At 48.8% G+C, this 46,083-nt stretch carries 45 protein-coding genes and 1 tRNA gene; 17 read left to right on the forward strand and 29 right to left on the reverse strand.

All coding sequences use genetic code 11. The features are described from left to right. The first annotated feature begins 219 nt into the window (after positions 1-219). Entirely contained in the window at positions 220-1,911 is a 1,692-nt protein-coding gene (gene nadB / locus AC4PME_RS09360; RefSeq protein ID WP_491046159.1) for an L-aspartate oxidase, read from the forward strand. Between the two features lie 11 nt (positions 1,912-1,922). On the opposite strand, the gene AC4PME_RS09365 is transcribed toward nadB, so the two are convergent. Genes AC4PME_RS09365 through AC4PME_RS09375 form a run of 3 tightly spaced genes read right to left on the reverse strand, consistent with a single transcriptional unit; the run spans position 1,923 to position 3,537 of the window. After that, positions 1,923-2,852, reverse strand: coding sequence for a MaoC family dehydratase (locus tag AC4PME_RS09365; RefSeq protein ID WP_491046158.1), 930 nt, complete (start codon positions 2,850-2,852; stop codon positions 1,923-1,925). Between the two features lie 6 nt (positions 2,853-2,858). Further along, a complete protein-coding gene (locus AC4PME_RS09370; protein WP_491046157.1) occupies positions 2,859-3,299 on the reverse strand; it encodes a hypothetical protein in 441 nt (146 codons plus the stop codon). Continuing rightward, positions 3,286-3,537 (reverse strand): FAD assembly factor SdhE, encoded by a 252-nt coding sequence (locus AC4PME_RS09375; RefSeq protein ID WP_119501950.1) that lies wholly within the window; start codon positions 3,535-3,537, stop codon positions 3,286-3,288. The genes AC4PME_RS09370 and AC4PME_RS09375 overlap by 14 nt, the downstream gene beginning before the upstream one ends. Before the next feature lie 142 nt (positions 3,538-3,679). On the opposite strand from AC4PME_RS09375, the gene ygfZ reads away from it, so the two are divergent. Together ygfZ and AC4PME_RS09385 are read left to right on the forward strand one after the other, a co-directional pair. Further along, positions 3,680-4,642 carry a CAF17-like 4Fe-4S cluster assembly/insertion protein YgfZ gene (gene ygfZ, locus AC4PME_RS09380; protein ID WP_491046156.1) on the forward strand — a complete coding sequence of 321 codons (963 nt, stop codon included), beginning with the start codon at positions 3,680-3,682 and terminating at the stop codon, positions 4,640-4,642. 53 nt (positions 4,643-4,695) lie between these two features. Then, a complete protein-coding gene (locus AC4PME_RS09385; RefSeq protein ID WP_491046155.1) occupies positions 4,696-5,181 on the forward strand; it encodes an FKBP-type peptidyl-prolyl cis-trans isomerase in 486 nt (161 codons plus the stop codon). 55 nt (positions 5,182-5,236) lie between these two features. Here AC4PME_RS09385 and AC4PME_RS09390 read toward each other — a convergent pair whose 3' ends face one another. Beyond that, the gene (locus AC4PME_RS09390; protein ID WP_119501953.1) at positions 5,237-5,575 is read right to left on the reverse strand and encodes a P-II family nitrogen regulator; all 339 of its coding nucleotides are present in this window, start codon (positions 5,573-5,575) and stop codon (positions 5,237-5,239) included. 247 nt (positions 5,576-5,822) lie between these two features. Here AC4PME_RS09390 and AC4PME_RS09395 point away from each other — a divergent pair, with 247 nt between their 5' ends. Then, positions 5,823-6,365 (forward strand): GspH/FimT family pseudopilin, encoded by a 543-nt coding sequence (locus AC4PME_RS09395; RefSeq protein WP_491046154.1) that lies wholly within the window; start codon positions 5,823-5,825, stop codon positions 6,363-6,365. On the opposite strand, the gene AC4PME_RS09400 is transcribed toward AC4PME_RS09395, so the two are convergent. Then, positions 6,362-6,748 carry a type IV pilin protein gene (locus AC4PME_RS09400; RefSeq protein WP_491046153.1) on the reverse strand — a complete coding sequence of 129 codons (387 nt, stop codon included), beginning with the start codon at positions 6,746-6,748 and terminating at the stop codon, positions 6,362-6,364. The two genes, AC4PME_RS09395 and AC4PME_RS09400, sit on opposite strands and share 4 nt — an antisense overlap. Before the next feature lie 83 nt (positions 6,749-6,831). Here AC4PME_RS09400 and AC4PME_RS09405 point away from each other — a divergent pair, with 83 nt between their 5' ends. Genes AC4PME_RS09405 through AC4PME_RS09420 form a run of 4 tightly spaced genes read left to right on the forward strand, consistent with a single transcriptional unit; the run spans position 6,832 to position 9,584 of the window. Next, positions 6,832-7,341: a prepilin-type N-terminal cleavage/methylation domain-containing protein gene (locus AC4PME_RS09405; protein WP_491046152.1), complete on the forward strand. Its 510-nt coding sequence runs from the start codon at positions 6,832-6,834 to the stop codon at positions 7,339-7,341. Further along, complete coding sequence (locus tag AC4PME_RS09410; RefSeq protein ID WP_491046151.1) at positions 7,335-7,940, forward strand: hypothetical protein; 606 nt, start codon at positions 7,335-7,337, stop codon at positions 7,938-7,940. The genes AC4PME_RS09405 and AC4PME_RS09410 overlap by 7 nt, the downstream gene beginning before the upstream one ends. Then, a complete protein-coding gene (locus tag AC4PME_RS09415) occupies positions 7,933-9,051 on the forward strand; it encodes a hypothetical protein (protein ID WP_491046150.1) in 1,119 nt (372 codons plus the stop codon). Before AC4PME_RS09410 ends, AC4PME_RS09415 begins: the two co-directional genes overlap by 8 nt. A gap of 14 nt (positions 9,052-9,065) precedes the next feature. Further along, positions 9,066-9,584 (forward strand): hypothetical protein, encoded by a 519-nt coding sequence (locus AC4PME_RS09420; RefSeq protein WP_491046149.1) that lies wholly within the window; start codon positions 9,066-9,068, stop codon positions 9,582-9,584. A gap of 6 nt (positions 9,585-9,590) precedes the next feature. Here AC4PME_RS09420 and AC4PME_RS09425 read toward each other — a convergent pair whose 3' ends face one another. The 11 genes from AC4PME_RS09425 to murJ form a co-directional block, all read right to left on the reverse strand. Next, positions 9,591-10,061: a type IV pilin protein gene (locus AC4PME_RS09425; RefSeq protein WP_491046148.1), complete on the reverse strand. Its 471-nt coding sequence runs from the start codon at positions 10,059-10,061 to the stop codon at positions 9,591-9,593. Further along, the gene (locus AC4PME_RS09430) at positions 10,061-14,128 is read right to left on the reverse strand and encodes a PilC/PilY family type IV pilus protein (RefSeq protein ID WP_491046147.1); all 4,068 of its coding nucleotides are present in this window, start codon (positions 14,126-14,128) and stop codon (positions 10,061-10,063) included. The genes AC4PME_RS09425 and AC4PME_RS09430 overlap by 1 nt, the downstream gene beginning before the upstream one ends. 11 nt (positions 14,129-14,139) lie before the next feature. Then, positions 14,140-14,712 (reverse strand): PilX N-terminal domain-containing pilus assembly protein, encoded by a 573-nt coding sequence (locus tag AC4PME_RS09435; RefSeq protein ID WP_303573084.1) that lies wholly within the window; start codon positions 14,710-14,712, stop codon positions 14,140-14,142. After that, positions 14,712-15,551 carry a PilW family protein gene (locus tag AC4PME_RS09440; protein WP_491046146.1) on the reverse strand — a complete coding sequence of 280 codons (840 nt, stop codon included), beginning with the start codon at positions 15,549-15,551 and terminating at the stop codon, positions 14,712-14,714. Before AC4PME_RS09440 ends, AC4PME_RS09435 begins: the two co-directional genes overlap by 1 nt. Continuing rightward, on the reverse strand, positions 15,548-16,168 hold the full coding sequence (locus AC4PME_RS09445; RefSeq protein WP_491046145.1) for a type IV pilus modification PilV family protein: 621 nt from the start codon (positions 16,166-16,168) through the stop codon (positions 15,548-15,550). Before AC4PME_RS09445 ends, AC4PME_RS09440 begins: the two co-directional genes overlap by 4 nt. Positions 16,169-16,324: 156 nt before the next feature. Continuing rightward, positions 16,325-17,269, reverse strand: a complete 945-nt coding sequence (gene ispH / locus AC4PME_RS09450) for a 4-hydroxy-3-methylbut-2-enyl diphosphate reductase (protein ID WP_119501964.1) — start codon at positions 17,267-17,269, stop codon at positions 16,325-16,327. Positions 17,270-17,287: 18 nt separating this feature from the next. Further along, the gene (fkpB, locus tag AC4PME_RS09455) at positions 17,288-17,734 is read right to left on the reverse strand and encodes an FKBP-type peptidyl-prolyl cis-trans isomerase (RefSeq protein ID WP_303573081.1); all 447 of its coding nucleotides are present in this window, start codon (positions 17,732-17,734) and stop codon (positions 17,288-17,290) included. A 14-nt stretch (positions 17,735-17,748) separates the two neighbouring features. Beyond that, positions 17,749-18,267 carry a signal peptidase II gene (gene lspA, locus AC4PME_RS09460; RefSeq protein WP_303573080.1) on the reverse strand — a complete coding sequence of 173 codons (519 nt, stop codon included), beginning with the start codon at positions 18,265-18,267 and terminating at the stop codon, positions 17,749-17,751. Further along, positions 18,260-21,079 carry an isoleucine--tRNA ligase gene (ileS, locus tag AC4PME_RS09465; protein WP_491046144.1) on the reverse strand — a complete coding sequence of 940 codons (2,820 nt, stop codon included), beginning with the start codon at positions 21,077-21,079 and terminating at the stop codon, positions 18,260-18,262. The genes lspA and ileS overlap by 8 nt, the downstream gene beginning before the upstream one ends. A 54-nt stretch (positions 21,080-21,133) precedes the next feature. Continuing rightward, on the reverse strand, positions 21,134-22,066 hold the full coding sequence (ribF, locus tag AC4PME_RS09470; RefSeq protein WP_119501968.1) for a bifunctional riboflavin kinase/FAD synthetase: 933 nt from the start codon (positions 22,064-22,066) through the stop codon (positions 21,134-21,136). A 90-nt stretch (positions 22,067-22,156) separates the two neighbouring features. After that, the gene (gene murJ, locus AC4PME_RS09475) at positions 22,157-23,716 is read right to left on the reverse strand and encodes a murein biosynthesis integral membrane protein MurJ (RefSeq protein ID WP_119503430.1); all 1,560 of its coding nucleotides are present in this window, start codon (positions 23,714-23,716) and stop codon (positions 22,157-22,159) included. A gap of 308 nt (positions 23,717-24,024) precedes the next feature. On the opposite strand from murJ, the gene rpsT reads away from it, so the two are divergent. Both rpsT and AC4PME_RS09485 read left to right on the forward strand, forming a co-directional pair. Next, positions 24,025-24,285 (forward strand): 30S ribosomal protein S20, encoded by a 261-nt coding sequence (rpsT, locus tag AC4PME_RS09480; RefSeq protein WP_119501969.1) that lies wholly within the window; start codon positions 24,025-24,027, stop codon positions 24,283-24,285. A 233-nt stretch (positions 24,286-24,518) separates the two neighbouring features. Beyond that, positions 24,519-25,361, forward strand: a complete 843-nt coding sequence (locus AC4PME_RS09485) for an alpha/beta hydrolase (protein WP_491046143.1) — start codon at positions 24,519-24,521, stop codon at positions 25,359-25,361. Between the two features lie 106 nt (positions 25,362-25,467). Here the strand turns inward: AC4PME_RS09485 and AC4PME_RS09490 are convergent, their stop codons facing one another. Beyond that, a complete protein-coding gene (locus AC4PME_RS09490; RefSeq protein ID WP_491046142.1) occupies positions 25,468-25,836 on the reverse strand; it encodes a CPBP family glutamic-type intramembrane protease in 369 nt (122 codons plus the stop codon). A gap of 482 nt (positions 25,837-26,318) precedes the next feature. On the opposite strand from AC4PME_RS09490, the gene AC4PME_RS09495 reads away from it, so the two are divergent. From AC4PME_RS09495 to AC4PME_RS09515, 5 genes are all read left to right on the forward strand, one after another. Beyond that, positions 26,319-26,510 (forward strand): hypothetical protein, encoded by a 192-nt coding sequence (locus AC4PME_RS09495; protein WP_303573075.1) that lies wholly within the window; start codon positions 26,319-26,321, stop codon positions 26,508-26,510. 168 nt (positions 26,511-26,678) lie between these two features. Continuing rightward, on the forward strand, positions 26,679-27,479 hold the full coding sequence (locus AC4PME_RS09500; protein WP_119501973.1) for a UDP-2,3-diacylglucosamine diphosphatase: 801 nt from the start codon (positions 26,679-26,681) through the stop codon (positions 27,477-27,479). Between the two features lie 126 nt (positions 27,480-27,605). After that, the gene (gene olsF, locus AC4PME_RS09505; protein WP_491046141.1) at positions 27,606-29,324 is read left to right on the forward strand and encodes a bifunctional ornithine lipid synthase OlsF; all 1,719 of its coding nucleotides are present in this window, start codon (positions 27,606-27,608) and stop codon (positions 29,322-29,324) included. Between the two features lie 204 nt (positions 29,325-29,528). Continuing rightward, positions 29,529-29,924 carry a BlaI/MecI/CopY family transcriptional regulator gene (locus AC4PME_RS09510; RefSeq protein WP_491046140.1) on the forward strand — a complete coding sequence of 132 codons (396 nt, stop codon included), beginning with the start codon at positions 29,529-29,531 and terminating at the stop codon, positions 29,922-29,924. Beyond that, positions 29,917-31,125, forward strand: a complete 1,209-nt coding sequence (locus AC4PME_RS09515; protein ID WP_491046139.1) for a M56 family metallopeptidase — start codon at positions 29,917-29,919, stop codon at positions 31,123-31,125. Before AC4PME_RS09510 ends, AC4PME_RS09515 begins: the two co-directional genes overlap by 8 nt. Before the next feature lie 65 nt (positions 31,126-31,190). Here AC4PME_RS09515 and AC4PME_RS09520 read toward each other — a convergent pair whose 3' ends face one another. From AC4PME_RS09520 to AC4PME_RS09535, 4 genes are all read right to left on the reverse strand, one after another. After that, positions 31,191-32,711, reverse strand: a complete 1,521-nt coding sequence (locus AC4PME_RS09520; protein ID WP_491046138.1) for a DHA2 family efflux MFS transporter permease subunit — start codon at positions 32,709-32,711, stop codon at positions 31,191-31,193. Continuing rightward, entirely contained in the window at positions 32,712-33,764 is a 1,053-nt protein-coding gene (locus tag AC4PME_RS09525) for an HlyD family secretion protein (protein WP_491046137.1), read from the reverse strand. Between the two features lie 13 nt (positions 33,765-33,777). Continuing rightward, entirely contained in the window at positions 33,778-34,251 is a 474-nt protein-coding gene (locus AC4PME_RS09530) for a MarR family winged helix-turn-helix transcriptional regulator (protein WP_491046136.1), read from the reverse strand. Positions 34,252-34,370: 119 nt separating this feature from the next. Next, complete coding sequence (locus AC4PME_RS09535) at positions 34,371-34,685, reverse strand: hypothetical protein (protein ID WP_491046135.1); 315 nt, start codon at positions 34,683-34,685, stop codon at positions 34,371-34,373. A 219-nt stretch (positions 34,686-34,904) separates the two neighbouring features. On the opposite strand from AC4PME_RS09535, the gene AC4PME_RS09540 reads away from it, so the two are divergent. Beyond that, entirely contained in the window at positions 34,905-35,081 is a 177-nt protein-coding gene (locus AC4PME_RS09540; protein WP_181013630.1) for a hypothetical protein, read from the forward strand. Between the two features lie 74 nt (positions 35,082-35,155). On the opposite strand, the gene AC4PME_RS09545 is transcribed toward AC4PME_RS09540, so the two are convergent. The 4 genes from AC4PME_RS09545 to lon all read right to left on the reverse strand — a co-directional run bounded on the left by AC4PME_RS09545 (position 35,156) and on the right by lon (position 41,292). Next, the gene (locus tag AC4PME_RS09545; RefSeq protein WP_491046134.1) at positions 35,156-36,142 is read right to left on the reverse strand and encodes a glycosyltransferase family 4 protein; all 987 of its coding nucleotides are present in this window, start codon (positions 36,140-36,142) and stop codon (positions 35,156-35,158) included. Between the two features lie 81 nt (positions 36,143-36,223). Then, positions 36,224-38,116 carry a peptidylprolyl isomerase gene (ppiD, locus tag AC4PME_RS09550; protein ID WP_491529573.1) on the reverse strand — a complete coding sequence of 631 codons (1,893 nt, stop codon included), beginning with the start codon at positions 38,114-38,116 and terminating at the stop codon, positions 36,224-36,226. Between the two features lie 235 nt (positions 38,117-38,351). Then, positions 38,352-38,624 (reverse strand): nucleoid-associated protein HU-beta, encoded by a 273-nt coding sequence (gene hupB, locus AC4PME_RS09555; RefSeq protein ID WP_119501982.1) that lies wholly within the window; start codon positions 38,622-38,624, stop codon positions 38,352-38,354. Between the two features lie 313 nt (positions 38,625-38,937). Then, a complete protein-coding gene (lon, locus tag AC4PME_RS09560) occupies positions 38,938-41,292 on the reverse strand; it encodes an endopeptidase La (RefSeq protein WP_491046132.1) in 2,355 nt (784 codons plus the stop codon). 302 nt (positions 41,293-41,594) lie between these two features. Here lon and AC4PME_RS09565 point away from each other — a divergent pair, with 302 nt between their 5' ends. Beyond that, a complete protein-coding gene (locus AC4PME_RS09565) occupies positions 41,595-42,110 on the forward strand; it encodes a prepilin-type N-terminal cleavage/methylation domain-containing protein (RefSeq protein WP_491046131.1) in 516 nt (171 codons plus the stop codon). A 99-nt stretch (positions 42,111-42,209) separates the two neighbouring features. On the opposite strand, the gene clpX is transcribed toward AC4PME_RS09565, so the two are convergent. The 4 genes from clpX to AC4PME_RS09585 form a co-directional block, all read right to left on the reverse strand. Continuing rightward, on the reverse strand, positions 42,210-43,484 hold the full coding sequence (gene clpX / locus AC4PME_RS09570) for an ATP-dependent protease ATP-binding subunit ClpX (RefSeq protein ID WP_303573064.1): 1,275 nt from the start codon (positions 43,482-43,484) through the stop codon (positions 42,210-42,212). Between the two features lie 74 nt (positions 43,485-43,558). Beyond that, complete coding sequence (gene clpP, locus AC4PME_RS09575) at positions 43,559-44,185, reverse strand: ATP-dependent Clp endopeptidase proteolytic subunit ClpP (RefSeq protein WP_119501986.1); 627 nt, start codon at positions 44,183-44,185, stop codon at positions 43,559-43,561. A 98-nt stretch (positions 44,186-44,283) separates the two neighbouring features. Next, positions 44,284-45,588 (reverse strand): trigger factor, encoded by a 1,305-nt coding sequence (gene tig / locus AC4PME_RS09580; protein ID WP_303573062.1) that lies wholly within the window; start codon positions 45,586-45,588, stop codon positions 44,284-44,286. Between the two features lie 276 nt (positions 45,589-45,864). After that, a tRNA-Pro gene (locus tag AC4PME_RS09585) sits at positions 45,865-45,941 on the reverse strand. Between the last annotated feature and the right edge of the window lie 142 nt (positions 45,942-46,083).

Genomic DNA, 46,083 nt, shown 5'->3' on the forward strand with positions numbered 1-46,083 from the left:
GAGCTATTTCTCCTTAACATCTACCACATAAACAGCTCATGCAAGCATCAGGTAGACTGCATTATTCCCAATAAGTTCGCAAAAAAATGCGGACAATCTTTAAATTATCAATAAATAATATAAGAAAAATCCTGCAGACGCGCGCTCTATGCTTTGCGTTTTGCTGTGCTTCCTTTAGACTTGCCGGACCTTAGCCTACAAGTAAACCGCTAAAATACCATGAAATCAGTGGCTTCTTCACTAACATCAGCGGATCCGAAAGGAATTGAGCACCAATGTGATGTTTTAGTCATCGGCAGTGGTGCTGCCGGATTAAGTCTGGCGCTCAAACTGGCAAATCATTGTAACGTGATTGTGCTGAGCAAAAGCGACCGCAATGAAGGATCGACCCGATACGCCCAGGGCGGTATTGCCGCCGTTTTCGACGAACACGACTCTGTTGAGGCACATGTTGCTGACACACTAAATGCCGGTGCCGGATTGTGTGAAGAAGACGCGGTACGCTTCACAGCCCAAAATGCCAAAGATGCACTGAACTGGCTGATTAATCACGGCGTACCTTTTGATACTGAAACGAATGAGCAGGGTGAGGAGCGTTTTCACCTGACCCGTGAAGGTGGCCACAGTCACCGCCGTATTTTACATGCTGCCGATGCAACCGGTGAAGCGCTGCAAATTACTCTGAATGATGCCGTGTCATCCCACCCCAATATCCGCTTCCTGGAACGGTACAACGCCATCGACTTAATTAAGTCCCGCAGTAATAACCTGCACTGTACCGGTGTGTATGCGTGGAATCTGGAACAGGCCCATGTTGAAGTTATCCGCAGCCGTTTCATTGTGCTGGCCACGGGCGGCGCGAGCAAAGTGTATCAGTACACATCTAATCCGGATGTGTCCAGCGGTGACGGTATTGCCATGGCCTGGCGTGCTGGTTGCCGTGTGGCGAATATGGAATTCAATCAGTTCCATCCCACCTGTTTGTATCATCCTCAGGCAAGAAACTTCCTGATTACCGAAGCACTGCGGGGTGAAGGTGCACAGCTGTGCCATGCTGATGGGACATGCTTTATGACACGCTTCGATGAACGGGGCGATTTAGCGCCCAGGGATATTGTTGCCCGTGCCATCGACTACGAAATGAAACGTCTGGGTGCTGACTGTATGTATCTGGATATCAGTCATAAGCCGGCTGACTTCATTGAAAAGCATTTCCCGAACATTTACCGCAAGTGTCTGTCTGTGGGCATCGATATCACTAAGGAGCCTATTCCCGTGGTGCCTGCCGCGCACTATAGCTGCGGTGGTGTGATGACTGACTTTAATGCCAAAACTGACCTCGATAACGTTTATGCCATAGGTGAAGTAGCTTATACCGGCCTGCATGGTGCGAACCGCATGGCATCAAACTCTCTGCTGGAATGTGTGGTCTACGCCGCAGCTGCCGCGAAAGACATCCTTACTCATTTGCAGGACGACTACACTGAAGAGACGATTGCGCCCTGGGATGAATCACAGGTTACGAATTCAGACGAAGAAGTCATCATTCAGCATAACTGGCATGAACTGCGTTTGTTCATGTGGGATTACGTGGGTATTGTCCGCACCAACAAAAGACTTGAGCGCGCACTGCGACGGATCCAGTTGCTGAGTCAGGAAATTCAGGAATATTACGCACACTTCCGGGTCAGCAATAACCTGCTGGAACTGCGTAATCTGGTGACGGTTGCAGAGCTGATTGTGCGTTGCGCAATGAACCGTAAGGAAAGCCGGGGCCTGCATTACAATGTGGACTATCCGGACCTGCTACCGCAAGCCAGACCCACAGTACTCAAACCATTACCGGCCAAATGTCAGCCTGAACCCGGTACACTGGCCACCAGTACTTACCGGGAAGAAGAGCAGCTTTAACAACCGCCGGTTCAGTTTTTCGCTGAACCGGTTTCGCCGGATTTAACGGCACCTTTTATTAATGGCTCACCATTTGCTGAATTTTCCAGCAGGAAATCTGTTATGCCCTCTCCCCTGCTGATTTTAAGGTCCGCATGGCCGGGCAGAAACAGCGGGCGCTTAAAATCACAATTTATATTGGTGCTGTGATCAGCTTTATCTGTTTCTGCATAACTCACCGCCATGGCCAGCGTCCACATACCATGGGCAATCGCTTTGGGAAAACCAAACAGTTTCGCAGTGAATGCGCTTAAATGAATGGGATTGGCATCTTCCGAAATCCTTGCATAACGCCGCCCGGCATCCGCCGGAGCAGAAAAACTTGCAATGTTTTGCCAGCGTTCAGCAATTTCTGCTTCCTCAGCGCTTTTATGCGCTGGCGCTGAAGGTTTATACGGTGGCGCTGAAGGCTCATGTTGGGAGGCTGAAGGCTCTGCACTGTCGCCCACATGTGGTGCTTTTACCCGCACCAGATAAGTAGCTTCTGCATGGTAACATTCCCTCTCCTGTTGCGTAGCAGTGGTATACATATGAATATCCCAGCCCCGCCGGTGAGGTGTGACCGCAGAAAAACCCGTGCGCAAAGTGACAGGTTTAGACAGCCTGATCCCGCTTTGCTGGCTGATTTGGTTTTTCCTGTGTACCAGGCCCAATAAGGGGAACGGACTTCGCGGGTGAGCCAGACACCGCATCTGCAATGGCAGAGACAGCATCTGCAGATAACAGGGGTGCAGTCTGTCCCCGTGCTGCCAGTGGGTAATATCGCAGTAACGGTGATAATGTGAAGGGTTAATCAGTTGTGTTTTACCCCCATGAACACCCGGCACCGCAGGAGGCTTAAATTGCTTCAGCAATTGTTTGTCAGGGCGGTGCGTCAGCGCCCGGTACAATAAACTCATCATAGTTACTCAATCCCCTTGTGACTGATGCTGAACCAGCCTCACCAGACGACGATAGCAAAGCTTCTTACATTCCCCCGGTAACACCCAGCGATAGCAGGCTGTGCCATCATAATCTGTACCGGCAAGATAAATACCGAAAATCGTCACTTTGCTGCCGGATGATATTGTCAGCGGCCTCACTGTACCGCTGCGGGCAGGCTCATACCACCGGTTTCCGTCAACCGTTATGCTTTCATAACCTTGTCGCATCTTGTGTTGCCCGGCAAGCAGGATGAGCAGAAAGGCCGGCACGACAGAGCACAGGAACACGGAAACAGTGTAATCAGGAAACCACGAAGTGACGCTGGCAGGCAATGACCATATCGCGATGCCTGCAGCCGCAAGAGGGATAGCTACCGCAGCCATCCGGATGGCACGGTAGCGGATAACGAAGCTATACTTTGACACGATCCAGAATGATTTTGACCATTCTTGCCAGCTCAGGGTCTTCACATTTCTGATGGCCCATGAACCAGGCAAACAAATCCGGGTCGTCACAGGTAAGTAAACGTTCAAATAAAACCTGATCGTCGTCGTTTAAGTCGTCGAATGCTTCTTCTACGAATGGCAGAAATAATACATCCAGTTCCAGCATGCCCCGGCGGCATGCCCACTTTAGCCGGTTACGTCTTTTCTCAGTGAACATCAATTAGGACCTCTTCATTGAACGGCAGCACTATACCAGAAGAGTTACGCCGGCTCACCGTACTTTTTGTCAGATTACAAACTTGTGAATTACAATTCGCCCCCCATAGTTAGAGTTCACGTTTAAAAGTTACGGACGGTTTATGTCAACGCCAGATTCACTTAATGAGTTAGTTTCAGACTTTGTTATTCCTCTGACGGGTTCCACAGTCATTGCTGTTGAAGGTGAGCAGCAAAATGATTACCTGCACGGACAACTGACCATCAATGTAAAAAATCTTGCTGACAATACAGCCCGCCATGCTGCGCATTGTGACTTTAAAGGTAAGACATGGTCGCTCAGCACTGTTTGCCGCTGGCAGAACAGTATTCTGATGCTGATGCCATCAGGTTGTGCAGAAGCCTCTCTGGAACAGTTAAAAAAATACGGCGTATTTTCAAAAGTTACCATTGAGAAAAAAGACAGCCAGCTGAAGCAATATGCAGTGAAAGGCAAACAGGCAGAGCAGTGGATAAGCGAATTTTTCGGCTCACTGCCAGAACAGACACTGGCCACTGTTCAGCACTCAGAAGGTGTAGCGATCCGCGCAGATTATCCGCAGGATGTATTTATTTTGGTTCTCAATGAAAATGCTGCCGGCACGCTGGAACAGTGGCAGGCAGAACAGAACATCCAAACTTACAATTATTGCGTTTTTGACGCCTTAATGGTGTCTCAGGGCATTCCTGAAGTCAGCGGTGAAGTGGTTAACGAGTTCGTTCCCCAGATGATGAACGTACAGGCGCTGGACGGTATCGATTTTAATAAAGGCTGTTACATGGGTCAGGAAGTTGTAGCCCGCACCCGTTACCTGGGTAAAAATAAGCGCGCGGGATACGTATTTTGTTTACCCGCGGCAATTGATGTTAAAGTAGGTGATACCGTCGAGAAGGCACTGGATATAGGATGGCGCAGAGGCGGCACTGTTATCCGCTGTGCAACACTGGGCAAAGAGACCTGGTTCATGGCCGTGCTGCCCAACGACACTGAAGCAGACACGCCACACAGACTGGCGGACGCGCCTGACGTTCAGGCATGTTTTTACGCATTGCCATATACTATATAGCAGGCAATGCAAATTCACGTGTTGAGAAAACACACCCCAAAACAGGAAATATTATGACAATCACGTCAGACAGTGTGGTAACACTACACTATACCGTTTCAACAGAAGACGGCACTACACTGGACTCTTCAGAAGGCAAAAACCCGCTGGTTGTGCTGCTTGGCAGACGCTTCCTGATTGAAGGTCTGGAAGATGCTCTGATGGGCAAAAATAAGGGTGATAAATTCGACGTCGCTGTTTCACCTGAAAAAGCTTACGGTGAACGTGCAGACGAACTTGTACAAAGCGTACCTAAGTCAATGTTTGACGGTATGGATGTGCAACCCGGCATGTCTTTCCGTGCTACTTCTGAAGGCGGCGAACAATCCGTGATCGTTATTGAAGTCAGTGAAGAAGAAGTGATTGTGGACGGCAATCACCCGCTGGCAGGTGTGCCTTTGAAATTTGATGTGGAAGTAGTCGATATCCGTGAACCGACTCAGGAAGAGCTGGAACATGGTCATGTGCATGGTGAAGGTGGCTGCGGTCATAACCACTAAGCCATGAACGGAATAAAAGAAGCCGGTGCAGCGTCAGCTCACCGGCTTTTGTGTATCAGATCGCTTCTTCGTTCTGTTCACCGGTACGAATACGGATAGCCGTTTCAACCGTGGTAACAAAGATCTTTCCGTCACCAATTTTGCCAGTTTTTGCTGATGACTCAATGGCTTCAATGGCCTGCTGAACCTGATCGTCTGCAAGTACCAGTTCCACTTTAATCTTTGGCAGAAAATCTACCTGATATTCAGCACCACGATACAGCTCAGTGTGCCCTTTCTGACGTCCAAAGCCTTTTACTTCGGTGACGGTCATGCCGGCAATTCCTACTTCGGCTAGTGCCTCACGAACATCATCCATCTTGAACGGCTTGATAATCGCTTCAATTTTTTTCATAACTTGCTACTCGTTGTTTAGTGAACTGATACGACTAAGTCTATGTCGTTACTGCAATAGTTTACACAAAGATTGCCTGACGTACATAGACAAAGCATCTCTTTGACCTGCAAATTACCACACCGGAACTGCATTTTACTTTGCACAGTAAAGTATAGACATCCAGCCGTTTGCTGTCTTTTATATACGCATTTTCTATGCATTTCGGTTAATCTGACCTTCGGGTAACTGAATAATTGCAACAGGTATGAACGCGCATAAAGGACTGTCTCTGATAGAACTGATGATCACTGTAGCCATCATGGCTCTGCTGATCACTGTCGGCGCACCTGCCATGCAGTCCGTTCTCCAGCAAAACCGGGTGATAGCGGCTGTAAATGATATCAGCGGCGCTGTGCGGATGGCCCGTTTTACTGCCATTGATCAGGAGCAGACTACCCTGCTTTGCCCCACATCTGACTACAAAAATTGTTCAAATGACTGGACTCAGGCAAAAATCGTTTTTATGGATGCCAATCTGAATGGTGCCAGAGACAACGATGAACCGCTTATACTCTCTACTGATCCTCTGGGTACCGGCCTTGGACTGGACGGAGTATCAGGCACCCTGACGTTTGCCGCTGATGGCAGTGTCAGCAATGCTGTCACCATCAAAATTTGCCCGTCGTCAAAGGATGCCAAAGCCGCATCGGCCGTGCTGGTTACTTTATACGGCCGCGTATCTGTTGCCGCAGATGCCAGTGGTAACGGCATTAAAGAAGATCTCAACGGCAGCGATTTGTCCTGCTAATGCCAGCATTTTACGGGCGCATATGTGCCTGCAGCATCCAGCGTCAACGTATCGCAGCCATCGTTTAATGCAGTAACCCTGTCAGCACGAAGCACATACCCGCCAGCAGAAACGTTAATGACCGTGAACGTATATTTCTTAATGACCGGGGCCGATAACGCTACCTGACCGGCATAACCCGCATTCGCCAGACGAAACCGTATTTGCTCGGCCTGCCACCGCAGCAGCTGACTTCTTGCCTGTTGCCGTTCGTGCCGGTTAAGCAAATCAACGAAGCCGGGTACTGACAATGCACTGAGAATACCGGTGACAGCCAGTGCCATCATCAGTGACATCAGCGTTAAACCTTTTTGAGGTAAAAAATCTTTCCTTTGGTACAGCATACAATTCCCTGCTCACAAAATAGACTGACATCACTTTATCAAACCGGCAGAACAGTTCGCTGCCGCCTAAAAGGACAGTTGTTATGCGTCAGGGATTTTCGCTTACAGAACTGCTGGCCGGACTTGCCATAACAGCGATAGTCGCGAGTCTTTCTTTGCCTGCTATTCAACATCAATATCGTCTTGGACAACTGACCAGGTTACTGGATGCAGTACAACTGCAATTCAGACGGGCGCAGGCTGTGGCACTTGCCGGCGGCCAGCACGGTTACATTGCCATCCATGCCGGCACATCCTGGTGTACGGTGGTTACCTCAACGGTGTGTCATTGCAATATTCCTGCGTCCTGCTCAGCTTCAGCACTTTTTGAGCCGGTGAACAGTGGCGGCTACCCGGCCACGTCGCTGGTTAATAATACGTTTAACCCGGCTCATTTCGGCCGGTTCAGCAAGGGCAGCGGTAAAGCTTCCGGTAACGCAGGCTCCCTGACATTCGATGTGTCTGGACTCCGGGGCAAGATGATTGTAAGCAGCCAGGGCCGCATCCGGGTTTGTCTTGAAAATATGGACTACGGAGGATACCGGGCATGTTAAAAATTCAGGCGGGCTTCAGTCTGTCCGGCATGCTCATTTCCATGGCGACCGGCCTGACGCTCATTGCCACCTCAGCATCCCTGATTGCTTCAGTGAAAAACAGTCAGCAACGCCAGACAAGTGCTCTGTTGCTGGAAGATGAAATGGTTCGTGTCACATCGTTACTGCGGCAACAGTTAAGGGAAAGCGGTAAAACGGGAAATTACCTGCAAACGCTAATTCAGTCAGGGAATCCGGATACAACGTTCACCTCAAAGCTGGCAAGCGGCGCTTACGGAAATGAACCGGCCGGCAGTTGTATCATTTATGCATCAGATCTCAATCTGAACGGTGTTATTGACAGTCACCCTGTGAATGAGAGGAGAGGTTTCAGACTCAGAAGCAAGGCCCTGGAAACACGGATTAACGGCCGCACATGTACTCAGTCCGGATGGCAGGATATTACCGATCCAAATTTTGTGACTGTCGATCAGTTTACTGTGAGTCTGGACAGGAAACAGCAAACCACCGATATCACGGTGTCTCTTGCTATGAGCCTCAAAACAGCCGGTGACATTTCCAGACAAAATACATTTATTGTCACGGTATATCATGATTAGACTTGCCCGAAAACACAGGCAGCAATGCTCCGGCAACAAATTAACGCCACGCGGAGCAATATGGACCGGCACAGTGCTGCTGTTATTGCTAATTGTTGTACCGGCAGGTGCCACACTGACTGTTATGCTGTCCGGCTCTGCTACGCAGTTTCTGTTACGAAAAAATGCAGTTGTTACCCGTGCAGATCTTGCCGGTGATGTGATTCAGGCTCAGGCCGAAATAAATTATGCAGCCAGCTGGCCACCTGCCCTGCTTTCCGGCGCGAATATGGTATTAAGTCAGCCGGGCGTTCAGACTGTCCGCCATGCAACAGTTCGCAACATCATCCTGGACGTCAGCCGCGCTGTGGACAATGGTATGCTCAGCTCCCGCGTGGAACTGACAAAGTTTCCTTTTTTGCTCTCCATTCCGGCCGCACCTGTGGTGTACAACGGTTCAACGCCGTTACTGGGCACATTTGCGCTGTATCTCCCACCGGCAGGGTCTCATCCGGATTTTGTTTATTCATTGTGGTCCGCAGCTTCTGTTGATATGTCAGTCAATGGCAGGATGACTTGTGCGGACTCATTTACCGGACAAGACTTATGTCCGGCATCACCGCTGAGTAATACGCCATTTAAAAGTGCTGATATCAAAGATGCAGATAATAAAATCGCCATACCACCGGGAGATTATCTCTTCGGGCTGGATTTGGATAACGCTGACTTAACCACCATTGCTCTTCTGAGCCGTAATATCTACACGGACTGTCAGACTCTGCCTGCTTCAGATGTCATCGTATACGTAAAAGGTGACTGTACGCTTTCAGGTAACAAAATACTGGGCAACACTGCATCCCCTGTATTGCTCATTGTAGAAAATGGTCATATCAAAATGGAAGATGATGCGGTGGTGAACGGCGTTGTTGTCAGTTACAGAAACAACAGCGGTTTTAGCCGGAAAATACAGATTTCAGACAGCGCCATTATTAACGGCAGTTTGCTACTTAATCATCCCGCCACAGCAGACAGTCACCTCCGAGTGGCCTATCACTACACGATTCTGCAAAACCTGCAACACCACCCTTTATTACAACAAACCGGCATAGTGCCCGGGACAGCACATCCATGACGGGACAGTTAACGATGAAAGGATTTATACAGACTGAATTGCTGGTGGCATTTATTCTTTTAACCGGCTCTCTCACTGCCTGCCTGATGACCATGCAATCAAGCATTTCAGCAGCGCTGGCACTTCATGACGCAAATCAGGGATTACTGCTCGCGCAGACACTGGGCAAACAATTGTCAGATACCGGAAGAAACGGTACAGGTGAAATGACTGACTTTTTCACTCAGGGAAATAACCTGTCAGCCAACGTGGTCAGTGGTACGCATACAGTGAACAGCGGACCGGTTGCGCCGGCAATGCAGTTCACAGTCAGCTGGCAAATTCAGCCCCGCTATATCCATTCAGGAAATGTAACCGGCACTGCGGCAACAGCAGATGTTCCCTGGCCGGTGCTGAAATCCGGTACCCTGTCGGTGAATTGGACAAGCCATGACGGCATCCAGGCCAGTAGTCCGGTCACAGTGAGCAGCCCTCACCCGCTCATTTCTGCAGATGTGCGTAAAATCAGCCGGCTGAATGCTTTAACACCATGAGAGGGATCAGCAGGACCAGCAATACTCTGAGCTGTCGATACTGCCGCTATTATTTTCATCCCAAGCTTTGCGCCCGTCGCTGTAATACAAAATGATGCCATCCGATGCCTGACTGGTACCGGACACCGGCGTAGCTTTTATCTCATAGTCAGTTGCAGAGGCAGCCTGAATGGTCAGGGTATAGCGCTTATCTGAGGCACTTTCAGAGGCCGGTGACCAGTTATTAAAGATAGTTGGTGTACCGGTATCACTACCACCTGACGCAGCGCCCTCATAAGTAAAATTCCCGGTATGATGACGCTCCATTGCTGCTGCAAACGCCATCAAATCAGACTGTGCCGTCTTACGGTAGCCTTCCTGAATAACACCCTGGTAAGCGGGATATCCTACCGCCACCAGGATGCCCGCAATAGCCACCGCAATCATCAGTTCAATCAGAGTAAAACCACGCATTTTTTGAATTTTATCCTTTTTCATTATTGCCGCTCTTTCTCTGTGGTCCAGCTGTTTTGCTGTACCCGTTCGAAACGGCCGAAGATATTTTGTGCCAGACAGGCAAAGGCCGATGTGCACTGTTCTTCATTACCATCCTGGTCAACGCTAATCACCGCAGACACACATTCTGTGCCCAGACAAACCACCGGCTCCACGATTTCCTCAATGAGGATTTTCGTTTCAGGCGCAATACCGGTCTGTTTCAGCTCAGCGTAGCGATCCTTTTCATCAATATCTCCGTCATTATTCAGATCATCCACTGCATTACCCGTCAACATATCTACCAGATACGCACGGCTGTTACCGGTAGGTGGCGCACAGTCACTTTCTGAGCTCGCAGCCGGTACATACGTAGTGAAGAAAATTTTGTAATCAATGATCAGAGGTGAAGACAACACTTTTTCCCCTCCGGTAGTCAGCTTTATAAACCAGCCATCTTTGCCTGCAAGCTGGGTTGCCGCCACACTTTGTGTGTTGGCGTCTGAACTGCTCAGTAACGAATTAGTGGCATCGTACAGAGTGGATTCAGTTACGCCTGTGTTGAACACATATTCGCCGTTGCTGTCGTGTTCAAAAACACCTTTGTCTTTAATGAAATAGAAACGGTCATCCACATCTACATCCAGCGGCGATGCGCGCCAGCCAGAGCCGATAGCGACGCCATAGAATAACTCATCGCCCAGCGCGATTTCAGAGACATCTGCACCGTAATAGAAACGGCGGTTATCTGCATTGGTTGCCCCGCCTAAATCAGCGATACGGGCACCTTTAACAAAGTCGCTGCCAGTTTTGCCGTTGTAGATATCCATACGGAACAACTGCCCGCCCATGTCTGACACATACATATGGTCTGCATAACCATCGTTATCACGGTCAATCACTGAAATCCGGCTTGGTATGCTGTACTGCATCTCAGCAATATTGAGGTTGGCATCACTGTTACTGGCGTGCCAGAGTAACGCACCGGTATCTGCATCAAACATGTACACAGCATTACCAATACCATCAGGATCACGGGTCAGCTTAGTATCGTGACCGTCTGCGTAACCACCACCCACAATCATGACATTCTTTTCGGTACTGCCCATTTTCACTTTGGTAATGGTAGGACGGGACCAGGTTTGTCCCATTTTCTCAAGTCCGGTTGTGCCGCCACGGATTGCAAATACCAGTTTGGGAGATGTTTTGCTGGTTACATCGAAAACATAATAATTATTGCCACCACGACGCATGCCAAGATACAGGTAGGTTTTACTGCCGACTGTGCGCAGAACCATATCACCGTCAAGGCCATAGATGTGTGTATACGAAGAGGCATTCTGGTAAAAGTCGTGCAGATTGGCCATCAGCTCTTTCGGAATAATCGCGAAGTTTTCTTTACCGGTGGCCGCATCAAAGGAATGCAGGAAACCCTGATTGGTTGCAACAAAAATGGCTGAATCGTTGGTACCGTAGTTAACTATGACCGGCTGGGAGTGAATAGGATCGCCCATTTGCAGTCGCACATCTGAGGAGTCGCCGTCACCGTCAGAATCTTTAACGTCGACACCCCGGGACCATTTCAGCAACTCACTTCTCAAGGTTACCGGATTAGATGACGTGGTAATGGCCAGATCTGCGGTGGTGATGAGCGCATTGTTCTCATGCACGGCATTCAGACTGGATACAATAGAACCCGGAGTGTCGAAGAAATACACATTACGGTTGATATTCATCTGACTGGCCGTTCCGCCTTCCCTCACATCGTTGCCATCGGCCAGCGTGGACCAGTAGCTGTGAGATGAATCTGAGAAGAATCCTGTTACAGAGTCCACAGCTCCTGCGCCATTTTTATCCAGAATCGTGTCACCGCTAATTTTGTATTTTTTCACGTTACCGGGCCAGATAGTGCCCTCTGATGGCTTAAATAAAGCGAAATACAGCTCGTCTTTGTGGGTCAGACGGTTCATCTGGTTAACGGCCACACCCGGTGACACAAAGGTAGCATTTACGTCTTTTACTGAACGCAGGATAGTCTGGAAAGCCGTAAGCAAATCATCACTGTTATCCACCTGATAGAAACCACCGCCGCTTTGCAGCGCTATCTGGTTAAGGAAATTGTTCGCATTGCTGTTGGCAGCAAAACCGATAGTGTGGGTGATAACACGACGGTCTATCACAGACGTTTCCGTTTTACTGATGTTCTTCACCAGGTCCAGACCGCACTTTTCACCACCGGAACCGGTACAGGACTTGCCCAGCATTGACTGAATTTTACTGACACTGTGGTTGCTGTTCGCTTCACCATCAGACAGCAACACGATGTGGTTATTGGTCTGACATTGCAAATCTGTGACCGGAGAAATATAGGTAGCGCCGGATGGAATGTATTCATTAATACAATCCGCATCACTCAGGTTGTCGTCACTGCAACCGTAAGGACGGACCGGATCTGAGCCGCTGTAAGAATTACGGTGACTGACCCGGGTACTCTTACGCACGTCACCTGACACATTGTTGTTACCCCGGGTCAGGCCATAGTCCACAGACAAGCCGCCATAATAGCGGGTTGCCTCGTACAGGGTATCCACAATGGGGGTGTAACCACTGGCTTTAAGTTCGTCCACTTTGCCGATAAGGTGCTCACGTACGGTGGAAGAAACGCCCGGCGTTGCATTGCCGTTAAACTGAATGTAAAGCTGTGGTGCACGTGACGCACTGCCATTCACCGAATAAGCTCCCCGGTCACCGTAAAAATCACTTAATATCAGCATTAAATCATTACCGGCGCTCCAGCCACCACGATTAACCACTTCCTGAACCACGCTGGAAATATCCGGAGAGACATGCTGCCATTTACGATAAAAGGTTGGCATGTTCCAGGTAATGCCACTGGTCTTCGACTTATTTCTGAGCAGATAGCGGCTATAGTTCTTAAAATCCTCAGCATCATTTTCTGCCGATGCCGAAATTTTCATGGACGCACTGCCGCCGTGATAGTCATAACCGGTAAAGACCAGATAAGCCTTATTGATGGTAGCGTCCTTTGGCACGTTAATATTGGTAAAACGCATGCCGATGTACGCGTTGTAGTTTGAATTCATGGTCAGCTCAGTACCGGTGGACTGATAGCCGTTGTTCTTTTCCTCAGCGTTGTCCCGGGTTGAAGACACCTGAAACAGGCTTTCGCCGGAAATACAGCCTGTGGCAGTGGATTCATCATAGGTGACCACCAGTTGCGGAGAGCCTGTGGTGCCGTAATCTGCCGATCTGGCTTTGCGCTCACTGCTGCTGTCAGTACTGCTACCTTCAAGAATAAGACTCAGGTTCTGACCGCCACACCAGCCCGCCTGATCCACGATCTCCTGTATGACTGGTGAAAAATCCGGTGTTGAAATCACATCATCAGTGACGGGAAACTCATTATCAGTGGTCCAGTCAACCTGACTTGCGGTTGTGGCTCTTGATGATATGTCAGATGATGCTGTGGAAAACGGCTGACTGTCGGCCGCCAGTTCACCGCGAATAGTGATCACAGAAGCCGCTGAGTTTAATTGTGAGGACGTCAGACGCATATAAGCGCCGGTAATCGTGGCGCCCTGAGGAATATTTAAACCGGTAAAACGCAAACCGCTTGTTACTGTTGCCGTACCGTAGGTGAAATAAACCGCATTGGTGTTCACGTACACCGAGCCGTTTATCTCGGAGGCATCGTCAGTACTGCCGCCGGTTGACGTGATCAGCTCAGGATTAATGGCTTCGTCAATTCCCTGTAACGGAAAGAGTACCGGACCGCCATAATCAGAGAAACGCATCAGGCCGGCATTGATATTGGTTGCCTGGTCCAGCGCCGCTTTCAGCGCATTTTGTACTCTGAGCATCCTTGTCTGACTGGTGTTGTCATAAGCCGCCATACTGCCCGATGTATCCATAATGAACAGTACATTTGGCAAATAGGTTTTCGATGAGTCTGCTGTCCCAAGATAAATATCCAGATCGTCACCCCATGCCGCGAAGCCGATGCACGACCACATAAGAAATGAAATAAACCAGCGTGATACTTTTTTCATTTTCATAATTCCTACTGCGAAGCGGGCGCGATAACAGCGGCAGTCACGGTATTTGCCACCACTGTTGAACGCTCGGCTACCTTGCCACACCCTCTGACAACAAACACGTGACAGTTAACGTTACTGCCACCAATCACATTACTTGAGCCTCTGCAGGCCTGCTCACGTACGAAAGCGGTTTTCGACCAGCTTTCAGTACGCATATCATTCTGATAATTACCGCTGCCGTTATGTTCAGAGCCGGTATTCAGTACCGAGGTAGTTACCCGGCGATCAGTCCAGTTCTGATCAGAACAACTCAATGTATCGGTATCAGGATCAAACTGAGTTCCCTGACGGGCTTCTGACAAGGGATCGGTTTTACTGGAATCGGTCAGTAAAATTTCGTCTTCAGCTTCAAAAAATACCCCGGCCAGTGCCGCTTCCGCAGCATCGAAAGCCTGACCGGAACGCTGCATCGACACAGCCATTTTACTCTGCCCAAGACTAGACGACACAGCACTGACACCAAGGATAGTCAGTGATAACAAAATAAGCAGCGCCAGAATAAGTACCATACCCTGCTGAGGCTTTAATCCTTGCATCACAGGCTCCTCACAAAATTCTTCATATTGCGTAACGCCAGTGTTTGCGTGAACACCTGAAAATAGTGCCCGCTGTCAGTAGTTACCGCGCTCTCATTCAGTACGGCAATATTACGGCTGGCGATATTCGACACCTGAGATGCATCACTTTTTAACAACACCCCGATGCGTACCGATACAACCTGCCGGTTAACCGCACGCAATGCTGACAACTGACTGGCGGTGACATACTGAACAGCTTGTCCCTGAGAACCGGTGGCGGTGGCCGTAACGCCGTACTGCACCTGAAAACTCACGACATTATCCATCAGAACCACCGACTTGCTGGTACCTTTTGCCGTTTTTACACCACGCAATGCCCGGCCATCGTATCCTGAACAATAGAGCTTTTCTCCGGACACGTAGTAACGGTTCACCACGTGAAATTCGTCATTGCCTGTGTAGCCATAACGGTTTCCGGTGCAATCCTCCCGCCCCAGAAAATTCACGACCAGTTCATCATCAGCGCCGCTTCCGCCCTGGCTTGAGCCAAGGGATGCGCTGGACAGATAATCCCCCGGCAAGCCGACAGGACGGTTCTGAATAAATGCCGCTTCAACAAGGGGGTCTACCGTGGTATCCACTCTGGCTACTACCTGGTCGTAGCGCCCGGCCTCAATCACTTCGCGGTTCAGCCTTGCCATAACGAAACGTCCTGACTCCTGCACCTGGCTGACCGCCTGATTCAGGGAATTTGTCACTCTGGAACTGACCATTGTCTGGATCACTGCACCGCTGATCACCAGACCCAGCACCAGCGCGATCATCATTTCGATTAAGGTAAAGCCCCGCTGATTCATAGAGTGATGTCCTTAACCACGCAGGCATTACTGTCGCCGGAGTCAGGGTTACACCGGGTATTTAACGTGTACTGTTGCTTGGAGGAAGACGAAACCGGCCAGGTCAGCATAATATGAATGCGGGAGCCTGCTGAGCAGGTGTCAGCATCTCCGCTGTTACTGTCAGTGCAGGACACATCCAGTGTAATGGCTTTATTAGTTTGTACTGCTGCACAGGACAATGACCACGCATCGTACTGCGCTATCTGTGCTTCGCTGCATGTGCCGCTTTCACAGTCAGGAACGGAAGAAGGCAGGCTCAGACAGTGACAGGCATACGTATCACCGGAACCACAGGACAGCGTGGCAAAATTATAATTGTTACTACTGAAATAAGCGTTATTCACTACCATTCCGTCGCCTGCCGTGGCCGGCCGCGTGGCAGCCCGTAACCGCTCTGCTACCTGTTCGGCAACCAGCTCAGACTGTGTGCGGCTTATCGCATCCCTGTTCGCAAAAGACCCCACAAATTGCAGCGATGCAACGCCAAGCAGACCGATAGCAAGCACGAACAACGTTATGAGGACTTCAATGAAGCCCACACCGGTTTGCCGTTTTTGCAACGTATGCTGACGCATAACTAGTCTACCTGTTCAAAAATTAAACTTACCCCGCATTTATCCTACATCAGAGGGGCATTTTAATAAGTATCGGCAGAAATCGTTGGGTATTGAAAAGTATAATTCGCGGAGCAGTAACACTCCGCGATGAAGAGAGGCGTATCGGGGAAGGAATTAACTGACTTGTTTAATACGTAACTCTTTAGGCACGGCAAATTCTACGTTTTCTTCACGTCCGGGACGTTCAGAAGCACTTTGCGCTCCCCATGCCTTAAGCTGATTGACTACCCGCTGCACCAGCACTTCCGGCGCAGAGGCACCGGCGGTAACACCGATGTGTTCAACACCTTCAAGCCACGCTTTCTGAATACAATTTTCATCGGCAATAAGATGCGCCTGCGCACCCATTTTTTCCGCGAGTTCGCGCAGACGGTTGGAGTTCGAACTGTTCGTAGCACCGACAACCAGCAACACTTCGCAATCTGTCGCCAGTTCACGCACGGCATCCTGACGGTTTTGCGTAGCGTAACAAATGTCGTCTTTGCGTGGTCCGCTGATTGCCGGGAATTTGTCTCTGAGTGCATCGATAACATCCGCAGTGTCATCTACCGATAACGTAGTCTGACTGCAGAAATACAAATGCTGCGGATCCTTCACTTCCAGCTTTGCAACATCTTCGCTGGATTCCACCAGATAAATGCCACCTTCCGGATTATTGTACTGCCCCATTGTACCTTCTACTTCAGGGTGTCCGGCGTGACCGATGAGGATACATTCCGTGCCGGTTTTACTGGCGCGTGTCACTTCCATATGCACTTTCGTTACCAGCGGACAGGTTGCATCAAACACTTTCAGTCCGCGGGCTTCTGCTTCTTTTCGTACTGCCTGAGAAACGCCGTGGGCAGAAAAAATAACGATGCTGTCATCCGGCACTTCATCAAGCTCATCGACAAACAGTGCGCCACGCTCTTTTAGTCCGTCCACAACAAATTTATTGTGGACCACTTCATGACGTACATAGATAGGCGGGCTGAACATTTCCAGTGCACGTTCAACAATAGTGATGGCACGGTCTACACCCGCACAGAAGCCTCGGGGGTTGGCAAGATGTATTTGCATAAAACGCTCCGCTAAACCTTACGCTGCAGAATTAATAACGTCGAGTATCTCGACATCGAAAATCACCGTCTGACCTGCCAGCGGATGATTGAAATCTACGGTAACAGAATCACCGGCAAGACTTCTGACAATGCCCGGTACTTCGCTGCCGTCAGGCTGTGAAAACGCCACGATCATACCTTCCTCAAGGTTTAAATCATGGCTGAAACGGGTGCGATCCATATGATGGATGTTATCCGGATTAGGCTGACCGAAAGCGTCTTCAGGGGCCAGCGTAAAGGCCTTTTTATCGCCCTTACTCAACCCCAGCAGGCACGCTTCAAAGTTAGGTGTCAGGCTGCCATCGCCCATCACCAGCTTGGCCGGCTTATTCAGACGGGTACTGTCAGCTGCAGAGCCATCTTCCAGCTTTAAATCGAAGTGCATGATCACTTCAGATTGGGCATTAATCACAAAATCACTCATACTGCGTGCTCCTGTTACGAATTTGAACCGGCGCTGTCAGACGCATTGCTTTCATCTTTACTGGTAAGCATGTCCCACACCAGTAAAGCAGCACCAATAAAAATGGCGCTGTCTGCAAGGTTAAAAGCAGGCCAGTGTGACTGACCAACATAAAAATCTAAAAAGTCGATAACGAAACCGTGAACCAGCCGGTCGTAAACGTTACCTATGGCACCGCCCAAAATAAAGCAAAACGCCACCGGTAACAGCTTCTGTCCTTTTCCGGCCTGTTTCAGCCACCATAGAATAACGGCACTCACCCCTACTGCAATAGCGGTAAAAAACCACCGTTGCCAGCCTGAGGCATCATGCAAAAAGCTGAACGCGGCACCGTAGTTACGTACATAAGTTAAATTGAAAAACGGCAATATCTGAATGGACTCAGATAATGCCATTTTGCCGATAACTTCGTACTTGCTCCATAAGTCCAGTACCACCACAACAGCACTTATCCATAAAAAGCGCAGGCCGGTATCAGTCAACAGTTTAGGCATATTGACGATTTTCCCCTTCACCGTCGACGTTAGTTACACAACGTCCGCATAATTCAGGGTGCGCTTCGTGACTGCCCACGTCATCACGGTGATGCCAGCAGCGAACACATTTTTCACCGCTGCTCTTCGTCACTTCAATGAACAGGCCATCCAGCTCTGTGGCTTTCGCGCTATCTGTTTTTTCGCTTAACGGCAACAGCTCAACACCGGAAGTAATCAGGACGAAACGCAGTTCATCTTCCAGCTTGTCCAGCACAGATTTCAGTGTGTCATCTGCAAACAGTTTAATATTCGCTTCCAGTGAACCGCCTAACTGACCGTCTTTACGCGCCTGCTCCATCGCCTGGTTCGCCGCGTCTTTCACGGTCATCACTTTATGCCAGTAAGCGTCGTCGAAGCCGCCTTCTGTCGCAAAGCCACCGAGACCTTCGTACCAGGCTTCAGTGAAGACAAATTCACTGCGCTCACCGGGTAACGCATCCCAGATTTCCTGAGCAGTGAAACTGGTGACCGGAGCCATCCAGCGAACCAGCGCTTCGATGATGTGGTACAACGCAGTCTGGCACGAACGGCGGGCATTGCTATCCCCTTTCGCCGTGTATTGACGGTCTTTAATGATATCCAGATAAAAACTGCCCAGTTCAATTGAACAGAAGTGAGTCAGTTTTTGTGATACCACCAGCATGTCGTAATTGTTGTACGCTTCAATGATTTCATTTTGCAGCTTTTCAGTGCGGGCAACGATCCAGCGATCCAGAGCAACCATATTATCCGGCGCAACCGCATCTTTAACCGGGTCGAAACCATTCAGGTTTGCCAGCAGAAAACGGGCAGTGTTACGGATCCGGCGGTACGCATCAGCAGCGCGTTTCAGGATTTCATCGCTCACCGCGATTTCGCCGCGATAATCAGTTGACGCTACCCACAAGCGCAGAATGTCTGCACCCAGCTTGTTCGTGACCTGCTGCGGCGCAACCACGTTACCGATGGACTTGGACATCTTGCGGCCCTGCGCGTCCACAGTGAAACCGTGCGTCAACACTTCTTTATAAGGTGCGTGGCCATACATAGCCGTGGAGGTCATTAAAGACGACATGAACCAGCCACGGTGCTGGTCAGAACCTTCCAGATACAAGTCAGCGCTGGCAGGGATGTCGTCACGACGTTCAATAACAAAATAATGCGTTACACCAGAGTCAAACCATACGTCCAGCGTATCAGTTACCTTTTCGTACTGCTCAGCATCAGCACCTAACAGTGCGGCATCGTCCAGATCCCACCAGGCCTGTATCCCTTTTTGCTCAACAGCTTGCGCCACCGTTTCGATGATAGCAGCAGTCTCCGGGTGTAGTTCACCGGAAATACTGTGTACATAAAGTGGGATAGGAACACCCCAGGTGCGCTGACGTGAGATACACCAGTCGGGACGCCCCTCTACCATTTTCTCGATACGGTTCTGGCCCCACTCAGGGATCCACTCTGTCTTCTCAATTTGTTCCAGAGACGCTCTTCTCAGGCCTTTTTTATCCATACTGATAAACCACTGAGGCGTAGCACGGAAAATGATAGGCGTTTTATGGCGCCAGCAATGCGGGTAGCTGTGCTCATAATTGATATTCAGCAGCAGGTTGCCGTTCTCTTCGAGCTTTTCGATGATCGGTTTGTTTGCTTTGAACACGAACTGACCGGCAAACAGCGGCGTTTCGTCATTATAGACACCGTTGTTTGCAACAGGGTTGTATACTTCGATGTCGTATTGCTTACCAACATTGAAGTCGTCCACACCGTGAGCCGGTGCTGTGTGTACAAGGCCGGTACCGGAATCCGTAGTAACGTGGTCACCTAAAATGAACGGTACAGTAATATCCAGGAACGGGTGATTTACGGTCAGCTTTTCAAGTGACTGGCCCGTGCAGGTTGCCACTGTTTTAAAGTTTTCCACGCTGTAACGTGACATACAGCTTTCGACCAGATCTTCCGCCAGGATTATCCAGTCACCGCCGTCCAGTTCGACCAGCGAATAGGTCAATTCAGGATGCAAACTAATCGCACGGTTGGCAGGCAATGTCCATGGCGTGGTGGTCCAGATAACCGCTGACGCATTGTGCGCTTTTAAGTCACCGGCAGACACACCAAATGCAGCAGCAATTGCGTCTGCATCCGCTACCGGGAATTTCACATCGATAGCTGGCGAAACCTTATCTTTATATTCAACTTCTGCTTCTGCCAGCGCTGAACCACAATCTGTACACCAGTGAACCGGCTTGAAACCTTTTTCCAGATGTCCGGAGTCTGCAATTTTGCCCAGCGCGCGGATGATGTCGGCTTCAGACTTAAAATCCATGGTTTTATAGGGATTATCCCACTCACCAAACACACCGAGGCGTTTAAAATCTGCCATCTGGCCATCGATTTGCTTTTGCGCGTAGTCGCGGCACTTCTGACGAAACTCAGCCGCAGAGACTTTTACGCCCGGCTTACCGACTTTCTTTTCAACCATTAATTCGATGGGCAGACCGTGACAATCCCAACCGGGAACATAAGGCGCATCGAAATCAGATAAGGTTTTAGCCTTAACGATAATGTCTTTCAGAATTTTGTTTACAGCGTGACCAATGTGAATATCACCGTTCGCATAAGGAGGGCCATCGTGCAAAATAAATGGCGTCTTACCTGCTTTTGCTGCGCGAATTTGTTTGTACAGGTCTTTTTCCTGCCAATCGTTAAGCATCGCCGGTTCTCTTTGCGCTAAGTTGCCACGCATAGGAAAAGGCGTTTCCGGTAAATTCAATGTCGGTTTGTAATCGCTCATAAACTCGTTATTTCCGTCCACCTGCCGTTGCGAAAAGTCGCAACAATTTGATAATTAAATGCCGGCAATGCCAAACAGCGCTCTTGCTGCCTGCGCATCGCGCTGAATCTGTTGTTTCAATGCGTCAAATGACGCGAATTTTTCCTCATCCCGTAATTTCTTTACCGGATAGACTTTTATCTGCCCGCCGTACAGCGAACCGCTATAGCCAAATATATGCACTTCCAGTTGCGTGCGTTTTCCTGCCACCGTCGGACGGGAACCCACATTGGCTACGCCATAATAGCGGGTGCCATTCACATCCACGGTTACGGCAAATACGCCGTTAATGGCCGGGCGGGAACGTTTCAGTAATACATTGGCAGTCGGGAACCCGATTGTGCGCCCTTTTTTCTCCCCGTGTACCACCCGACCATCTATCACGAATGGCCGTCCCAGCATGTTACCGGCTTTTTCAAATTCACCGGCAGCCAGTACTTCACGCACTGCTGTGGAACTGATGCGGCAATCATCGACCATAAAGCTCTGGGTACTTGCGACTTCAAACCCCATGCTCTGCCCTGCCCGCTGCAACATGGAAAAGTCACCGCGGCGACCACGGCCAAAACGGAAGTCATCGCCTACCACCAGGAATTTCACGCCGAGACGCTCAACCAGCAACTCTTCGATAAAGGTGTCTGCAGACTGACTGGCAAAATACTCGTCAAAGCGGACACACAATAAACGGTCAACATCCTGTGCTTTCAGTAACTGATATTTTTCCCGTAAGGTACTCAGGCGCGCAGGAGCTGTATCGGGACTGAACAGCTCTTCGGGCTGAGGCTCAAAAACCATAACGGTAGAAGGCAAGCCGAGTTCACGGGTTTTTTCATGTACATTTGCCAGTACTGCCTGATGGCCCCGGTGAACACCGTCAAACTTGCCAATAGTCAGCACGCACCCGCTATGATCGGGGCGCAAATTATGAAGACCGCGAATTAATTCCACTTGCTGCCGGGTTCCTGTAAGCCTGAGACTGAATGACAAAGCTCGCGATTATAAACGACCCGCACCGTAATACCAATCGTTGCGCATAGTTTATCCGCCAAATGCCCGAAAGTGTCGTTTGCGGACACCTGAAACAAGCAAAATGAAGAGGAAAACAGCCACAGCGGAGCCAATAGTGAGAGTCACATGATAAATTTGTGCAGTTAAATCCAGCGCATAAAATGCGTCCCCCTGATCAAAATACACAATGACACCCGCCATCAGAATGCTGGCAATCACCACCTTAAAAAGGAAAAAAAGCGTTTCTCTGCTGGCCCTGTACACACCGTTTTTATGCAGTGTTGTGTAAAGCAGACCGGCATTCAGTGTGGCTGACAAAGAGGTCGCAATAGCGAGGCCAATATAGCCGTAAGGAATAGCGAAAATCAGGTTAAACACCATATTGGCAATCATGCACCAGATCCCGAATTTTACTGGTGTTTTGGTATCCTGCCGTGAAAAGAACCCGGGCGCGAGCACTTTTACCCACATAAAACTGACCAGTCCGAAGGCATAGGCCACCAGCGAATAGGATGCCATACGGGCGGTTTCAGCAGTGAAGGCACCACGCTGGAAAATAACTGTCATAATCGGCTCAGCCATAAATGCCAGACCCACAGCAGCAGGAATACCCAGTAAAGACACCATCCGTACGCCCCAGTCCATGTTACCACTGAATGCTTTGGGGTCGTTCGCCACATGATTGCGCGACAAAGTCGGCAGAATGACCGTTGCGATGGCAATACCGAACAAACCGAGTGGAAACTCCAGCAACCGGTCTGAATAATAAAGCCAACTGATTGAGCCGGTAACAAGAAAACTGGCAATGAGAGTGTCGAACAGCAGATTGATCTGCCCTACCGACACACCAAACAGTGCGGGGATCATTAATGTGCGTACTTTCACCACACCGGGATCATGCCAGCCCCATTTTGGCTTTACCAGTAATCCGGCCCGGTACAGAAACGGCAGTTGGAATAGAAGCTGAACGATACCGCCAATAAAGACGCCCCATGCCAGCGCAAAAGCCGGCTGGGATAAAGCCGGTGCCACGAACCAGGCGCATAATATGATACAGATGTTCAGTAATACCGGCGTAAAGGCAGCCACGGCAAAGCGGTTTAACGTATTTAAAATCGCCCCGGCCAATCCGGTTAATGTGATAAAGGCAAGATAAGGAAAGGTGATTTTAAGCATGACAGAAGCGAGCTCAAATTTTTCACCGGCTTCCTCTCCCTGCCACCAGGCAATAAACCAGCCTGTACCAAAAATGGCTGTGAGTACCGGGGAAGCAAGAACACCCAATATGGCGACCACAAAAACAATCGCACCCAACGTACCGGAGACCCTCGCAATAAAAGCCCGCAGTTCTGCCTTGTCGTCCTGATGGTGCACTTCGGTCAGCACAGGAATAAATGCCTGGGCAAACGCCCCTTCAGCAAACAGGCGTCGCAGGAAGTTGGGAATTTTGTTTGCGAAGAAGAATACGTCAGCTGCCGCGCCATCTCCCATGAGTTTCGCTACAACAACATCCCTGACCAACCCAAGTATGCGGGAGATAAATGTCATCACGCTGACAATGATCCCCGACTTCAATAACTTTCCTGACACACGCGCCCTGCTAACTGAAAAATTCAGACCGCCACTATAGCGGAAGCGGGGGTTTGACGAAATCTCCGCAGAGAAAAATTCTGTACCGTAACAGTGTGTTGAATTAAAGATGAAAAAAACATGACAGACAGATGAATTCCCCATTTTGCCCTGCTATAATCCGCGCATCTCACGGGGGATGCCTTTATTGCGCAATCTCAAAACTATTTTTCCTGAGGTGTCGGGCAAAATAGTTTGACATTTGGTCGCCGGATGAGCATAATCCGCACCCTATTTTTTAGACATGTATTTATTTTGGGAGTTACACCTTGGCTAACATTAAGTCTGCTAAGAAACGTGCAATTCAAGCCGAAAAGCGTCGTCAGCATAATGCCAGCCGTCGCTCCATGACTCGTACAAGCATCAAGAAAGTAGTTGCCGCTATCGCTGCAGGTGATAAAGAAGGTGCACAAGCTGCACTGGCCGCTGCTACTCCGGTACTTGACAGAATGGCAACCAAAGGTTTGATTCACAAGAACAAAGCTGCTCGTCATAAGAGCCGTCTGTCTGCGCAAATTAAAGCGCTGTAAGACAATCTGACGAGAAGTAAAAAGCGCCTTAAGGCGCTTTTTTAATGTCTGCAATTTTTCCCGGCTATGTTTTATCACTGACTACCTTCCCTGAGTATCAGTCTTCCCCTCCCTCATTAGTTTCAACAGGTTTGCTCTGCGGGTTTTATACGTAAATACAAATGCTTTTCCGGCTTAACCACCGCAGCCATGATATTGTTGCTAAATAAATTGGTATATTTCAGGGAGGATGAATGTACAAATCAGCTTTGCTGTTAGTGTTATTCGTATTTTGGAAGACAGCCGGAGCTTCTAATGAAAGCAGTCCGGCCAATAAGATATCTCTTCACTCAACGATTTTACAGGAAATCCGGAACGTCTATATTTACCTGCCTCCCGACTACGAAGGCTCTGACTCACTTTTTCCTGTTATTTATGTAACCGACGGAGATATTCACCGCTTAAGAGCCATTGCAGGTGTAGTGGAAGGGTTGAGTACCGCCACGCTGGAAAACCAGATGAGGCAGGCTGTTATTGTTGCGATCCCGAATACCAACAGAAGCCGTGACCTGACTCCGTCAGTTCTGCCAGAATGGACATTTGAGAACAGGAAACTGGATACTTTTGAACAATCCGGTGGTGCCAAACAATTCAGGGATTTTCTTAAAACAGAGCTTGTTCCCTATATTGAAAGGAGATACCGGGTTTCAACTGAGAGAATTCTGGTAGGAGAATCATTCGGCGGACTGTTTGCTGCCGATACTCTGCTGCAACAGCCTGATCTTTTCTCCGGATACCTTATTATCGACCCCACAGCTTTATGGGATGACAATTACCTGAACCGGCAGTATGAATTAAAAAAAGAGACTGTCCTGAATACATCGCCCCGCATCTACTTTGCTTTTGCCAATAACAGTCACCTGGGCAAAATCGGGCTCACAAACAGAAAGTGGGGGGAGCAATTTGCATCAGCACTTAAGGCCGCAAGTAGTAACCCTGCTCTTGTATCACACAGATACTTTGAGGATGAAACCCATGGCACAGTTGCATTTCTGGCCTGGTATCATGGTCTCAGAGCACTATTGCCTGCTGAATAACGACAATCATATCAGAGAGAATCGTTTGTTTTCATCATCCGCTTATAACGTTCATCCTGAAAGTACGGAACAGTCCTGAGGACGCTCCCCACTAATCCATAAACAATTAAAATAACACGGGCAAAATTGATAATGCATTAAGTAATATATGTAATAGCAGCGCTGCAACAAAGCCTTTCCGCTGACGGTACCTGAGATACAGTCGTGTCATCAGGGCAAAGCTCAGAAAGGTTGTCACTCCCCACCCCACATACACGATGCTGTGCAGGCCGCCGGCAATGAAACCACAAAGAATAATAACCGGGCCATCAGTCGTTATTTTCTTCCTCAACTGATGAATAAGCCCTGTAAGGACACAGTTCTCTAAAAAGGGGCCTGCGAAAACGATGAAGATGATCCCCTGCAAACTTACTGACGGAAAGCCCTCTTCACCTTCCGCGGGAAAAGGGATCCCCGCAAAAGATGCAAAGTACACGATAAAAAAGTCCAGAGAACGCACCAAACATAGCTGAGTAAAAGATCAGCCAGCAATTGGATTTGTGAATACATTAAGTCTTTACCGGGCCAATATGGGCGGTGCACATATTTCAGCTCAAAGCCTATCTTCTGTGCCCTTCCCGTGCCACTGCGCTGAGGTACAGTTAATAATGCAAAGTTGACGGGAGGTAATTCCCACCGCTGCGAAAAAACTACACAAAAGTGTGTTGCCTGGTAGCAACGCAAACGTCACTTTCATCTGTTAGTGTCAGATACAGTGCTGAACCTTACCGCACGATCACGTGCATTTCGGCGACTTTTTGGCGAACTTTCGCTGGTGATAACAGCAGTAAGCTGAGCTGGTAAAATTTTTGCTAAGGTTGTTAGTGTTAAGAACTTAATGCTGAGTGTCGCAGGCGGGAGTTCCTGCTGAGAACCAGGTGCAGTTAACGCATTTGTACAATCAAAAGTGAGATTACAATGATGAAAATCCAGGTACATGATAACAAAGGAATTGAGACCCACGAATTGTCTGCAGACGAACTCACACCACAGGTAGAGCGGAAGCTGAAAGCGCTCTATGCATTCGGTGGGTACTGCAAAGTGGGCAACACACGATATCAGAGTGCAGAAGTGCTGCTGGCAGATATTGCCCCCCGTATGGCCGGATAAATCGCAAAACTGGCTGCGTCAGCGAATGCGGCCAGTTCTTTCTCCCCGCATATGGCCGTTGTCACGATACTGTCAGACAACCTTCACTAACCTGTAAACCTGCAGTCACCTGACTGTCAATTAAACATCCTAAGATGTCCTTCCAAAGTTACTGCTTTGGGAACGGCTATGAAACGCACTCACTACCGCACACTGTGGTTATCTGACATTCACCTTGGCAATAAAGATTGCAAAGCTGAATACCTTCTCGACTTTCTTAACAATGTCACCGTCGACACCCTTTATCTGGTTGGCGATATCGTTGATATGTGGGAGATGTCGCGGCAATTTCGCTGGCCTGAGGCGCACAACCAGGTGCTTCATACATTTATGAAAATGAGCCGTGAAGGGACCAAAGTGGTGTATCTGCCCGGTAATCATGACGAGCCGTTGCAGTCTTACTCCGGAATGGATTTTGGCGAAATTGAGATCCGCAGAGAATATGTCCATACCACCCTGCAGGGCAAAAAGTACCTTATCCTTCATGGCGATCAGTTCGATGCTGATGTGACCCTGGGAAAATTCCACGCCTGGATTGGTGACAAAGGCTACGACCTGCTTCTGTTCCTCAACCGCTGGTTTAACCGCTTCCGTCAGTGGCGCAACAACCACTACTGGTCTCTGGCAGGCTATATCAAAAAGCATATAAAAGGGGCTAACGAAGCCATCAGCCGTTACCGGGAAGCCTGCTGCGGCAGGGCGAAAAAGATGGGGCTTGATGGTGTGATTTGCGGCCACATCCACCACCCGGAAAGCACCATGGAGAATGGTATCCATTACATCAATGATGGCGACTGGATAGAGAACTGCTCTGCCCTTGGCGAAGATTTACAGGGAAATCTGGGGCTTATCAGCTGGATTGATCATATGCAGGCACAGGCTTCTGTTACCGAGTTCAAGCCACGCTCAAAAGCAACGAAAGCGGCTTAATTAAAAATAATAACTGACCGGCAACGCTGCCAGCAGGTGAAGTACTCTGTCACGGAAATGCCATGAAACTGTGTAAAAAGCGTCACACTCAGTTGATATCGTTCGCTCAAAACAATGGGATAAAATATGTTTACTGTTGATGATGTACTGACCCGGCATTATCCGCAGGTTGCGGATAAACCCTGGCTATTCAAATCGCTGTCTTTTGTACTGCGCCACCTGCTGCATGAGCGGGAAATGACCGAGTTCAGTGAAACCTATCCGCATTACGTGGATATAGACTTTGTTGAACAGGTGCTTGAGTACTTTAATATCAGCTACTCTACCCGCGATGTGGAAAAAGAACGTATTCCCACTGAAGGCAAAGTTGTCATTATCGCCAATCACCCGATTGGTACCCTCGACGGTCTTGCATTAATTAAACTGGTCAGTGAAGTACGCCACGACTTAAAAGTAGTCGCCAATCAGATGCTGATGGCCGTTGAACCTTTGCACAACATGCTGCTGCCGGTTAATAACATGCAGGGCGGCACACCTAAACAGCACCTTGAAGCCATTCATAAGCATTTACACGGTGACGGGGCTGTACTGATTTTTCCGGCCGGAGAGGTTTCCAGACTCCGTCCGCAAGGGGTACGTGATACCCGCTGGCATACAGGCTTCCTTCGTATCGCCAGACAAACAAAATCACCGGTATTACCAGTCTACATCGACGCAAAAAATTCGCCGCTGTTTTACGGCGTGTCTATGATTTACAAGCCTCTGGCAACTGTATTGCTGGTCAAAGAGATGTTTAAGCAGCGCAAAAAGCACTTACCCATGCGCATTGGCGAGGTAGTGCCATACGAAGCTTACAGCCAGCTCACCCTGCCTCTGAAAGAGCAGGTTAAACTTTTCAAACGTCATCTCTACCGCATCGGTGGTAACCGCAAGGGCGTACTGTCCACTCAGGCTCCCATCGCCACGCCGGAAGACCGCAAAGAACTGACCCGTGCAATCAAACAATGTGAGCACCTGGGTCATACCGCTGACGGCAAACATATTTACCTGTATCAGCATCAGGGCTATTCGCCCATCATGCGGGAGATTGGCCGGCTGAGAGAAATCGCTTTTCGCGCGGTGGGGGAAGGTACTAACCGCCGCCGTGATATTGATCAGTATGACTCCCACTACTACCACCTTGTCTTATGGGATGAAAACGATCTTGAGATTGCCGGCGCCTACCGCTTCGGCGACGCATCCGTATTGACCGAAGAAGGCCATCCCACCGGCCTGTATTCAGCTACCCTGTTCAATTATGGCAATGACAACGACGCTCTGTTCAAAGAAGGTCTGGAACTGGGCCGGAGTTTTGTGCAGCCACAGTACTGGGGTAAACGGAGTCTGGATTATTTATGGATTGGTATCGGAGCATTTCTGAGCCGTTATCCGAAATACCGGTTTCTGTTCGGAGCAGTATCAATAAGCAACGCTTATCCGCAACCTGCCAAAGATTTGCTGGTGCAGTTTTACCGTACCCACTTTCCGGCAAAATTCGGTAGTGCTTCATCAAGGCTACCCTATCAGGTATCACCGGAGGTGCAGGACATCTTCCCGGGTGAAGACTACAAAGCCGAATTTACCCAACTGAAACACTTGCTGGCAAATATGGGTGTCAATGTACCGACGTTGTATAAGCAATATTCTGAGATCACTAAAGCCGGCGGCGTTGCGTTTCTTGATTTCAACGTGGATCCGGACTTTAACGACTGTATAGACGGGCTTGTCGTCGTCGATACCGACAGCCTCACTGACAAAAAGCGTAAGCGCTATCTTGAGGATGCTTCACTGGCGAAATCAGCCTGACAAGGTAATACAATAAAACCATGCCCTGCCTGTAAAAGCCTTGTTCATCAGGGCTTTTCATTATCCACTCCCCTTCTGCATTGATGCATGTCACTGGTGTTTTTCCGTTTAATTAAGCGCTGATTAAAAAATAAACTTGCACATATTGATTACATGTGTAATCTTAAATTAAGACTACAAGCGTAATCCATAAGAGGCATAATAATGTCAGAAGATAAAAACCAGAAGCCCGATATTTCAAACGCTGAATTTGACGTGCTGGATGCATTATGGGATGGCTACCCGGCGACATCAGCAGACATTATTGCGCGTTTAAATTCCCGTAAAGCATGGCATGAGAAAACCATCAAAACCTTGCTTAGCCGGCTGGTGAAAAAGCAGGTTATCAGCTTTGAGAAATTGCAGCGGCAATATTTGTACACACCGCTCATCGCCCGTGAAGATTACACCAAAAAAGAAACGGCCAATTTTGTCAGCCGGATGTTCAAAGGCAAGATTGCGCCTATGGTTGCCGGCTTTGCCAACCAGAACAGTCTTTCCAGGCAGGATGTGGATGATCTGAAAGCATTGATTGAAAAGTGGGAGAAGAACAATGACTGACTGGTTGCTGCAACAGCAGGTTGTACTGTCTGTTGCGCTTATTTTTCTGATGTTAACCGTGCGCTTTCTTATTCCTGCTTTAGGCGCCGGCCGGGCGTATCAGCTCTGGCTGCTGGTACCCGTGGTGCTCATTGCCCATAACCTGCCTGCTTCAGCAGTGAGCTTACCGGCTGGTCCGGTAAGCCGCTATGTCACCGGAACCGGCTCTTTAATCGCCAGCCCTGCTGGCAACACCTTTCTGTTCATATGGGCTGCCGGCGCATTCCTGATTGCTGCCAGTGTTGTTTTTCGCTACGTGGCTCTGGCCAGGCACATCGCAAACAAACACCATACAGCAAGTCTGCATTCAAGACACTATCTGGTCAGTCCCGCCGTTTCAACGCCACTGCTGTTCGGGATACTCCGTCCGCAGATGATCATGCCTGCGTTTTTCCACAGCGCGTTCACGGAAAGACAGCAATCAATGATCATCGAGCACGAACAAACCCATCTGCGCCGGGGCGACCACCTGTGGAATGCTTTAGCGCTGATATTACTGAGCCTGTTCTGGTTCAACCCTCTGGTCTGGGCAGCGCTGTCAGCTTTCCGCACCTGCCAGGAAGTTTCATGCGACGCAGCAGTGCTGAGCCACAAATCTCAGGCAGACAAAATTCATTATGCAAAAGCACTTGTGCAGTGTGCTGAGCATACTACCGGCAATAACACCTTGTACCCCGCTTACGGAGAAAAGAAAACCATGCTTACACGCCTTACACAGATGCAAAAAACCACTACGGGCAATAAAACAATTACTCTGGCCACCTGCCTTGCTATCAGTATTTTTACAGCAAACACTGCGCTGGCGAAGCTCGCCGGAACGCCGGTGAAAGCAGAACAGGTTAATCTTGCGCAGCCAGTTATGCGAATTGACCCTGTTTACCCCGCTGAAGCCGCCGCAAGCAATCAGGAAGGCTCGGTAATTTTGAAATTTGATATTTCTGCCACCGGCACTACAGAGAATATTGAAATTGTGGATGCCTTTCCTGATGGCGTTTTTGACGAGAGTGCCAGAGCTGCCCTGTCTCAGTGGGAATATAAGCCCCGGGTTCAGGGAGGTAAAGCCATGCGCCAGACAGGTATACTGGTTCAACTGGATTTTCGTCTTGATAACACCCGCGCATCAAACGCAGATGAAATGGAGAAAATCAGCGTAACGCGGTAATGTTTTACGAATGGAATGACCGAAGCCGGGGCAAACCGTTGCCCCGGCTTTGTTATATTGACTGGTTATGCTGCTTTGGCCGGTGCAGTTGCAGGCCGCATAAGCAACAAAAGCGGAACCGATGCCAGAGTGATCCACATCATCAGACGAAAATCCTGCAGATATGCCAGCGTGGTTGCCTGAGTAGTTACCAGTGTATTGAGGCTGCTCAACCCTGTACCCGACGTCGCATAAATTCCGTGAGCCACACTTTCCTTAAAGCCGGCACTATCCAGCGACATAAATTCTGCAAATACGGCATGATTCCGCTGTGCAGACTGAGCCAGATAGGTCATCACCACAGAGATGCCGATGCTGCTGCCAATATTACGTAACAAACTGAACAATGCTGTTCCTTCATTACGATACGAGGCTGCCAGAGTGGCGAAACTGGCGGTTGAGAGGGGAACAAAAACAAATCCCAGGCCCAGCCCCTGAATAACACCGGTACGGATAATTTCATGGGCACTGACATCCGCAGTAAACAGTGTCATCGCCCACAATGAGTAACTCATCAGCATGAGTCCGGTAAATATCATCAGCCGCACATCGACTTTACCTGACAGGCGCCCCACCAGAATCATTGAAATCATGGTGCCTATTCCTCTCGGAGCAAGCAGGTAGCCTACGTCCACCACCGGGTAGCCCATGAGGTTTTGCATAAACGGTGGCAACAGCGCCATGGTAGCCAGCAAAATAATACCGACGATAAAGATAAACAGTAGCCCCACCGAGAAGTTTCTGTCGCGGAACATGGCCGGTTCGATAAAAGGTTTGCGGTGAGTGAATATATGCACAATAAAGAGATACATACCCAGCGCTGCCAGCGCCGCTTCGATAACGATTTCTCTGCTGGCAAACCAGTCCTGAGACTCTCCTCTGTCCAGCATCATTTGCAATGCGCCGATGGCCAGCGCCAGCATGGCAAAACCAGTGAGATCAAAACGTCGGTCAGGATCCAGTTCAGTTTCCGGGACAAATCGCATGAGGCCAAACCATGCGAGAATGCCGAATGGCAGGTTAATGTAAAACACCCATCGCCAGTCGTAATATTCTGTCAGTAATCCGCCAAGGGTAGGCCCGAGAATAGGACCGAGCATAACGCCCACGCCCCACATGGCCATCGCCTGTCCGTGTTTTTCTTTCGGCCAGATATCCAGCAGTACAGACTGGGATAACGGCACCAGGCTGGCGCCGAAGATCCCCTGCAGCAACCGGAAGATCACTATCTGATTTAAGTTCTGCGCTGCGCCGCAAAGCATGGATGCCACAGTAAATCCGACGACTGACCACATGAACAAGCGGCGGCGGCCAAATCTGGCACTGAGCAAGCCGGTAAGCGGGATGAAAATCGCTGCAGCAACAATGTAGCTGGTCAACACCCAGCTTATCTGATCCTGCGTGGCACTCATACTTCCCTGCATATGGGGTAAGGCCACATTAGCGATAGTCGTATCCAATGCCTGCATGATAGTCGCCAGCATCACCGATAAGGTGATCATGACGCGGTTAGCAGATGATGATGACGTATCCGGCTGTGCAGACATTTACAGCGTCAGCCCTAATACTGAACGCTGATGCTGCGTGTCGATTTCCGTAATCACACTGAGCCCTGCTCGCAATAACGGCAAATCAGGCTCATCATCAAGCCGGATGCGCACAGGCAAACGCTGGGCGATCTTCACCCAGTTCCCGGTCCCGTTTTGTGCGGGCAGCACTGAAAATTCCGCGCTGGTTGCCGGACTCAAACTCTCTACCACTCCGTGCCACTGGTGATCCGGATACGTATCGACGTTGATGGTCACATGCTGACCGGGCTTCACCCAGGTCAGATCGGTTTCAGTATAATTTGCCTCAATCCACATTTGCCGGTTCATGACCATCGACAAAGCCTGACTGCCGGCAGCAAAATACTGTCCGGTTTTAGGCGGTATACGCACTACCCCGTCCTGCGGTGCCAGTATCTGTGTATGTTTGTAATCAAGCAGTGCTTCCGCCAGCGTCGCTTTTGCCGCCAGATAATCAGGGTGTTGCTCTGCTGGCAGTGTCTCGCTGCCTCCGAGAGACTCTGCGATTTGTTTAAGATCATCTTTTACCGCCAGTACATTAAGTTTGGCAATGGCCACATTTTGATGGGCTGCGTCAAAATCTGCATCCGACACATAGCGCTTTTTCAACAGGTTATCCTGACGAACTTCCTCTTTTTGCGCATAGGCCAGCTTACTTTCTGCCAGTTTCAGTTCCGTTTGCTTCTCAACGTATGAGGCTTTCAGGGCAGACAGTTTTGTTCTGACCTGAGCCATATTCGCAGCGGCCTTCTCCATAGCTACCTGATAAGGTTCAGCATCAATTTCAAAAAGAATATCGCCTTTTTTAACTTGCTGATTTTCACGCACATTGACGTGAATAATATTGCCGCTGACCTGAGGACTGATTTGAATTAGATCGGCTTTAACATAAGCATTATCCGTTTCAACCAGTCGCCCGCCGTGTAACCATGCCGCACCGCCGGCAAGACATGCCAGTACAGGGATTACGACCATAAATAAAAATCTCTTGCTGCGTGAAGACGGCGCAGCTTTGATGGATTCTTCTGACATTTAATTCTCCGTATCAGAAAGACATTGACATAAGACGTTCACGAATGAGCGTCAGCACATCGACGAACTGCTCCCGTTGTTGCTCACTGAGGTCCTGCAGCATTTCCTCGCGCAATGCTTCAATTGTCACTTTGATGGTTTTTAACACGGGTTCTGCATCTGCAGTCAGGTTAATCAGGTGAGCACGGCGGTCTGCCGGGTCCTTATCCCTACGGACCAGCCCCCGTAACTCGAGATTGTCCAGCAGCTTTGCAATAGTCATCGGCTGGATTTCAAGCATCTGCGCAAGTGCTTTTTGCTGTACACCGGGATTCATGGCGATCAGTTTCAATGCTCTCGCCTGTGAAAGGGTGAGATCACTGCCATCTAACCTGTCCTGAAAAGCGCCGCGCATGCGCCTTGTGATATCAGCCAGTAAAAAGCCTTCTACCGGGCCATGCCGGTCATCGTAATAACAGGGGGTGTCACGGGATGTGGAATTTTCCATACCAACCTCAATTAGTAAACAATACTTATTATATGCTTCAATTACTAATCATCAACAGATTGACACGGAGTTACGGATGAATAACGGGAAAAGCAGGATGGATGTCAGGGGAGATAAAATTAACCGGCTATATCAACAATTTCTCTGGTATCCGGGCGGATACGTACGGTTTGACCGGCAATGGCGATTGATACGGTACCGGTCAGCGGATCTCTGCCGACAACTTTACCTGTCCGGTAGACGTCATAACCGAGGATCATGCCGGGTTGCAAATTCTCATCAGCAGCCGGTTCAGCCGGTGTCAGCGCTGATATTTCAGTAACGGGAAAACTGTAATCATCCAGAGTGATGTTTTGTGCTCTGTCAGCGGCCAGTACAGGACCTGCAATCAAGGTAACGACGACTCCCGCACACAACGCTTTAAAACTGAACATTAACTGCCTCCATTGCAACTTATTTTCTGTCTGATTACCGGGTCAGACGTTAAGCCGGTTACTGAACTTGTACTTCTGCTTATAAGAGATGTAAGCAATTGGCAGGCCATTACACATTTGTTAATAAAATCAGTAGTTAATGTATATATAAGAGTAATGACTGGAAAATAGTGACGTTTTTCCGCATCATATTTGCAACACACAAGGAAAAGATTACCCGTGATAAAGATAATTGTACTGATCCCTCTTCTACTCAGCCTACTCTGGTTTGCCTATCTGAAAGCTAACAAATGGACACTCGCCCAGGGTAAACAGGGATTTATTTATATTCTGGTGCTGTCTGCGGTCATCGCGGCGTTTTATACCCTGATGATGTTTTTAACGCACAGGGTCTGATTAGGATGTAGCATCCCGGAAAAGCGGGAATAAGCGGAACATTAAAATTCTGTTCCGCAGGCTGGCAGAGGAGGTTAATCCGTCATGGGGAGAATTTCTGATACGTTCCCCGTGGCATGAGGTTTTGCATTATTCAGCACGTGGCCGTTAATCACCTCTTCGTAAAGCGTGTAATAACGCTGTTCCATCACTTCAGCATTAAACACATCACGGGCATATTCGTGGCAGGCCTGCCGGGAAAAACTGTCTGCCTGAGCAACAGCCTGCTCAAGCTCTTTGTAACTTGACGACAAAAAACCTACATCAGCATTGTTGATAAGTTCAGGCAATGAGCCGTAGGGTGTAGAAAATACCGGTGTTCCCAGGAACAAACTTTCTGTGATCGCCAGCCCGAAAGGCTCATGCCAGCGCACGGGAAAAATAAGTCCTTTTGAGCGCCGGATTAATCTGTGCTTTTCCTCTCCGCCCACCATACCCTTGAAACGGGTGTGAAGATGAAAATCGAAATACGGATTTCTGCCGAAGTTAAACCGGTTTCCCCCCAGCACAGCCAGCTTCTCATTGACGTTGCCGGCAATGCGGACAGCACCGTCCAGGTTTTTCAGTGCAGAGCGGGCCTTGCCGAGAAAATGAAAATAATTATCCGGCTTACCGGTATGAGGCTCTCCATAATCCCGCCAGTCCAGTCCGTTATAAACGTAACAGCTGGCATGGTGATTTGATGCATGTTTCTCCGAAAGGAAAACTGTATTCTGCGGATAAGTTCTGGCTTCCCCTGCGTTACCATGCTCGGTGCACAAGAACGGTTTATCCAGCTCACCTTCGTAAGGCCAGTGAAAATGCACCACATCAGGCCAGTCTGTGATTTGCTCACTGACCGGCTTATCGCGGTCATATTTCAATGTCTGTGAGGCCAGTTCACCGGCATTGCGGGCCAGGAATTTGACCTCGTGACCTTGTCTCATCTGAGCCTGAGCCAGTGACCAGATAACCCTTTCCGTACCGCCGTACTTTTTAGCCGGTAACGGAAGTCGCGTTGCATAGGCGTGAAGAATACGCATTAAAAGTCCTTAAATACCGGTTCTGCCGGTGGCAAAAAAAAGGTGCGCAAAGCGCACCTTCTGTGATTCAGCAAATGTCGTTTAACGGGCCGTACCAAGGGTAACATCAGCCTCATCACGCAGCGCTTTTACAAAAGCTGCATAGGTAGACTGGCTGTTCGCCTGCGCCAGACGCTGACGGATGGCAGAAACTGTTGCATCATCCGCCGCTTCAGGCGCATGTACTGCAGTCAGTTCAATCAGTGCTACGTCGCCGCTGCCTAACAGGGCTACACGGCGGGACTTGCCTTCAGCCGGCGCCAGAGTGAACAGGGTATCAAGCAGATTACGTGGTAATTGCTGATCACCACGATTCACGTTTTCAACGGTTTCCCAGTCCAGTGAACGGGCTGACAGCGAATCAGCAATATCATTACCACTTTCAAGCTGAGCCAGCTGAGCTTCCGCCCAGTCCTGCGCAGCCTGCTGCGCCTTCTCGCTGCGCAGAGACGCAGTGATAGACTCTTTTACTTCATCAAGTGACTTGGTGCGTTGTGCCTCATGTTCGTTAACACGGACTACCATCACGGTGCTGGCATCCAGTTCGATAAGATCACTGTTCACCTGCTCTTCGATCAGTTCCGGCGAAAATACATCGCTGACAACCTGCGGGTTATCAATTTCGGCTGGTACGTTGTTGCGGGTAAACAGCGGGGTAGTCTCAATTGATGCATTGGCAATGGCTGCCACTTCATCCAGAGTGTCCGGAACTTCGAAGGCGACTTCTGCCATACGGGACTGAAGTTCATAGAAACGATCAGTGGCTTTTTCAGTGATGAGGTTGTCACGGATTTCACCGGCAACATCATTGAAAGGATTAATGGTTTCAGGCTTCAGATCAGTCAGTTTGATGATATGGAAGCCAAACTCTGTTTTCACAACATCTGTCACATCACCCACATTCTTAAGTGAGAACACCGCTGAGTCGAAAGCGTCGTCCATCATGCCGGGCGTGATGTAATCAAGATCACCACCATTTTCAGCAGAGAAACTGTCTTCAGAATTTTCTTCTGCCACGGTTGCGAAGTCTGCACCGCCTTTAATTTCTGCCAGCAATGCTTCTGCTTTCGCTTTTGCAGCCGCTTCATCATCGCCGGTTTCAATCAAAATATGCGAGACGCGACGTTGTTCTTCATCACGGTACTGGTCTTTATTTTCTTCATACCACGCAGACACATCATCGTCAGACACTGTCACGTCGCCTTTTAAATCATCGACTGACAATTTGACATAGGCCACGCTGACTTTTTCTTCAGTATCAAACGAAGTGATGTTGGCATCGTAATAACCCTGAATGTCAGCATCAGAAATTTCAACTTCGTCAGCAAAAGGCGCTGCATCCACAACGACATAGCGGGCATCGCGGGTCTGAGCCTGTAAGTCAAATACACGGCGGGCTTCACCGGGCAGTGCGAAGTCAGACACGCCAAGCGCACGCGTCAGCTGTTCACGGGTTAACTGGGTACGCAGGAAGTCGCGGAAATCTGACGGCTGGTAACCGTTCTGACGTAACAGAGCCAGGTAACGGTCGTTGTTAAACTGTCCGCCAAGCTGGAATTCAGGCATGCTGCGAATGGTGTCACGGATTTGATCATCACCCACACGTAAACCTAATTCGCGGGCTTTCTGCTCAACCAGCTTTTCGTCAATCAGGCTGTCCAGTACACCGCGACGGAATTGCTGCATATAACCTTCATCAGCAAACAGCGCTGATACGCTCTCACCGTATTGTGATTCCATACGGCTACGCTGTGACTGATAAGCACGCTCTAACTCATTCAGACCAATTTCTTCGCCATTTACAGTGGCGGCGACAGTTTCACCGGAACTGTTCAGGTAACTTCCTACACCGGCAAAAACAAAGCTCAGCACGACCAGACCAATGATAATCATTGCCCACGGGCCTTGCGAACCTTCTCGGATTCTCTCTAACATGACTTACTTTCAACTCCGTTGCTTACTGCTTCGCTCCGGCTTTGTTTAACACTCACCGGAAAAATATGGCAGATTATATCGATTCCCCGTGCCAAAGGCGATAATCCCGTCAGTCAATTTGAAGGAAATCCGTTGAATTCCAATAGATAGGGTTGGGTGACAGCGGAAAATGCGGGCAGGAGAAATAAAAAAGGCGATGGTACTGACCATCGCCTTTTATCGAATCTTTTTCTGCTTAGTTACAAGCGTCTTTCAGAGCTTTACCAGCTTTGAAAGAAGGAACTTTAGCAGCTGCGATTTGAATAGTCTCACCAGTTTGTGGGTTACGGCCACTACGCGCTGAGCGTTCGCGAACCGCAAACGTACCGAAACCTACCAGTGCAACCTGATCACCTTCTTTAAGCGCTGCGGTAACTGCATCAGTGAATGCATCTAATGCACGGCCTGCAGCAGCTTTAGAGATATCTGCACCAGCAGCGATTTGGTCGATGAGTTGAGACTTGTTCACAATTATGATCCCCTTCGATTGTTATTATACTCTTGTCCGAAAACAGTGATTGTCTTCAGAACGTTATAACAAGCTTGATTTCGACAATCAAGCTAAGTGTTACAATTAATTAACGTTTAATGAATCGCTGCAATCCCTTTAGAGACAAGGCTTCAAGCGAGTACGTAGTAAAGGTAACACAACTTCTGACAGTTGAAAGCCCTAAATTTAAAAAAAAAGGTTAATTTGGAGCTGTAATGGGTATTTTTTGAGCAAACAGTTCAAAAAAAGGCTACATCCCGCGAATTTACTGGTATGCAGCCAATTTCTACCGTTACTTATTAGCGACAACTTTAAAAGACTCAACAGGCTCCTGCAGAGCAATATCGAGAACTTCATCAATCCATTTAACCGGATGAATAGACAAATCCGCTTTCACGTTTTCAGGAATTTCTTCCAAATCACGCTCATTCTCGTGTGGAATGACGACAGTTTTAATACCGCCACGGTGTGCAGCCAGCAGCTTCTCTTTTAAACCGCCGATTGCCAGCACTTCTCCGCGAAGGGTAATTTCTCCGGTCATGGCAACATCACATTTCACCGGATTACCTGTGAGCGTGGACACCAGTGCAGTACACATCGCAATACCGGCGCTCGGACCATCTTTTGGCGTGGCACCTTCGGGCACGTGCACGTGAATATCACGCTTTTCATAGAAGTCTTCGTTGATGCGTAGTTTTTCAGCACGGCTTCTTACTACAGTCATCGCCGCCTGAATGGACTCCTGCATCACGTCTCCCAGAGAACCGGTGGTGGTCATCTTACCTTTGCCGGGTACCGCAGTGGTTTCGATGGTCAGCAAGTCTCCGCCTACCTGTGTCCATGCAAGGCCGGTCACCTGCCCTATCTGGTTTTCTTTATCCGCTTTACCATAATCAAAACGCTGCACGCCCAGATAGTCTTTCAGGTTATCCTGGGTCACAACGACTTTGTCTTTGCTCTTACTTAGCAGAATATCTTTTACTGCTTTACGGCATACTTTAGAAATTTCTCTTTCCAGGCTTCGTACACCCGCTTCGCGGGTATAGTAGCGAATCATGCCGATGATGGCGGATTCTGTGATATCCAGCTCTTTGGCTTTAAGGCCGTTACGTTCCATCTGTTTGGAAATAAGATGACGTGTCGCAATGTTCAGCTTCTCATCTTCGGTGTAACCCGACAGACGAATCACTTCCATCCGGTCGAGCAGTGGCCCGGGAATATTCATGCTGTTTGAGGTCGCCACAAACATCACATCAGACAGGTCGTAGTCGACTTCCAGGTAATGATCGCTGAAGCTGCTGTTTTGTTCAGGGTCTAATACCTCGAGCAGCGCCGATGACGGGTCACCACGCATGTCAGAAGACATTTTGTCGATTTCATCAAGCAGGTAGAGCGGGTTCTTCACCCCTACTTTGGCCATTTTCTGAATCAGTTTGCCCGGTAATGAACCGATGTAAGTACGACGGTGACCACGAATTTCTGCTTCATCCCGCACCCCGCCTAATGCCATACGCACGTACTTACGTCCGGTGGCTTTGGCAATAGACTGACCCAACGAGGTTTTACCCACGCCCGGAGGACCGACTAAGCAAAGGATTGGACCTTTCAGCTTTTTAACCCGTTTCTGTACCGCCAGATATTCAACAATGCGCTCTTTTACTTTCTCCAGACCATAGTGATCTGCATCCAGTACTTTCTCAGCCAGTGACAAATCTTTCTTCACTGCACTGCGCTTATGCCAGGGAACATTGGTCAGCCATTCAATATAACTGCGCACCACGGTGGCTTCTGCCGACATGGGAGACATCATTTTCAGTTTCTGCAACTCAGTCCGTGCCTTATCTTCGGCATCTTTAGGCATCTTCGCTTCTTCAATCTTTTTGCTCAGCGCCTCAAACTCGTCCGGTGCATCATCCAGTTCACCCAGTTCTTTCTGAATGGCTTTCATCTGTTCATTCAGATAATACTCGCGCTGGCTTTTTTCCATCTGCTTTTTCACGCGGGTACGAATTTTCTTTTCGACCTGCAGCAAATCAATTTCGCCTTCCATCAGCGCCATCAGGTACTCAAGACGCTCGTTCACGCCTTTCATTTCCAGTACCTTCTGCTTCTCAGCCAGTTTAAGCGGCATGTGAGCAGCCATGGTATCGGCGAGACGGGCAGCGTCATCAATGCCGTTAAGCGAGGTTAACACTTCCGGCGGGATCTTCTTATTCAGTTTGACGTATCCCTCGAACTGGGATACCGCAGAGCGGATAAGTACTTCCTGCTCATTGTCAGACAGTAACTCATCTTCAACACGGCTTACTTGCGCCACGAAGAATGGCTCAGCCTGCTCGTACTGATGAATTTCACCACGAACATTACCTTCGACCAGTACTTTCACTGTGCCGTCAGGCAGTTTTAATAACTGTAAAATAGTGGCTAATGTGCCAACCTGAAAAATGTCATCAGATTCAGGCTCATCAACACTGGCGTCTTTCTGTGCAACTAAAAAGATTTGTTTATCATTTTCCATCGCTGCTTCAAGACAACGGATGGACTTTTCCCTGCCAACAAATAGCGGTATGACCATATGGGGATAAACGACTACGTCCCGTAAGGCAAGTACGGGGATCTCAATGCGATCTTCACGCTCAACTGTCATACGTGTTCTCTGTATTGTTCATAATGTGAATTGATATGGGGATGCACAGGCAAAGTTCAATCAATCCTGTGTTAAACCTTGTTACTTTTACCATTATCGATTTTTAATGATGGTGCAACCTTTTTGTGTCGGAGAGCAGAGCAAAGTCAAACGACTGTACAAATATACGACGAAGGCAGGTTATTGCTTATTACAAATGATAACTATTCCCAATAAAATAAACCTGTTATGCTCAAGAAATTGGAAAAAATACAGTTAAAATCTTATTCTTCAAAGATATCAAGATTGCAGTGAAACTTGTTATGACATCATCTCCTTCAAATTCCGGATTCACGCTCATTGAGCTGGTTATTGTTATTGTTATTCTCGGCGTACTGGCAGTCACCGCAGCGCCCCGTTTCATCGATCTTCAGGATGACGCTCAGGCCGCCAGTGTTCAGGGTGTGGGAGCGGCCTTTGCTTCTGCCATTAATCTGGCACATTTAAAGTGGCGGGCCGGCGGCCACACAGGGCCGGTGGATAATCTGGATGTGTTCGGCAACGGACAAAACGTCATTGATTTTAATCAGTATGGCTGGCCTGCACAGAGCTATACGCCATATGAAGCCAGCCCGGTAACGGACAACGCCTGGGATTGCACATCGTTATGGAATGCCTTGCTTGCCAGCGGCAGCCCCACGGTTGCAGAAGATACCTCGGCGGACTACCAGGCCACCTATGCAGACGGTACCTGCACCTTTATTTTGCAGGCACAACCGGCGTTTTCCGTCTATTACAGTTCACTGACCGGTGAAGTCACCATCGATGACACCTTGTAACAGCACTGCCCTTTCACGGTAATTGCGGCTAACCGGATGCCCCGGTGCCAGATAACAAAAAAGGTCCCGAAGGACCTTTTTCTTTATCTTACATGACAATCACTCAGAGACCGCTTTCTTCTCTTCGTTTTTGTACATCAGAATAGGTTTAGATTCGCCTTTAATCACAGACTCGTCGATAACCACTTTGCATACGTTTTCCATTGAAGGCAAATCGTACATGGTATCGAGCAACACTGCTTCAACGATAGAACGCAGGCCACGGGCACCGGTTTTACGTTGCATCGCCTTTCTTGCGATGGCGTGCAATGCATCATCACGGAACTCCAGTTCAGTTTCTTCCATGGCAAAGAGCGCACCGTACTGTTTGGTAATGGCGTTCTTCGGCTCACGAAGGATCTGGATCAACGCTTCTTCGTTCAATTCTTCCAGGCTGGTCACTACCGGCAGACGACCAATGAACTCCGGAATTAATCCGTACTTCACTAAATCTTCCGGCTCTACCCGCTTGAACAGATCGCTGAGTTCCTGCTTGCTTTCTTTAGACTTCACCGACGCACCGAAACCGATTCCGGTATCTTTATTTGCACGCTGCTCAATCACTTTATCCAGACCGGCAAACGCACCACCACAGATAAACAGGATTTTAGACGTGTCTACCTGCAGGAATTCCTGCTGAGGATGCTTACGCCCACCTTGAGGCGGAACGGATGCAACCGTGCCTTCAATCAGTTTCAGCAGCGCCTGCTGAACACCTTCACCTGACACATCACGTGTAATAGAAGGGTTATCAGACTTACGGGAAATCTTATCGATTTCATCGATGTAGACAATACCGCGCTGGGCTTTCTCTACATCGTAATCGCACTTCTGCAACAGCTTCTGAATGATGTTTTCAACGTCCTCACCCACGTAACCGGCTTCGGTCAGGGTGGTGGCATCGGCCATGGTAAACGGCACATCCAGTAAACGGGCCAGGGTTTCAGCCAGTAGCGTTTTACCACTACCAGTAGGACCAATCAGCAGGATATTACTCTTACCCAGCTCAACACCCTCGTGCACATCACCATTTCGCAGGCGCTTGTAGTGGTTATACACCGCTACCGACAGCACTTTCTTTGCGTGTTCCTGACCAATGACATAGTCATCAAGGTGTGCATGAATTTCTTGTGGTTTAGGAAGTGCATCCTGCTTTTGCTTTGGTGCAATTTCCTTAATCTCTTCACGAATAATGTCGTTGCATAATTCAACACACTCATCGCAAATAAAAACGGACGGTCCCGCAATCAGCTTTCTGACTTCATGTTGGCTTTTGCCACAAAAGGAACAGTACAAAAGCTTATTATCACCGTCACCGTTCTGCTTGTCACTCATTACTCTTTGCCTCTGCCTTTCCTGAACAAACGAAAATCGTGCGGGTACACGAGTTCAGGATTACTATAACTATACTACTTAGTGGCGGCTGCGTCAGATCGATTTGTTAAAATCTGATCAATCAGGCCATAATCCCTGGCTTCTGCTGCACTCAGGAAGTTATCCCGGTCTGTATCCCTTGCAACTTTTTCGTAATCCTGGCCGGTATGTTCGGCCATCAGACGATTCATTTTCTCTTTAATAGAAAGAATTTCTTTCGCGTGAATTTCAAAATCCGACGCCTGTCCCTGGAATCCGCCCAGCGGCTGGTGAATCATTACCCGTGAGTTAGGTAAACAGAAACGTTTCCCTTTGGTACCGCCTGATAACAGGAAAGCGCCCATGCTGGCCGCCTGACCAATACAAACCGTGCTTACGTCAGGCTTGATGAAATTCATGGTGTCGTAAATTGCCATGCCTGCCGTCACAGAACCACCCGGAGAGTTGATATAAAGATAAATATCTTTTTCCGGATTTTCAGCTTCAAGGAAAAGCATTTGCGCGACGATGAGGTTCGCCATGTGGTCTTCAACCTGACCCACTAAGAAAATCACATTTTCTTTTAGCAGACGGGAATAAATGTCGTAGGAACGTTCACCTTTAGACGTCTGCTCGACGACCATAGGCACCAATGCATCTTGTGGTTCAAATGGGTTTATCATATCTACCTTGATTTCTTAGCGTTAAAAACAAAAATGCCCGGAAGGTTCCGAGCATTTAAGCAGTTGCTGACAGGTTAAGTCAATCAGAGGGTAATAAATTACGCCTGTTTGTTCATAACCTCGTCAAAAGCTTTGGTCACTTCCTGAGTTTTAGCATTTTCTAATACCCAGTCGATGGCCTGCTCTTCCAGTGCAACATTGCGCATCTGGTTCATCAGTTCTTCGTTAGCTTTATAATAGTCTACAACTTCCTGTGGATCTTCATAAGCTGACGCTGATGTTTCAATTAATTGCATTACTTTTTCGTCGTCTGCTTTCAGTTCGTTCTGCTTGATGATTTCACCCAGCAGTAAACCGATGCGTACGCGACGGGTTGCATTGTCAGTGAACAGTTCTGCAGGCAGTTCTGGCATGTTCTGGCCACCAGCTTGCTGGCTGAAACGTTGTTTTGCCTGTTCACGCAGTGCATTTACTTCCTGATCGATCAGTGCTTTTGGCACATCGAATTCATTCTTTTCGATCAGCTTAGAAATAACATCTTCTTTTACGGTTGTTTTCAGCGTTTGAGTCAGTTCGCGTTCCATGTTTTTACGCACTTCCGCTTTCAGCGCATCTACGCCACCTTCTTCAACACCGAACAGCTTAGCAAATTCGTCGTCAACGTCCGGTAATTGCTTACCTTCTACTTTCTTAACGGTAACGTCAAATACTGCAGCTTTACCTTTCAGGTTCTCTGCATGGTAGTCTTCAGGGAAAGTCACTTCTACAGTCACTTCCTCGTCTTTCTTAGCACCTACCAGCGGCTCTTCGAAGCCCGGGATCATGCGACCCTGGCCAAGCTCAAGGGTAAAGTCTTCTGCTTTACCGCCTTCAAATTCTTCACCGTCGATTTTACCAACAAAATCGATAACTACACGGTCGTCTTTCTTCGCTTTACGCTTAACTTCTTTCCACGTAGCGTGTTGCTTTTGCAGTGTCTCCATCATGTTATCGAGGTCAGCGTCGGAAATTTCAACCACTGGCTTCTCAATTTCGATGTCTGCAACGCCCTGAACTTCAACTTCAGGATACACTTCAAATGCCGCAACGAACTCTAAATCCTGGCCATTTTCATCTTTAACCAGTTCAAAAGAAGGCATGCCGGCAGGGTTAATTTTTTCCTGAACGATTGCCTGATAGAAGTTCTGTTGCATTACGTCACCAGCAACTTCCTGACGCACAGCAGCGCCAAAACGTTTCTGGATTACGCTTACTGGTACTTTACCAGGACGGAAACCGTTGATGCGTTGCGTTTTTGATAATTGTTGAAGACGCGCTTTAACCGCAGAATCAACAGAATCTGCTGGAACGGTAATAGTAAGACGGCGTTCTAAACCCTGGGTCGTCTCGACTGAAACTTGCATTATGTTACCTCAACTGTGCGTCTTAAAGTGACGCTTTGTTTGAATCCCCTTCCCGTCCTTGCCATATATCGGCGCGTTACACCGGGTTTAGAGGGAGTGTTATTCAACAGTGTTAAACCATTGTTTAAACACATTGGTTAAAAAAAGACGCGGTAGTATACAAGCAGGTTTTTACAGAGTCGAGAGGGATTAGCAACAAATAACAGGAAAAACCGGAGATAACGGGACATTTATCATCAGGTGATGACAATTCAGGAAATTATTGGGAATAAATAATGGTCGGTGAGACAGGATTTGAACCTGCGACCCCTTGGACCCAAACCAAGTGCGCTACCAAACTGCGCCACTCACCGAACTGAGTATTTCGAAGACGTGAGAAATGCTTCAAAAGACACCGGCTTAACCGGCTAAAGATATGCTGCACTCACATTCCCTGAGGGAAAAGTGGGGTGGACGATGGGACTTGAACCCACGACAACCGGAATCACAATCCGG

The sequence above is a fragment of the Alteromonas sp. genome, assembly GCF_984505615.1.

What these genes read in the sequence shown, in the direction of transcription:
- olsF (WP_491046141.1), top strand. Translation starts at nt 27,606, where the DNA reads ATGTTTACTGTTGATGATGTACTGACCCGGCATTATCCGCAGGTTGCG.
- AC4PME_RS09425 (WP_491046148.1), bottom strand. Translation starts at nt 10,061, where the DNA reads ATGAAAAAGGATAAAATTCAAAAAATGCGTGGTTTTACTCTGATTGAA.
- AC4PME_RS09495 (WP_303573075.1), top strand. Translation starts at nt 26,319, where the DNA reads ATGATGAAAATCCAGGTACATGATAACAAAGGAATTGAGACCCACGAA.
- AC4PME_RS09400 (WP_491046153.1), bottom strand. Translation starts at nt 6,748, where the DNA reads ATGCTGTACCAAAGGAAAGATTTTTTACCTCAAAAAGGTTTAACGCTG.
- AC4PME_RS09415 (WP_491046150.1), top strand. Translation starts at nt 7,933, where the DNA reads ATGATTAGACTTGCCCGAAAACACAGGCAGCAATGCTCCGGCAACAAA.
- nadB (WP_491046159.1), top strand. Translation starts at nt 220, where the DNA reads ATGAAATCAGTGGCTTCTTCACTAACATCAGCGGATCCGAAAGGAATT.
- AC4PME_RS09445 (WP_491046145.1), bottom strand. Translation starts at nt 16,168, where the DNA reads ATGCGTCAGCATACGTTGCAAAAACGGCAAACCGGTGTGGGCTTCATT.
- AC4PME_RS09435 (WP_303573084.1), bottom strand. Translation starts at nt 14,712, where the DNA reads ATGCAAGGATTAAAGCCTCAGCAGGGTATGGTACTTATTCTGGCGCTG.
- AC4PME_RS09385 (WP_491046155.1), top strand. Translation starts at nt 4,696, where the DNA reads ATGACAATCACGTCAGACAGTGTGGTAACACTACACTATACCGTTTCA.
- lspA (WP_303573080.1), bottom strand. Translation starts at nt 18,267, where the DNA reads ATGCCTAAACTGTTGACTGATACCGGCCTGCGCTTTTTATGGATAAGT.
- AC4PME_RS09405 (WP_491046152.1), top strand. Translation starts at nt 6,832, where the DNA reads ATGCGTCAGGGATTTTCGCTTACAGAACTGCTGGCCGGACTTGCCATA.
- ygfZ (WP_491046156.1), top strand. Translation starts at nt 3,680, where the DNA reads ATGTCAACGCCAGATTCACTTAATGAGTTAGTTTCAGACTTTGTTATT.
- AC4PME_RS09545 (WP_491046134.1), bottom strand. Translation starts at nt 36,142, where the DNA reads ATGCGTATTCTTCACGCCTATGCAACGCGACTTCCGTTACCGGCTAAA.
- AC4PME_RS09375 (WP_119501950.1), bottom strand. Translation starts at nt 3,537, where the DNA reads ATGTTCACTGAGAAAAGACGTAACCGGCTAAAGTGGGCATGCCGCCGG.
- AC4PME_RS09500 (WP_119501973.1), top strand. Translation starts at nt 26,679, where the DNA reads ATGAAACGCACTCACTACCGCACACTGTGGTTATCTGACATTCACCTT.
- tig (WP_303573062.1), bottom strand. Translation starts at nt 45,588, where the DNA reads ATGCAAGTTTCAGTCGAGACGACCCAGGGTTTAGAACGCCGTCTTACT.
- AC4PME_RS09365 (WP_491046158.1), bottom strand. Translation starts at nt 2,852, where the DNA reads ATGATGAGTTTATTGTACCGGGCGCTGACGCACCGCCCTGACAAACAA.
- clpP (WP_119501986.1), bottom strand. Translation starts at nt 44,185, where the DNA reads ATGATAAACCCATTTGAACCACAAGATGCATTGGTGCCTATGGTCGTC.
- AC4PME_RS09520 (WP_491046138.1), bottom strand. Translation starts at nt 32,711, where the DNA reads ATGTCTGCACAGCCGGATACGTCATCATCATCTGCTAACCGCGTCATG.
- AC4PME_RS09440 (WP_491046146.1), bottom strand. Translation starts at nt 15,551, where the DNA reads ATGAATCAGCGGGGCTTTACCTTAATCGAAATGATGATCGCGCTGGTG.
- lon (WP_491046132.1), bottom strand. Translation starts at nt 41,292, where the DNA reads ATGACAGTTGAGCGTGAAGATCGCATTGAGATCCCCGTACTTGCCTTA.
- fkpB (WP_303573081.1), bottom strand. Translation starts at nt 17,734, where the DNA reads ATGAGTGATTTTGTGATTAATGCCCAATCTGAAGTGATCATGCACTTC.
- AC4PME_RS09395 (WP_491046154.1), top strand. Translation starts at nt 5,823, where the DNA reads ATGAACGCGCATAAAGGACTGTCTCTGATAGAACTGATGATCACTGTA.
- AC4PME_RS09485 (WP_491046143.1), top strand. Translation starts at nt 24,519, where the DNA reads ATGTACAAATCAGCTTTGCTGTTAGTGTTATTCGTATTTTGGAAGACA.
- AC4PME_RS09525 (WP_491046137.1), bottom strand. Translation starts at nt 33,764, where the DNA reads ATGTCAGAAGAATCCATCAAAGCTGCGCCGTCTTCACGCAGCAAGAGA.
- AC4PME_RS09535 (WP_491046135.1), bottom strand. Translation starts at nt 34,685, where the DNA reads ATGTTCAGTTTTAAAGCGTTGTGTGCGGGAGTCGTCGTTACCTTGATT.
- AC4PME_RS09530 (WP_491046136.1), bottom strand. Translation starts at nt 34,251, where the DNA reads ATGGAAAATTCCACATCCCGTGACACCCCCTGTTATTACGATGACCGG.
- ispH (WP_119501964.1), bottom strand. Translation starts at nt 17,269, where the DNA reads ATGCAAATACATCTTGCCAACCCCCGAGGCTTCTGTGCGGGTGTAGAC.
- AC4PME_RS09420 (WP_491046149.1), top strand. Translation starts at nt 9,066, where the DNA reads ATGAAAGGATTTATACAGACTGAATTGCTGGTGGCATTTATTCTTTTA.
- AC4PME_RS09390 (WP_119501953.1), bottom strand. Translation starts at nt 5,575, where the DNA reads ATGAAAAAAATTGAAGCGATTATCAAGCCGTTCAAGATGGATGATGTT.
- AC4PME_RS09510 (WP_491046140.1), top strand. Translation starts at nt 29,529, where the DNA reads ATGTCAGAAGATAAAAACCAGAAGCCCGATATTTCAAACGCTGAATTT.
- AC4PME_RS09515 (WP_491046139.1), top strand. Translation starts at nt 29,917, where the DNA reads ATGACTGACTGGTTGCTGCAACAGCAGGTTGTACTGTCTGTTGCGCTT.
- clpX (WP_303573064.1), bottom strand. Translation starts at nt 43,484, where the DNA reads ATGAGTGACAAGCAGAACGGTGACGGTGATAATAAGCTTTTGTACTGT.
- AC4PME_RS09430 (WP_491046147.1), bottom strand. Translation starts at nt 14,128, where the DNA reads ATGAAAAAAGTATCACGCTGGTTTATTTCATTTCTTATGTGGTCGTGC.
- AC4PME_RS09565 (WP_491046131.1), top strand. Translation starts at nt 41,595, where the DNA reads ATGACATCATCTCCTTCAAATTCCGGATTCACGCTCATTGAGCTGGTT.
- AC4PME_RS09410 (WP_491046151.1), top strand. Translation starts at nt 7,335, where the DNA reads ATGTTAAAAATTCAGGCGGGCTTCAGTCTGTCCGGCATGCTCATTTCC.
- ileS (WP_491046144.1), bottom strand. Translation starts at nt 21,079, where the DNA reads ATGAGCGATTACAAACCGACATTGAATTTACCGGAAACGCCTTTTCCT.
- ppiD (WP_491529573.1), bottom strand. Translation starts at nt 38,116, where the DNA reads ATGTTAGAGAGAATCCGAGAAGGTTCGCAAGGCCCGTGGGCAATGATT.